A 56337-nucleotide genomic window follows, 5' to 3' on the forward strand; every position below is an offset into this window, starting at 1 on the left:
TGCGTGAACCGACAAACAGTGAAGCTGACACTCATATCATCGGACCGAAATCCTAATGAGCCGATATGCAACGATCCTAGTCGAATGACCAAACCGCCCACATATCTCTTCAGATAAATAACAATTTCAAAGAGCGCGGAGACAAAACTAACCGGCGACACCTCAATCTCTTGGGGCGCTACCTGCCAACCTTAACTCCAAATTTTCCTTCGCTTTTCAGTGCCTTGCGGCGCTTCCGGCGACCGTTGCAGTGTTGTTCGCTGCTTCGGTGAGGGGGTTTCTACGGATAGTGCCCAAGGTCCGCAAGCGTCTTTTTCGGAAAACTTGCACATTTCCGTCGAAAACCTGTCATGCAATTGATTTTACACAATAATTATAGGTCAATTTCTTTGATCAAGCGGATGAAAACGTCCCTTCCGCAATAATATTTCGCAAATCACCCGATTCCGCGAAACGTCTGACTCGTTGTGCCGCTGGGTCAACGGGATTTGGGCACCAATCGCAGCGCCAAAAGGGCCAAAACCGCTGTCAGCCATAGCCAGCCTTCGGTCGATATCACCTTCATCTGGAGCAGATAATGCACTACGCCCAGCATCACGGCGGGGTAAACTAGCCAATGGAGCCTACGCCAATTGCGCCCCAGCTTTCGGATTGAGGCGTTATTCGACGTCAGTGCGAGCGGAATCAGCAATATGAAAGCGCTGATTCCCAGCAGCAGGTAGCGGCGCTTTACCAGATCCGCCAAGGCCTGCGCCCACAGCATCCCCATATCGAGCACCGCCCAAGCAGAAAGGTGCAACGCTATATAGAAGAATGCGAGCAAGCCTACCGCGCGACGATAGCGGATCAGGTTCAGGCCCAGCCAACGCCGCGCGGGGGTGATCGCGAGACCACCCACTAGGAACCACAGTGCAATCTTGCCGAGGCGATGCTCGATTCCCTTTACCGGATCGACGCCGATACCGCCGGTGAAGGTGAGATAGACGACCCAAGCCAGCGGAATCAGTCCGGCCAGATACACGACCCAGCTCGGCACGCGCCGCAGCGCCCCGTTTATCGGGGTAGACAGGCCAACCATACTCATCAGTAGTTCTTTCGCAGGTCCATGCCGGAATAAAGACCTGCCACCTCGTCTTCATAGCCGTTGAACATCAAGGTCGGCTCGCGCCCCGCAAATAGCCCTGCGCCCACGCGCCGCTCGGTTGCCTGCGACCAGCGCGGGTGATCCACCTTGGGGTTCACGTTGGCATAAAACCCATATTCGCGCGGCTGAAGCTGATTCCACGTGGTGCGCGGCATCTTGTCGGTCAGCGTGATCTTCACGATGCTTTTGATCGACTTGAACCCGTATTTCCACGGCACGATCAAGCGAATAGGGGCGCCGTTCTGATTAGGCATATCTTCATCATAAAGACCTGTCGCGAGAATCGTCAGCGGGTTCATCGCCTCGTCGATCCGCAGCCCCTCGACATAGGGCCAGTCGATGCCGCCCTGCTTTTGCCCCGGCATTTGCGATGGGCGCAGCAAGGTTTGCATCGCGACATATTTCGCGCCGGGCTGCACGCCCACGCGGTTCAGCAAATCGGCCAGTTCAAACCCGATCCACGGCACGACCATCGACCACGCTTCGACACAGCGGAAACGATAGATGCGCTGTTCCAGCGTCACCGGCTTGAGAATGTCGTCCAGCGCGTAATTGCCGGGCTTATCCACTAGACCGTCGATCTCAATCGACCACGGGTCGGTCACAAGCTGTTTTGAATAGGCTGCGGGATCTGTCTTGTCCCAACCAAATTCATAGAAATTGTTGTAGTTCGTGACGTCCTTAAGCGAATTGGGTGCGGCATCGGTCGAGTATTTCGATGGCTTGGCGGCGATCTTGGCCAAGGCCGGCCCCGCAATCGTGCCCAGCGCCAATGCGCCAGCCCCAGCCATAATCTGGCGTCGGTTCAGGAAATCGGCCTTCGGGGTTACATCGGCCCACGTCGGGTCACCGGGTCTGATCTTGCGCATGGATACCTCCTATATGCACACAATATGGGTGCGTACCGTGCCTTACGCATCCCTTTTCGGAAATGGGGGTGACATTGTTACCCCTAGGCATAGAGAAAAATACGCGCCACACTTGGGTTTGGATCACCGGACGCCCGAATGCGTTGGCGGTGTGGAAGATAAGGGAGACACAGATGAAACGACTGATCGGCGTCGCATTGGCGGCAACAGTTTTGATGGGGGCACAGATCGCGTCTGCCCAAGAGGCGCATACTTGGACGGCTGAGGACAGCTTTGAGAACGTCACCTTCGCGGTGGAAAACGCTATCGTCGGGGCGGGACTTGTGGTCGATCACGTCAGCCATACCGGCAACATGCTGGAGCGCACCAAAGATGCGGTCGGCGCGACCAAAACGCTGTTCACCGGCGCGGATATCTTTTCGTTCTGCTCGGCCAAGGTATCGCGCGAGGTGATGACAAGCGACATCACCAACGTGCAATATTGCCCCTACACGATCTTCGTATACGAGACGCCCGAAAACCCCGGCGAGATCACGGTGGGCTTTCGCGACTATCCCAAAGGCTCGATGGACCCGGTCACCGATATGCTGACGGGCATCGTCAAAGAGGCGTTGATGATCGACTGAATGAAGGCGCAGCTCACAGGTGTAGGTTGGAATATGCCTTGAGCCTGCGCGCCTCGATCTGACTTTTGCGGGTCTGGCGCAGGGTCTCCACCATCATCGCGGTGAGAAACCCGATATTGAGCAGCCCGTTCGCCGCCGCCATCCCGCCTAAGATGCGCCAGTCATGGCTGAGGAGAATGTCGCCATAGCCCAGCGTCGTATAGACAACGAGCGCAAAGTAGACGGCCTCTTCCATCGTGTGGAAAATATCGAGCAGGCGAAAGCAAATCGCCCAGGCCCAGACGCTGGCCGTCACCATCCCCAGCGCCCATAACGCGGACGCCATCACCAGAAGTAACATCTTTGGCCCGTGGGGCTCGCGCATCAGCCAGCGGGCGGAACGCACAAACATCGCCTCCAGCGCCCAGGCTGTCGTCGCAGCAAAGGACACCGTGATCAGCATCATCAGCGATCCGATAGCGATCTGGTGCAGCATGATAACCCTTTCAACTTCAACGGGCACAGCTAGGCGCGCAGCCCCTCTCGCGTCAAGCGCAGCAGTGCCGCACTGGACACGGCGCAGCCCAAGCCCTATCTCGGGGCGACCATGAAAAAACATTCTGATCCCAACTCCAAGCTGATCGCCGAAAACCGGCAGGCCCGCTATCACTACGCCGTCGAGGATACGCTCGAGGCGGGGATCATGCTGTATGGCTCCGAGGTGAAAAGCCTGCGCACCGGCCAAACCAATATCGCTGAAAGCTATGCCTCGGTCGAAGATGGCGAGCTGTGGCTGATCAACAGCTATATCGCGGCCTACATGCAGGCGGGGCATTTCGGCCATGAAGAACGGCGCAAGCGCAAGCTGCTGGTTTCTAAACGCGAATTGGCCCGGCTGTGGAATGCCACCCAACGCGAGGGCATGACCATCGTGCCGCTCAAGATGTATTTCAATGACAAGGGCATCGCCAAGCTGCTGATCGGCATCGCCAAGGGTAAAAAGCAGGCAGACAAGCGCGAAACCGAGGCCAAGCGCGACTGGAACAGACAAAAGCAGCGACTGCTCAAGCAGAATCAGTGATCACGAGCGGGTTTTACCCACCCTGCCCTTGCGTCCCCGGTTGTGCTGAGTCTAATCAACTCTGACCGGTATAGAGAGGCGCAACGCGATGGATGACCCGAAAACGCTCGTATCGACGGACTGGCTTGCCACCCATCTGAATGATCCCGATCTGCGGATTTTGGATGGCTCGTGGTTCCTGCCCCAGATGGGTCTGGATGCAAAAGCCACCTATGACGCCAAACATATTCCCGGCGCGCGCTTCTTTGATATCGACGATATCGCCGACAACCGCTCGGAATTGCCGCATATGGCGCCACCGACCGAAAAGTTCATCTCGCGGATGCGTGCGATGGGGGTGGGTGATGGCCATCAGGTCGTTATCTATGACCAGCATTCGGTGTTTTCCGCGCCGCGTGTGTGGTGGTTGTTCCGGCTGATGGGCAAGACCGATGTGGCCGTGCTCGACGGTGGCTTGCCGAAATGGGAGGCCGAGGGCCGCCCGCTTGAAGATATGCCCCCGATGGTACGCGATCGTCACATGACGGTGCAGCGCCAGTCGGGTCTGGTAAAGGACGTGACGCAAGTGGCCCATGCCTCCAAGCTTGGCGATCACGAGATCATCGACGCGCGCGCACATGGTCGTTTCATTGGCCAAGACGAAGAGCCCCGCCCCAATCTGCGCAAGGGCCATATCCCCGGTTCGAAAAACGTCCCATGGGACGCATTGCTGAGCGATGGAAAGATGAAATCCCCCGACGCTCTGCGCACAATTTTCGAGGGTGCGGGCGTCGATTTGACCAAGCCTGCAATCACCACCTGCGGGTCGGGCGTGAACGCCGCTTTGCTGGCCTTCGCGCTGGAACTGACGGGCAAGTCTGACTGGGCTGTCTATGATGGCGCTTGGGCGGAATGGGGCATGTATAACGACCTCAAGGTCGCAACCGGAGAAGCATGATGCTGAATAATCTCAAAGCGCAAGCGCCCGACAAAATTCTGGCGCTGATGGGCGAATATCGCGCCGATCCGCGTGACAACAAGGTCGACTTGGGCGTCGGCGTCTATAAAGACGCCAGCGGCCACACCCCGATCATGACCGCCGTGCACAAAGCTGAAAAGCAGGTCTGGGACAACGAGACCACGAAATCCTACGCAGGTCTTGCAGGCCAGCCCGAGTTTCACGCCGCGATGGCCGAAATGGTGTTGGGCAAAGACTATCCGGCCGACCGTCTGTCTTGTCTGTCCACCGTGGGCGGCACCGGCGCGTGCCGGATGGGGTTTGAACTGGCGCGCATGGCCAGCGAAGGCGCGACGGTTTGGGTGTCGGACCCGACGTGGCCGAACCACCTGTCGATCCTGAACTTCATGGGGCAGGCGTTCAAACCCTATCGCTATTTCGATGCCGACAGCCGCAGCGTCGATTTCGACTCGATGATGGCGGACCTAAAAGGCGTCAAAAAAGGCGACATCGTGCTGCTGCACGGCTGCTGTCACAACCCTACCGGCGCGAACCTGACGCTTGATCAGTGGGGCAAAGTCGCTGATCTGCTCGAAGCGACCGGTGCCGTGCCGATGATCGACCTCGCCTATCAGGGTTTTGGCGACGGTCTGGAGGAAGACGCAGCAGGCACCCGTCTGATCGCGTCGCGCCTGCCCGAGGTGCTGATCGCGGCCTCTTGTTCCAAGAACTTCGGGATTTACCGTGAGCGCACCGGATGCCTGATGGTGCTGGGCGATCCGGCGACGCAAGCGGTCACGCAAGACGTGCTGTCCTACCTCAACCGCCAGACCTATTCCTTTCCGCCCTATCACGGGCAGGCGCTGGTCACGCGGGTGCTTACCGATCCGGCGCTGCGCGCGGAATGGGAGGCCGAACTGGAAGACGTTCGCACCGGTATGTTGAGCCTGCGCAAGCAGCTTGCCGATGAGCTGCGGCGCCTGTCGAACTCGGATCGCTTTGATTTCGTGGCCGAGCATCGCGGCATGTTCTCGCGCCTTGGTGCGACCCCCGAGCAAGTCGCCAAGATGAAAGCGGAAAACGCGATCTACATGGTGGGCGATTCGCGCATCAACATCGCAGGGCTGAACGAGAAATCTGTTCCGCTACTGGCGCGTGCGCTGATCGACGCGGGCGTCTAAGGAAACAGCGCCAATCGAGACCGTTTAAGACGGGAACCCATCGGGTTTCCGTCTTTTTATTTCGTTTTTTGCGATTTACCCTTGATTTAGTAAGCAAGCTTATAATGTAAGAGCTTACGATATTTCTCGTCGACCGGAGTCTACGATGTCCGAACAAAGTCTCGGTTTCTTAATGCATGACGCGACCCGGCTGATCCGGCGTCGCTTTGAAAAGCGCGCAAATGAGCTGGGGTTGACCACCGCGCAATGGCGTCTCTTGGTCTATCTCAAGCGCGAAGGGCCGCTGGCGCAGGCGCGTCTGGCCGAGCTGCTGGAAATCGAACCGATCTCGGTTTCGCGCTTGGTGGATCGCATGGAAGAGGCCGATTGGGTGCTGCGCAAGAACGATTGCAACGACCGGCGCGTCAAGCTGATCCATCCCACGGCAAAGTCCCGTGCCGCCTTTGAAGAGGCGCATGACATCGCCGAAGCCATTTACGCCAAAGCCCTCAACGGCCTGTCAGACCGCGCGGTCAAACAGGTCATGAGTTCCCTTCACAAGATTATCGAAAATCTCTCCGATGAGGAGAGCCCCTCCCAGAGTTCCGAGGCCCAACATGAGTAACGAAGCAGCAAAAAAAGACACCCAGACCGGTGGGCAAGGCACCAAGAAGAAAGAGAAAAAGGGGCCGAAAGCATGGCTGCTGATTCTTGTGCCCGCCCTCATCGTGCTGGGCGGCGCTTGGTACTGGCTTAGCTCGGGCGGCTCCGAGACCACTGCGAACGCCAATTACCAGATGGCGCGAATCCCAGTGGCAACGCAAATTTCGGGACGTGTGACGAAAGTGTTCGTTTCGGAAAACGAGCATGTCAAAAAGGGCGATCCGCTGTTCGTTCTAGACAAGAAGCCCTACGAACTGGCCCTCGCCAAGGCAGAGGCCGGGCTTTCGACGGCCAAGCTTCAGGTTGAACAGCTGCGCGCGGCTTACAAGGCGGCGGTAGCCGATGAAAAGCAAGCCGCCGACAATGCGGATTACGAGAAAAAGCAGCTTGTGCGTCAGGAAAGCCTGACGGCGAGCGGTACGACGAGCCGCACTTCGCTGGATGCGCAACGCACCAAAACGCAGGCCGCGATCGACACGCTCGCTTCGGCCCAGCAAAAGGTCGCCTCCGCCAAGGTTGCGCTTGATGGCGACCCCAATATCGCGGTCGAAGATCACCCCTCGGTGAAAGCCGCCATCGCGGCCGTCAACGACGCGAAATACAACCTCTTGCAAACCGAGATTTACGCACCAACCGATGGTGTCATCTACCAAGCCGCCTCGTTCAAATCCGGCGAGATGGTCAGTGCCGGCTCCAGCGTATTCACCTTGGTTGATACCTCTGATGTCTGGGTGATCGCGAATTTCAAAGAGACCGAGTTGACGCATATTAGTGCAGGGCAGTCCGCGAAAGTTTCCTTCGACGCCTTCCCCGGACGCAAATATGACGCGACAGTCGAGGCCGTGGGCGCGGGGACAGGGGCCGAGTTCTCGATCCTGCCTGCGCAAAATGCGACCGGCAACTGGGTGAAAGTAACCCAGCGCGTGCCCGTGCGATTGCGGCTGGCAAACGGCTCGGACCTCACGGGGTTGCGCGCGGGCCTGTCGGCAGAGGTGAGGGTGGATACCAATACCAAGTCAAACCTTGATCAACTGATGGGCAACAAGGCGCAGGCCGCGCTCGCAAATCAGGGGCAATAAGCCATGGCCGAGGTTGCCACCGATAGCCCCGAAGCTAAACAGCCCAAGGCCATCGACCCCCACAACGTGCCCCATCGCGGGCTGATCATGGCCTCGCTGATGCTGGCAGTGATCATGCAGGTGCTTGATACGACCATCGCCAACGTGGCGTTGCCTGACATGCGGGCCGATCTGGGCGCGTCGCGTGACACGATCAACTGGGTGCTGACGTCCTACATTGTAGCTGCTGCAATCGTCACGCCGATGTCAGGCTGGTTGGCAAACCAATTCGGTCGACGCGAGATCTTCATGGTTTCGGTCGTCGGATTCGTGATTTTTTCGATGCTGTGTGGCGTTGCTTGGTCGCTCAATACGATGGTGGCGTTTCGTCTGGTTCAGGGCGTTTTCGGCGCGGCAATCGTGCCTTTAGCGCAAAACTTCATGCTCGATATCAACCCGCGTGAACGCCACGGGCAAGCGATGGCGATGTTCGGCGCGGGCATCATGCTGGGGCCGATCATCGGACCGACGCTGGGCGGCTATTTGACGGAAACGCTCAACTGGCGTTGGGTGTTTTATATCAACGTACCGCTCGGCATGATCGCGATTGTGGGGGCGTCAATGTTCTTGCCCGAGATGCCTAAGCGCAAGATCAAGTTCGATTTCTTCGGCTTCGCCGCCCTCGCCTTGGGGATCGGAGCGTTGCAGTTAATGCTTGATCGGGGTTCGGATTTGGATTGGTTCTCATCGCTTGAGATCTGGATCGAACTCGCCCTGTCGATCTGCGGATTTTGGGTCTTTGTGATTTGGATCTTGGGCACTGAGAAGCCCTTCCTCGATCCGCGGATGTTCCTTGATCGCAACTTGTCGATGGGCCTGATCTTTATCTTCATCGTCGGGATCGTCTTGCTGGCCTCGCTAGCGCTGCTGCCGCCAATGCTGTCAGGGATCTTTGGCTATCCGACCCTCACGACCGGGTTGGTGATGTCCCCGCGAGGAGTGGGCGCGATGATCATGATGCTGGTGATTGGGCGGTTGGTGAAGTATGTCGATTTGCGTCTGCTCGTGGTGCTCGGGCTGTCGCTGACCGCCTATTCGCTCTATATGATGTCCACCTTCTCGCCTTTGATGGGGCCGAAATGGATCATCCTATCCGGGGTCGTTCAGGGCTTTGGACTGGGCTCGGTCTTTGTGCCAATTACGACGCTTGCCTTTGCCACGCTCGATCAGAAATATCGCGGCGATGGGACGGCGCTGTTCAGCCTTGTGCGCAATATAGGCTCGTCGATCGGGATTTCGATCGTGACGGCGCTGCTGACCCATATGATCGCGGTGAACCATTCCGAACTGGCATCGGGGATAAACCCGCAGAACCTGCAAGGGCTGTCCTCGGGCAGTTCTTCGCTGGCGAAATATGGCCAGACTGCGGTCTATCAAGTGCTTGATAACCTCACCACACAACAAGCGGCAATGATCGCTTATCTTGATGACTTCAGGTTCATGATGTGGATCACGATCGCTGCGATCCCGCTGGTGGTTTTCCTGCGCAAACCAGATTATTCCACCCCGGCCCAAGGCAAGCAAGAAGCTGCGCCCGTGATGGAATAACGCCACCGTCACTGAGAACGTAAAAAGGCCCGGAACAATCTCCGGGCCTTTTCGCATTTCTGTGATCGCTCAGATCAGTTGGTGAATTCCGGATAAGCTTCCATACCCAGTTCCGCCTTATCCAAGCCCATCAGCTCGTCTTCAGCCGGAGCGCGGATACCCATCGTCGACTTGAGAATGAACCAGATGACCGTCGAGACCACGAAGACAAACACGCCAACAATGATGATCGAAACAATCTGGCCGTAGAAGGTACCGTCTGGGTTGGTGATCGGAACCGCAAGGGTGCCCCAGATACCAGCGCCAAGGTGAACCGGAATCGCGCCGACAACATCGTCGATTTTCAGCTTGTCGAGCATCGGAACCAGCAAGACCACGATGATACCGCCGATGGCGCCGATGATAGTTGCTGCGCCAAGGCTCGGCGTCAGCGGTTCTGCGGTGATCGACACAAGACCCGCCAGCGCGCCGTTCAGCACCATCGTCAGATCTGGCTTTTTATACAGAAGTTGGGTCATGACCAAGGCTGCAATCGCACCACCAGCCGCTGCCGTGTTGGTATTGGCGAAGATGCGCGAGATGTCTGCAACGTTGCCCACCGAGTTCATATAAAGCTGCGAACCACCGTTAAAGCCGAACCAACCCAGCCACAGGATAAACGTACCAAGCGTCGCAAGTGTCAGGTTTGAACCCGGCATCGGGTGGACTTTGCCATCCTTATACTTGCCGATACGCGGCCCAAGGATTAGCGCGCCAGCCAATGCTGCCCAACCACCGACCGAGTGCACAACCGTCGAGCCTGCAAAGTCGAGGAACCCGAAATCAGCATCCAAGAAACCACCGCCCCACTTCCACGAAGCTTGGATAGGGTAGATGAATCCAGTCAGGATCACGGTGAAGATCAGGAACGGCCACAATTTGATACGCTCTGCCAAAGAGCCCGACACGATCGACGCCGTGGTGGCACAGAACATCAACTGAAAGAAGAAGTCCGAACCGACCGATGCATAGGTCAGGTCAACCGAGTCAGCGCCTACGCCGACAGGTTCCAGCGAGGTCGTCGAGAAGGCACCCAATACGCCATCAATCGACCAGCCGTCGCCCGGATACATCAGGTTATAGCCGATCAAATAGTACATGATCGCAGCAATCGCGAAGAGCGAGACGTTCTTGAGCGACTGCATCGCAACGTTCTTAGAGCGCACGAGGCCCGCTTCGAGCATCGAGAACCCGGCCCCCATCCACATCACGAGGAAACCCGTGACGAGGAACATGAAGGTGTTCAGGATAAAGCCGATCTCATTGGCCGGCGGATCCATTGCGGCGGGTGCGGCAGGTGCCGCGTCTTGGGCAAGCGCGGGCAGCGCCACAGCAGCGAGAACCGCCGCAAGACCCGTAATTTTCGAAAGGTTTTTCATAGTCCTACTTTCCCCTGTCGCGTCTCAGAGCGCGTCGTCATTGGTTTCGCCCGTGCGCACGCGCACCGCTTGCCCCACATCGAGAACGAAGATTTTGCCATCACCGATTTTGTCGGTCTTGGCGGCTTTCAGGATCGTATCGACGACCTCATCAGCCAGACCGTCGGCGACGACGATTTCGAGCTTGACCTTAGGCACGAAGTTCACGGCGTATTCCGCGCCGCGATAGATTTCCGTATGCCCCGACTGAGCGCCGAAGCCTTTAATCTCGGTAACCATCATGCCACGCACGCCGATGGTGGTGAGCGCTTCGCGCACCTCCTCGAGCTTGAATGGCTTGATTGCTGCAATGATGAGTTTCACCTGTCATCCCTTCCTGATTCCGCACATCTCAATGCCGCAAACGAACGACATCGTCTGGCGTCAGAAGGACCGCTTCGCTGCGACTGCACAAGGAAACACAGGTCGGTGAATTGGACGCGGAGCCACGAAACCGCCTAAAAATTATACATTTTAGGCGCATCGCATTAAATTTAGGCAGCATGTAAAACCGAAACGTGACTTTATTCGGGTCCACATCCTGTGAAGCGGCGTGTAAATTGCGGGCAACGAAAACAAGGCAGCGGAACAGGCAAATGACACAGAAGGGCGGACGGCGCGGGTCGTTGGTGGCGGATAAACGCTATGCCACGCCAAAAAAGACCCCGACCCCCTCAAAGACGCCAAAGCCGCGCAAATCGCGTGGGCGAAAGTCGCGCCCACCTCGGCGCGGCGGAATCGCTGGTGCAATCGCGGGGATGGTCCGGTTTGTCTTGCGCATAATCTGGGGCGCGTTTTGGCGCTTTTCGATGGTGATCGCGCTCGTGGTCGGGGCAGCGACGCTGTATTTCTACTCGACTCTGCCCGAATACACGAAACTTCTGGATGGACGCACCCGTGGCTCGGTTACGATGCTGGACGATCAGAATAAGGTCTTTGCCTGGCGCGGTGAGACCTTTGGTGGGCTGATTGATGCCAAGAATGTCTCGCCCTATCTGCGCGATGCAGTAATCGCGACCGAGGATCGTCGGTTTTACCATCATTTCGGTATCAGCCCACGCGGCATCGCCTCGGCGATTGCGATCAACCTCAAGGATGGGCGCGGGCCGTTTCAGGGCAATGGCGGTTCGACAATCACGCAGCAGGTGGCAAAGCTTCTGTGCCTTGGCGTGAAGTTCAATCCCAAGGAATGGAAGAACGAGGCAGCTTACGAGAACGACTGCCGCTCGGGTGGACTCAAGCGCAAGATCAAGGAAGTGCCCTATGCGTTCGCGCTGGAACTGAAATACACCAAGGATCAGGTGCTTTCGATCTATCTCAACCGCGCCTATCTAGGCGCTGGCGCGCGTGGATTTGAGGCCGCGTCCGAACGCTATTTCGGCATCTCGGCAGCCAATGACAACCCGCAGCAAGCCGCGATGCTGGCTGGCCTATTGAAAGCGCCAAGCTATTACGCGCCCACAAACAATCTGGAGCGTTCGCAAGCACGCGCAGAAACCGTGCTGACGCTGATGCATCAACAGGGCTATCTGACGGATCGGCAATTTCTGGATGCCAAGGCGAACCCAGCCACGCTTAGCGAGGCTGCGCAACGCCGTGCGGGGGGCTATTTCGCCGATTGGCTGATGGATACGATCCCCGATTTCCTGTCGCGTGGCACAACCGAAGATGTGGTGATTCACACGACGCTGGATCAGCGCATCCAATCCGCCGCCGAAGACGCGATGCAATCGGTCTTTACCAATAAAGTCTCAAAGGGAAGTTCTGCCGAGGCGGCGATCGTCGTGATGTCCGCCGATGGCGCCGTGCGTGGCATGGTGGGCGGGCGCGCAACCAAGGTCACTGGCGCTTTCAACCACGCGACGATGGCGCAACGTCAAACCGGCTCGACGTTCAAGCCCTTTGTCTATGCCACCGCGCTCGATCTGGGCTACACGCCCGATTCGATGGTGGATGATGCGCCCCTCACCGTGAAGATGCCCGGCTCGCCCGATTGGACGCCGCGCAATTACGAGCGCAACTTCAGCGGCCCGATCACGCTGACCACCGCGCTTGAGCATTCGGTGAACGTAGCGACCGTGCGTGTCTCTGAGGCGGTGGGGCGTGAAAATGTCATCAAGGTCGCTGAGGGGCTTGGGTTTGCGCAAGATCTGCCGAACCTGCCATCCGTGGCTTTGGGGGTGGGCGAATCGGACCTACTGGATATGACCGGTGCCTATGCGGGCATCTTGAATGGTGGTTCATCGGTAACGCCCTACGGGTTGACCACGCTGACCCTGAAGGGCGAAGGCGACCCCCTGTTCAGCAAGCCCGGCGGTATCGGTGAACGGGTGATTTCGGAAAAATCTGCGCGTGAGCTGACCTATATGATGCGTCAGGTCGTGCTGCATGGCACCGGCGGGCGCGCCAACATTCCAGGCTATGAGATCGCAGGAAAAACGGGCACGACCCAAAGCTCGCGCGATGCGTGGTTCATCGGGTTCACGGCTGATTATGTCGTCGGTGTGTGGATGGGCAATGACGACAACACGCCGCTTAAGGGCGTTACGGGCGGCGGCTTGCCGGCCGAAATTTTCCACGAAACGATGAAGCGCGTGGAAGACGGCCAGCCCGCAAAACCGCTGCCGATGGCGCAGCCTTCGGACTGGCAGGCACAGGTGCAGCAATATCCGGGCGATACACAAAGCGCGGGTCAGATGACCGAAACAGTCCCGCAGCAGCCGCAGCAACAACAGCCGCAGCCGCAGCCGCAACGCCGTAACCCGTCTGATTCGATCCTGAAAAGCCTGTTGGGCGTGTTTGGAGGCAATCGAAACTAAGTGCTGATGACCGCTAAATATAGAAACGCCCGGCAAAATCGGCGGGCGTTTCTATTTGCGTATAGCACGACGTGCTAGCCGGCCGTTTTCAAATCTTGAATCAGCGCGTCGATATTGCCGCGGCGGCGGTCCAGCATCGCCCCGATCTCAGTGCGTTCCGAGGCCAGCATATTCACGCCTTCCACGATCAGGTTGAAGAACTTATCCTGACCAGAACGGTCCGAGACTTGCCAAAGCACCTCGAACGGGGCCTGACCTTTCAGGATCGCGGTGGTTTTAACCTCGTAGAAACTCTTGATCGGACGTGCGCCCTGCACCTTGAATTGCGCACCGATAAACTCGCGGAACCGCTTACCATATTTGCGCGACAGATAGCCTTGATAGGCGCGCGTAAACGCCGCCATTTGCGCCGGACTCGCCTGGCGCGCCGCGACGCCCAGCGCCGAGCGCGCGATGACATTTACATCCGCATATTTCGAAAAAATCTTCTCGAACAGGGCATACAGGGCAGGGCCGGTCTTACCCGAGCTGATCGCTGCATTCACATCGTTCACCGCCCGCTGGATCAGAGCCTTGGCTTGTGAATCATTAAGCGCTAGCGCCTGACCCGGCAACAGCGCCAGCGCTACCCCCGCGACCCCGAGGCGCAGAGCCGCGCGCCTATTGCAGCGCGGGATCGTCATAGGGATCATAGGCTGCGGCATCGTTTCTCTCCTCGCCATTGAGTTCAAATCTCCGGTTTTGCAGATATAGAAGCCGACTTTGTGCATAGCTGTCGGCGCTATCATACAGCACTGATTCCACCGTCGCGCTGTATTGTTTGCGGGTCTCGACCCTAGCCCCCAATCGGAACGCCATGGCCGTCAGCCGGGGGTCGGGATCCAGCGCGTTGAGCGGGTCAATCAGCAGATCGACAACTGTGCCCAGCGCGTCCCGCTCGGTCGAGGGGCCGATGATCGGCAGTTCCAGATACGTCCCCTCGCCCACGCCCCACACATGCAGCGTTTCTCCGAAATCGGTATAGCTCTCGGGCAACGATAAACTGGCACCGGCAGGATCGAAAACTCCGCCCAGCCCCACCGTCGAATTGATCAAGAAACGGAACGTGTTCTTGATCGCAGGCTCGGGGCGACCTTGCAAAATAGAGTTGAGCACCTTGCTGGGCAGGCCAAGATTATTGCCCACATTGCCCACCGCATGACCGATTGGACCGACGGACTTGCTGCTGTCGTCTGATGCGCGAAACAGCGCACTGTCGACCTGTTTGTTGAATTCGTGGGTTTTCCGGTTGGACGCCTCGTAGGGGTCATTGATGCCACTGCCGCGCGGCGCAGGGCCACAGCCTGCCAGCCCCGTCGCGATCAGTGCAACGATAGCGACAGACCTCCAGCCCAACCGATGCGTGGTTTTGCGTGTCACCCTATCCCCCTTCAAACGCGTCCTGTCCAACGCTCCACTGTTTGACATAGTCTGCGCAGGGCTTGCTCGCAATGAAAAGGGCGGAGCAAGTCGGGAAGTCCGCTACCGCGCGGCCCAATTTCACAGGGAATTGAGCAGCGCTTTGGTCGGCCAAGCATCGGCAGGCAGGCCCAGTCTTTTTTGTTCAGCTTGCACTGCGGGTCGCGTTTTGGCCCCGAGAATCCCGTCAATTTTGCCCACATCATAGCCACGACGCGCCAGCTTTTGTTGTAGCGCCGACATTTGCGACGCACTCAACCCCGGATCGGGATGCCCAGGGTCAAGGCGCGGTGCTCCCTCAAGTCGGGTTGCGAAATAGGCCGCCGAGGTGACGTAAACAAAGCTTTTGTTCCACTCGAACAGCACGCGGAAATTGGAATAAACCATAAAGGCTGGCCCTTTACGTCCCATTGGCAGCAGCACCGATCCGGGCAAACCCTGCGCCAGTTTACCACTACGCGCACGCACACCCATCCGCGCCCAGCTGGCAGTCGAGACTTGCGTGTCCAGCCCGGTTTTTGACCAGTCAAGATTGGCCGGCAGCACAATCTCTTGCATCCATGGCTCGCCTTTGCGCCAACCGAGCCCCCGAAGCATTTTGGCCCCGGACATCAGCGCGTCCGGCGCCGAAGTTTTCAGCCGCACATGGCCGTCGCCATCGCCATCCACTCCGTTGCGCAAGATATCCTCGGGCAGCATTTGCACCTGACCGATCTCTCCGGCCCAGGCCCCCTTCTCTCGTTGTGGGTCGAAATCGCCCCGCTGATACAGCTTGGCCGCGGCAATCACCTGCGGGCGGAACAGCTCGGGGCGGCGGCAATCATGGGCCAGCGTCAGTAAAGCGTTGCGGGTGTTGAAGTCGCCCTGCACTTGGCCGAAATCGGTCTCAAGTGCCCAGAATGCCAGAAGCACCCCGCGCGAGACGCCATACTCGCGCTCAATCCGGTCAAAGGTGGATTTGTAGCGCTTTGCATTGCGCGCCCCGTTCGTCAGGCGGTTCTGACTGATCACAGCGCTGGAGAATTGCAGGAAGTCCTTGCGAAACACGCCTTGCGCGCGGTCAGCCCGCAGCACTTTCGAATCCTGGCGCGCTCCGGCAAGAAACGCATCCGCTTGCGTCGCGCTTAAACCGGCAGCGCGGATCTCGCTGCGAATACCACTGAGAAAACCAGACCAGCTACCGCCGCATTGCGCCGCCACGGGCGAGGCGAGAAGCGAGAGGCCAAGGAAAAGAATCGACACACGCATGAGAGAACTTTCTTTTTAAATCACCTCGAGGCTAACGCGCGTTCACTTAGCCGACAACAGCCAAGACGTTGCAAATACGGCACTCTTTGCAGGTGCGGCATGGCATCGGACAAATGGTTAACTTGAATTTTACATTGGCGTGATCAGCATAGAGGCTGGGGAAGTTGTGGGAGGCTGTCATGGAATTCTTACCGAAAGATGTGCTTGAGGGGTTACGCGCGGCTCAAAAACGCGCAGCAAGCAAAGCGACTCGGTTGCGCGTTTTGGCGGGCGACGCGGCTTGGCCGGTGCTACGCCGCTTCAAGGGCGGATTTGCGCTGGATGCCGATCAGGTCACGCATCTGCGCGGCTATGTCGATCTCTATGACGGTCAAACCCATATCGCGACCTGCCTGATCGTCGCCTCCGAGATCACGGGAGGCGAGTTGATCTGCAACGTCAAACGCGAAACCGCCGTGTGCGATCGCGCGCCGCTCGATTTCGTCGCGGACGAACCCGAGCTTGCAGGCTATCTCACGAAGGCCTGAGACGGGTCTCGATCCGGTATAAAACATTGAGAAAAGGCGCCCGTTCGAGGCGCCTTTTATTATTGTAGATCGCTAAAGGCCGCTTGCAAGCGATCAACAGCCTCTTGCACCCGCGCGCGCGGTGTCGCGAGATTGAAGCGCAAGAAACTCGCGCCATCCTGCCCGAATGTCTCGCCGTGATTGGCCGCAATTTTCGCGTCTTTCTCAACCCGAGCGGTGAAGTCGGCAATTGCCATTCCGGTACCGGAAAAATCCACCCACGCCAGATAGGTCGCCTCCAGCGGCATCGAGCGCAGGCCGGGAATCGCGTTTACGCCCGCATCAAAAATCTGGCGATTGCCATCAAGGTAGGTCTTGAGCGCGTCGATCCATGCCGCACCTTCCGGGCTGTAAGCCGCAGTCGCCATCGCCAAGCCGAAGTTGTTGGGCGAAATCCCCAGCGCCATCATGCGAGCCGCGAAACGTTCGCGCAGCGCGGGATCAGCGATAATCACATTACCCGAATGGGTACCTGCAATGTTAAAGCTTTTCGTCGTCGCGCTCATCATCACCACTGGCTGATCAGGGCAAGCCACGGGCATCGGAATATGGGTGTGACCCGGCATCACCAGATCGTGGTGGATTTCGTCTGAGATCAGCACCAGATCGTGACGGCAGCAGAACGCGGCGGTGGCTTCTAGGTCCGCTTGGCTCCAGACGCGCCCGCCGGGATTGTGGGGCGAGCACAGGATCAGCATCGTTTCATTACCCGTCATCTGGGCGTCCCACGCGTCGAAATCCATCTCGTAGCGGCCATTTTCCAGCGCCAGCGAGCATTCCCGCACCTCGCGCCCCGCCGCTTTGATGGTTCGCGCGAAGGCATGATAAACTGGCGTCATCAATACCACCGCGTCACCGGGCTTGGTAAACCCGTCGATGCACAGCCCCGTGCCATTCACCAAACCATGCGTGGTGAAAATCCACTCGGGCTCAACCTGCCAGCCGTGGCGATTGGACATCCACCACTGAATGGCGGCGTGATAGGCGCTGTTGTCACCCCAATAGCCGTAGACGCCATGTGCCGCCATCGCCTCAACCGCGCGCTGAACACAGGCAGGCGGGCGGAAATCCATGTCGGCGACCCACATCGCGATCCCTTCTTGCGGTGAAACCCCGTAAATCCCCTCCATCGCGTCCCACTTTGCCGAATGGGTTCCGATACGGTCGATCATCTCGTCGAAATTGGGCGTGGTCATGCTGGTGGCTCTCCTTTTTTGCGCGGGCATATGAGCAAATCGCGCCGTCAGGTTCAAACCCCGTTTTGTCCCCCTCACAATCGCGCGCCATTGCAAGGGCGGAGTAGTTCGCCTAAATCCCCTTCTATGACGCTAAGACAGATCCTGATCCATCCCGACCCACGCCTGAAAAAGGTGTGCGACCCCGTGGCCGAGGTCACCGACGAGATCCGCAAACTCGCCGATGACATGCTTGCAACCATGTATGAGGCCCCCGGTATCGGGCTGGCCGCGCCGCAGGTTGGCGTGATGAAGCGGTTGTTCGTGATGGATTGCGTTAAGGGAAAAGACGCTACGCCCGAGCCGATGGTGATGATCAATCCCGAAGTCAGTTGGACCTCGGAAGACACCAACGTCTATGAGGAAGGCTGCCTGTCGATCCCCGAGCAATATGCCGAGGTGACACGCCCTGCCGAGGTGCGAATGCGCTGGCTCGGGCTGGACGGACAAAGCCACGAGGAACAGTTCGATGCGCTTTGGGCGACCTGCGCGCAACACGAATTCGATCACCTCAACGGCAAGTTGTTCATCGACTATCTCGGTCCGATGAAGCGCAAGATGATCACCCGCAAGATGGAAAAACTCAAACGTGAACGCGCGCGTGAGGCAAGTTCCAAGGATCTTCTGTCCTGATGGCGGTGCGCGCCTTTCTGCCCTTTGATGATCGCCGCCTGCATCGACCCGCTGATCCAGTCGAGGCGATCACCGAAACCGTGCGCATGATCTGGGATGACATGGTCGAAACGATGGATGCGATGCCCGGTGTCGGGCTTGCTGCGCCGCAAATCGGAATCACCCTGCGTCTGGCCGTGGTCGATGCCTCGGACAAGCGCGGGCAAGCCGTGCGCATGGCGAATCCCGAGGTGCTGCATGCCTCGGTGCAGATGCGCAAACATGACGAAGCCTCACCCAACCTGCCCGGCGTCTTCGCCCCGATCGAACGCCCGCGCGCCGTAACGGTGCGGTTTCTAAATGAGAGCGGCGAAAGCGAGGATCGAGATTTCGTCGGGCTTTGGGCGACCTCGGTGCAACACCAGATCGACCATCTCAACGGCAAGCTTTACGTCGATCACCTGACGCCGTTGCGTCGCAAAATGCTAGTGCAGAAATCCAAAAAGCTGGGAAAAACCTGATGCGGGTGATCTTTATGGGCACGCCTGATTTCTCGGTTCCCGTCCTTGAGGCGTTGGCAAGTGCGCATGAGGTGGTGGCTGTTTACTCGCAGCCCCCCCGTCCCGCCGGTCGTGGAAAGAAAGACCGTCCTTCGCCGGTGCAGCTTTGCGCCGAACGCCTAGGCGTCGATATACGCACTCCGCGCAATTTCAAAGCGGCTGAAGATCGCGAGGCCTTCGCCGCGCTCAACGCCGATATTGCCGTGGTCGTCGCCTACGGGCTGATCCTGCCGCAAGCGGTGCTGGATGCGCCCACGAAAGGCTGCCTTAACATCCACGCCTCGCTTTTGCCGCGCTGGCGTGGGGCGGCACCGATCCACCGCGCCGTGATGGCAGGCGATGCGCAGACCGGGATCTGCATCATGCAGATGGAGGCGGGTCTCGATACCGGCCCCGTGTTGCTGCGCGAAGCCACCGACATCGGCCCGAGCGAAACCACCGGCGCGCTGCATGATCGGCTCTCAGAAATGGGCGCGCGGCTGATTCTGGACGCGCTGGCGCAGATCGACACGTTGCAACCCACGGCGCAACCCGATGCGGGCGTGACCTATGCCGCCAAGATCGACAAAGCCGAGGCGCGCATCGACTGGTCGCGCCCTGCCACTGAACTCGTGCGCCATATCAACGGCTTGTCGCCTTTCCCCGGCGCGTGGGTCGAGATCGGGGACGAGCGCGTCAAGCTGCTGCATGCCGCCTTGGCAGAAGGGGATGGTCCGGCTGGCGGCGTACTGCACGATTTCACCATCGCCTGCGGAACGGGGGCGTTGGAAGTGCTGCAAGCCCAGCGCCCCGGCAAGCGCCCAATGGCCGCGCAAGACATTCTGCGCGGCTTGGTGCTACCCGAGACGCTTGCTTAGGCAAACCCCTCAGATCCCCTGCACGACCCGTTTGCGATGGCTGCGGATCGCCTTGCTGCCTCCGGCAGAGCCGCGCGCATAGATGCCGTAGAACTCTTGCAGCAGGTAGGTCCATGCCGGACAGTCGCGCAGCCGGGTCTGGCCCGGTTGCGCGGCCTCTGGCTCGGTGGGCGGATTGCATTCGCTCATCGCAGGTGCGTCAGCCAAGCTTGGGGGCGACGGGCACGACGATCCGGCCACGCACCTGCCCTTCGAGGAATTTCGGGGCCGTGGCAATCACCTCTTCCAGCGCAACCTCAACCACCATTGATTCCAGCTTGTCCATGTCAAGATCGCGCGCCAAGCGTTGCCACGCCTCGATCCGCCGAGGGCGCGGGCACATCACGCTATCGACCCCGGCCAGCGTCACGCCGCGCAGGATGAAAGGCGCGACCGAACTGGGCAGGTCCATACCGCCTGCCAGACCGCAGGCCGCGACCGTGCCGTGATATTTGATCATCGAGATCAGGTTGGCGAGGACCGTGCTGCCGACAACGTCAATCGCGCCCGCCCAGCGCTCTTTATTCAAAGCGCGCGGCTTACCCGTCAGTTCCTCGCGCGCCACGATCGACGACGCGCCGAGCGATTTTAGATACTCTGCCTCGCTTTCGCGCCCGGTGACGGCTGCCACGGTATAGCCCTTGGCCGCCAGCAGCGCGATGGCCACGCTGCCCACGCCACCCGTGGCCCCGGTCACAACCACTTCGCCACTGTCGGGCGTGACGCCATTGGCCTCAAGCGCCATCACGCACAGCATCGCCGTGTAGCCAGCCGTGCCAATCGCCATCGCCTGACGCATTGAGATCCCCTCGGGCAGTGGCACCAGCCATTCGCCGCGCAGATGCGCGCGAGCGCCCAGCCCGCCCCAGTATTTCTCGCCCACGCTCCAGCCATTCAGTACCACGCGATCACCCGGCACATAATCAGGGTGCAGGCTTTCGCGCACGATACCGGCCAAATCTATCCCCGGCACCATCGGAAAGCTGCGCACAACCGGCGCGGCCCCGGTCAATGCCAGCGCATCTTTATAATTCAACGTGGAATAAGCGACATCCACGGCCACTTCGCCGTCAGCCAGCGGCGGCAGATCAACGTCGCGCAGCGAAACGCTTTGGGTCTCGTCGGTCTTTTCGATGACAATCGCTTGGGTCATAGGGAACTCCGTTATTTCGATACGAGGCGCAGAAATCCGGCAGAGAACTGCCGCAGCGGCGCGGGGTTGCGTTCAAGTTTGGCGCGCAAGACCGCGCCTTCCCAGCCGGTCCAGAACAGGGCGGCTAGGGTCTCTGGGTCTTGATCTGATGCGATCTCACCGGCGTCTTGGGCGGCGCGCAGACAGGTGGCGGTCATGTCCTGCCAGCCCTCAAGCACGGCGATCAGCATGGCGCGATACTCTTTGGGCAGCGAGGCCATTTCTTGGCCAAGATTGCCGACCAGGCAGCCCCGGCGGAAGTCAAACCGGGCCATCCCGGTCTCGGCCATCTTGGCGAAGTCCTGTAAACGCGCCAGCGGCGCAAGGTCGGCGCGCCCAAGGCTTCGCGCGATCCGGGCGCGAAAAAAAGCGTCATATTCCGCGATCAGAGCCGCGCCGTAATCAGCCTTTGAGCGGAAGTGGTGGTAAAACGCCCCCTTCGTCACACCCGCAGCCGCGACGATGTCGTCAAGACGCACGGCGACATAGCCGCGCTCGGTTAGTTGCGCGAGTCCGGCGCGCAGTAACGCTTTGCGCGACGCCTGCGCATCAGGTGCAAGGCGCGGGCGACCGCGCGGGCGGGGATTTTGGTTGGCGGGCTCAATCATGCTTAATTAATATACCAAGTGGTATGAATAATAAAGCAGATTGAATCGCAGGTCCCAGCTCAGGTGCTGCGGGCATTCGTGACACAGGCAAGCATCGCAGGATCGCAGTAGAAAAGGGCGACAGTGCCGCCCCCTTCACCTTAGCGAAACCCGATAGCGCCAGCCAAAAGCTGTGCCACTGTCGCCTGAGTCAGATAGCCCGTCGCGGGCATCCCGCCAGCCGTTTGATAGCGCCGGATCGCGCGTCGGGTCTCAGGCGTAAAGGTTCCGTCCACCTTGCCCGGCTTCAGGCCCATCTGCGACAACCGCTGCTCCACCAATTGCCGCGCCACATTGGGCAGACCCAAGGCGTCCTCGCCTGCCTTGGCTTGCGCATCTTGCGCGCTGTCTTGGTTCCTTTGCTGCAACTCGGCGATACGCGCTTCTGCTTCGGCTTGAAAGGCGGGCTTGTCTCGGCTCGACAGATAGTCGCGATAGCCGGCAACCGTATCGACTTGGCGCGCAGCATCCCAATCGGCACGATCGACAGATTGCGCATCGGCGCGACGTGCGGACTCAATCGCGTCAAGACGCTCCTGCGCCAGATCTGCAAACAGACCATCGGGATATTTCTTGAGATAAACGCGCAGGCCCGGTTCATCACCCGCCTTGCCTGTCTGCTCCCAATAGGCGCGATCCTGGCGGTCGATTTCGGCTTGCCGCGCCTTGGCCTCGGCCTCCAGTTCCGCGGCACGCTTTTCACCCTGTACGGAAAGTTTGGTTAACTGATCACGCGTCAAATAGCCGGTGTCATCAAACGCATTCGCGCGTTGCCAGCGTGAAATGGCGCTCCGAGAACCAGCGCCAAAAATCCCGTCAACACCTTTGGGATCGTACTCTAGAATAGTCAGGTTTTGCTGAATCTCGCGTCGCTGGTCACGTGAAAGGTTCAGCCCATCCTCGGTGGATTTGGCCTGCTGTTCCGGAGCAGCCTGCAGCGCGGCGATACGCGCCTTTGCATCGCTGACATTCGCTCCGTTGGGATAGCGCTGAAGATAGAGTTGATACGCGTCAATCGTGTCTTCGGATTTCGCCAGATCCCAGTAGGGTGAGGCCGGGTCGGCTTGAGGCGTCTTGACTGGCGCGGGTGGCGGCGCGGTGTTGCCTGTCGCGGTGACCAGCGCCAGATCGCGCGTGATAAAGCCCGATGTCGTCAGACCGGCCTCCTTCGCCGCCTGAGCCAGTGGCGCATCAGGCCGGGCGAGATCGCCTGTCATCAGCGCGGCCACTTGCTTGGGCTCGCCATGCAGGACGCTTACGCCTTGCGGGATACTCAAGGTGCCAATTCCGGGCGTGGTCAGGCCCGACAGCGCTCCTCCCGGTTCCTGCGCGCCAAGTAGCAACACAGCTTTGCCCGGATGAGCCGCGAGCACAGTCATCACGGCCGAAAGCGGCAAGGCCTCGCTGACGGCTTCGGGCAAAGTGCCATCGCGGGCATCAACGGGCAAAAACCACGTTTCGGAATTGCTGTGAACAAAGCGCCCCGACAGCGCGACGACAACCGTGTCAGCGCCTTGTGCCTCGGTCACGAAATCGCGGAACCGCGTGCGCAATTCACCCGCATCGGCGTCGCTCATATCTAGGATCTCGAATCCAGCCTGTTTAAGGCCCGATTGAGATTTGGGCGAGGCATCCACGCCTTTGACATCGCCCATTCGGTCATAGTTTGCATTGCCCAGTATCAGCGCCAAATCGGCCGCAGTCGCAGGCACGGCAAGCGCCGCGATCGCGGCCCCCGTCAATAGCAGTTTACGCATGTGATCCTCCGTCTCTCCAATCAAGATAACTCGGATCGCGGCGTATCAGTTCCTCAATCGTATTTCCGCTGATCGTCGATGACCTTGCCATCATTGGGCAGCGCGCCCGGTGCAACCAGTTCGACCACACCCTTCATCTTGAGCGCAGCGCGAATACCTGCATCAAACTCTGCGGGTTCACTCGCGTCGGTTTCGATCTGCACGGTCATCACGTCCATCTCGCCGTCACGGCTGGCAATGACGCGCGCTTTGATAACCTGAGGATGCGCTGCGACAAAATCTGCGACCTGCTCGGGGCGCACGAACATACCCTTGATCTTGGTGGTCTGATCGGCGCGTCCCATCCAGCCCTTGATGCGCACATTTGTGCGTCCACAAGGTGAAACGCCTTCCATCACCGCAGACAGATCGCCCGTGGCAAAACGGATCAGCGGATAATCGGGGTTGAGCGTTGTCACGACGACTTCGCCCACCTCACCGGGCGCAACCGGATCACCCGTGCCGGGGCGCACGATTTCAACGATCACGCCCTCGTCCACGATCATCCCCTCCATCGCGGGACTTTCATAAGCGATGTTGCCCAGATCGGCGGTGGCGTAGCATTGCAGACAGGCAATGCCGCGATCGGTGTAAGTCTGACGCAAGGACGGGAACAGCGCGCCGCCCGAAACGGTGGCCTTGGTGAGCGCAAGTTTCACCCCCATCTCATCGGCCTTTTCCAGAATGATGCGCAGATAGTCGGGCGTGCCGGCATAGGTGGTCGTGCCGATATCAGAGGCGGCGCGCACTTGCAGCTCGGTCTGGCCGGTGCCCGCAGGCAGCACAGCCGCACCCACGGCACGCGCGGCGCTTTCAAACATCATGCCAGCGGGGGTTAGGTGATAGCCAAAGCAGTTTTGCACGATATCGCCGGGGCCAACGCCTGCCGCGTGGGCAAAGCGCCCAAGACGCCACCAGTCATGCGAGACATCGCCAGGTTCATAAATCGGCCCCGGCGACTGAAAGATATGGGCGAACGCATGGGCGGGCTTCGTGGTCAGCCCGCCGAAAGGCGGCGCGGCTTTCTGCGCGATGCCAAGGTCGGATTTGCGCAAAACAGGGAGCTTTGCCAAGGCAGCACGGTCTGCGATCTGGGCGGGGTCAATGCCATTCAGGTGTGCAGCAACCCCCGAAGCCTTCATCGCATTGGCGATCAGACGGGGAAGCGCCGCTGCAATCGCGGCCTCACGCACGTCCTCAGAACGGGTTTCCAGCTCATCGTAAAATTCGCCCATCTCTCGGCCCTTTTTCTATTGCGGAAAAACCGCCCCCATACCGCGCCTAGCATGCTGCGCAGCAAGTGTTAAAATTCAATATGTTAGGATTAGGCGAGCCAGCGTTTGCGGCGACGGTAACTGCGCACATCGCGAAACGATTTTCGCCCGTCATCGCCCATGCCCAGATAGAACTCTTTCACATCCGGATTTTCGCGTAGATCAGCCGCGGGGCCGTCCATCACGATGCGCCCACTTTCCAGAATGTAGCCGTAATGCGCATAGCGCAGCGCGACATTGGTGTTCTGTTCGGCCAGCAAAAAGGTCACGCCCTCGGCCTCGTTCACGGCTTTCACGATTTCGAAAATCTGCTCGACCAATTGCGGCGCCAAGCCCATCGAAGGCTCGTCCAGCAAAATCGTTTCGGGGCGGCTCATCAGCGCGCGGCCCATCGCGACCATCTGTTGCTCTCCGCCCGAGGTATAGCCCGCCTGCGATTTTCGGCGCTCCTTCAAGCGGGGGAAATAATTATAGACCATCTCCAGATCGGCCTGCACGGCGGCGCGGCCATCTTTACGAGTATATGCCCCGGTCAGCAGATTTTCTTCAACGGTGAGGTGCTCGAAACAGTGCCGACCCTCCATGACCTGAATCACGCCCTTGCGCACCAGATCGGCCGGGGCGCCATCTTGGACCTGCTCGCCACGATAGATGATACTGCCCTTGGTGACCTCGCCGCGTTCGGACCTTAACAGGTTCGAAATCGCCTTGAGCGTCGTCGTCTTCCCCGCGCCATTGCCGCCCAGCAGCGCTGTGATCCCGCCTTTGGGCACACTTAGGCTGACACCTTTGAGAACAAGGATGACGTGGTTGTAGATCACTTCGATATTGTTGACCTCAAGCAGGGTCGCATCGGTTTTGACGTCATCGAGCATGGGAAAAACTCCGAAGGGTTAGAGGTGGCTCCCGACCCTTGGGCCGGGAGCCAGACTGTTATTTGCAACCTTCCTCGATGCCCGCTTCCTTGGCGTAAGCGGCCGAGTCTTCTGCAATCAGCGGATCAAGAACTTCCTTGTCAGAGGTGATCCATTCTGACGCTGCGTTCCAATTTTTGGTCGCCGCATCCCACTGGAAGACACGCGCAGCGCCCGGTCCGCCATGGTTTTCACAGCTTGCCTTGATCGGCTGCGAAAAGTCAGGCAGGCCAAGTTCTTGCAAGCGTGCTTCGGTCAGATCGAGGTTTTCGAAACCGTCGCGCACTTCAGCCGCGTTCACCGCAGATTTTCCGGCGATTTCCTGCGCCTTGCGGATCGCCTCAGAGATAATGATCGCCGCATACATGCCGCGCGAATACAGCATCGTGCCGACCTGATCGCCCGCACCGCTAGCCTTGCCCGTGTCCACGACATATTTCTTCATGTCAGCGTAAACCGGGTAATCCATGCCAGTGCCGTGGAACGAAAGCGCCTTGTAACCGGTCGCCTTATCCCCTGCGGATTCAACGTCATTTTCGGAACCGGACCACCAGATGCCAATGAAATTTTCCATTGGAAAGCGGATGTTCACGGCCTCTTGGATAGCGACCTGGTTCATCACGCCCCAGCCATACATGATGACATAGTCAGGCTTTTCACGACGGATCTGCAGCCATTGCGATTTCTGCTCTTGACCGGGATGATCGACGGGCAAAGTCGCCAGCGTGAAGCCGTGCTTCTTGGACAGTTCGTCAAGCGTGCGGATCGGTTCCTTGCCATAAGCGGAGTTATGGTAGACCAGCGCAATCTTCTTGCCCTCAAGCGATCCACCGTTCTGATCCATCAGGTATTTTACCGCGACCGAGGCCCCGTCCCAGTAGTTCGCCGGGTAGTTGAACACCCATTTGAACACCTTGCCATTGGCCGCCGAGGTGCGACCATAACCGGGGGTATACAGCGGGATGCCATCTGCGGCCATTTTCGGGATCAGCTGATAGGTAATGCCGGTCGAAAGCGGGTTATAGACCAGCGCGCCTTCGCCCTTGGTGGACTCGTAGCACTCCACACCTTTTTCAGTATTATAGGCGGTCTCACATTCGGGGCTTTTGACGATTTCGCCGCCGATCCCGCCATCGCGTTCATTGAGCAGCGTGAAATAGTCGTTGAAACCATCCGCGTAGGGAATACCGTTCGCGGCATAAGGCCCGGTGCGGTAGCTCAAATTCGGCACGACCAGTTCGGCCATGACCGGGGCGGCGCTCAGCGTCATCGCTGCGGCCACCAAGGCGGTAAGTGTCTTTCTCATTTGCATCTCCTCCCAGAGAGTCAGTCAGTTATCGCGCCGGGTTGATCCCGGTTCTTCGATGTTGGGCAGCGCCTTCCGTCAGTGTGGGAAGGGCCAAAGCCGGAGTTTCTCTTTTGCGACGCGCCAAAGCTGCGCGATGCCGTGGGGCTCGGCGATCAGGAAGGCCACGATCAGCCCGCCCACGATCATCAGCTCAACATGCGCGGCCAGATCGGTCGGCCATCCTAGCGTGCCCACCAGTAGGTTTTTCAAGAACACCGGCAACAGCACGAGGAACGCCGCCCCCGCGAAGGACCCGAAGATCGAGCCAAGCCCGCCGATGATCACCATGAACAGGATCAGGAACGATTTCTGGATCCCGAAAGCCTCACCCACCTCAGCCGCGCCAAGATAGACCGCAAAGAACAGGGCCCCTGCAATGCCAATGAAGAACGAGCTGACCGCGAATGCCGAAAGTTTGGTCGTGAGCGGATTCACACCGATGATCTCGGCGGCGATATCCATGTCGCGGATCGCCATCCATTTGCGCCCCACGGTGCCGCGCGTCAGGTTGCGCGCCACTAGTGCCACCAGAGTCAGCATCACGAGACAGAACATGTATTTCGCCATCGCCGAGGTCTGCGCGCCCGTCACAAACACGCCAAACACCGTGCGCTCGGGCGCGTTAATCTGGCCGGAGGCGGAGTAGTTGTAAAACCACGGCACCTTGTTGAAAAGCCAGACAAGAAAGAACTGCGCCGCCAGTGTCGCCACCGCGAGGTAGAACCCCTTGATGCGCAAGCTGGGCAAGCCAAACACCACGCCGACAGCCGCCGTGATAAGTCCAGCCAAGATCACATGGATGAAGATCGACACTTCAGGAAACGCGGTCATCAGCTTGTAAACGGCGTAAGCCCCCACCGCCATGAAACCTCCGGTGCCAAGGCTAACCTGGCCCGCGTAGCCCACCAAAATGTTCAGCCCGATCGCGGCAATCGCGTAGATCAGGAAGGGCACCGCCACCGCGTTGGCCCAATAGTCGTTGATGAAGAGCGGTATGATTCCGAAGGCCACGGCCAGCACCGCATAATAACGCAGCCGGTCGAATTTGATCGGGAATGTCTGACTGTCCTCACTGTAGGACGTCTTGAAATCACCAGATTCACGGTAAAACATCAGCTTCTCCCCTTATGCGGGAAGACGGCGATCTCTCCCGTTAGCAGCCGCGTCGAATCCTGAGCCAAGCCCAAAGACCAGCCCCGGCGCCCAATGCGGCCAGCACAATTGTGATCGAGCGCATTTGCGATGCCTCTTCTGGCGGGGCCGCCAATGCGATCCAGCCGAAGACAAGCGCTGCCCCCCATCCGATGGTGAATACGGTCGCACAGATTTTCATGGGCAATGGACCTCCCTTTGCTCGTTACGCGCTCGTAACGACGGGCCTCCTCTGCCTTGACGCTACGATATGCGACAGCTTGTCGCACGCCCGAGCCGTGATCAAGAAGATTTTCACAGATCCGTGACATCGCTCAAACCCTCTCGATGATTTTCTCGCCAAACAGCCCTTGCGGACGGAAGACGAGGAAGACGAGTGCAAGCACATAGGCGAACCAGTTTTCAGTCGCGCCGCCGATCATCGGACCGATTGAGAACTCAAACAATTTCTCACCTACGCCGATGATCAAGCCGCCCACAATCGCACCGGGGATCGAGGTGAATCCCCCCAGCATCAGCACCGGCAATGCCTTGAGCGCGATCAGGCTAAGCGAAAACTGTACCCCCGATTTCGTGCCCCAGATGATGCCGGCAACCAGCGCCACAAAACCCGCAATCGACCAGACCAAAATCCAGATGAAGCGCAGCGAGATCCCCACCGACAACGCGGCTTGGTGATCATCGGCCACAGCGCGCAAGGCGCGGCCCTGCTTGGAATATTGCGAAAACAGCGTCAGCGCGGTGACCAACAAAATCGCCACCAAGGTCGCGACAATATCGAGATTGTCGATAAAGAACCCATATCCGAACCAGCGGTCGGTGACGGTTTCGATGGTTTCGTTGATACCTTGGGGCAGGCCGACATCAAGCGTCTTGATATCCGCGCCCCACATCACATCGCCAAACCCCTCAAGGAAATAGGCCATGCCAATGGTCGCCATGAACAGAATGATCGGGGCCTGATTAACGAGATGCTTGAGCACCAGTTTCTCAATCACGATGGCCAGCAGCACCATCACCACAGCCGTTAGCAAAATTGCGATTATCGAAGGCACTTGCCAGCCGAAATCGGTCAGATGTCCGCCCGTCATCGCATTGATCATATGGGCAAAGGGCACTTGGCCCTTTTGGATACCCACCAGCGTGAGCGCCGCAAAGAGCGCCAGCACCCCTTGGGCGTAGTTAAAGACGCCAGATGCCTTAAAGATCAGCACAAAGCCCAGCGCCACGAGCGAATACAACACCCCCGCCATCAGCCCGTTCAGCGTCACTTCCATCGCGTAGACGAGTTGATCAGGCATGATGTGCCCCTCCGGTTAAACCGCGTTGCGTTTGCGAGAAATCAGTCATGGGCCACCCCCAGATAGGCGTCGATCACGGCTTGATTGTTGCGTACCTCATCGGGCGCGCCGTCACCGATTTTCTTGCCGTAATCCATCACGACCACGCGGTCAGAAATATCCATGACCACGCCCATATCGTGCTCAATCAATACGATTGTGGTGCCAAATTCGTCGTTGAGATCGAGGATAAAGCGACACATATCCTCTTTCTCCTCGACGTTCATCCCGGCCATCGGCTCGTCCAGCAGTAGGATCTTGGGCTCGGCCGCCAGCGCGCGCGCCAATTCGACCCGTTTCTTCAAACCATAGGGAAGGCGACCAACAGGAGTTTTCCGAATATTCTGAATTTCCAGAAAATCAATAATCCGCTCCACCTTATCGCGATTTTCGTACTCTTCGCGCGCGGCCCCCGTCCACCACCATCCGGCTTGCGCCAAAAGGCCCTTCTTCATCTTGGTCAGACGCCCCGTCATGATGTTGTCGAGCACCGACATCCCGTCAAACAACGCGATATTCTGGAAGGTGCGCGCAATGCCCAGACGCGCGATGTTATAAGGCTTCATCGGCCCGCGCTTGTATCCCTTGAACCAAACCTCGCCCTCGGTGGGGATATAGAACCCCGAGATCACGTTCAGCATCGAAGATTTACCCGCCCCGTTCGGCCCGATAATCGCACGAATTTCGCCGTCGCGAATGTCGAACGAGATGTCTTCAATTGCTGTCACACCGCCGAATTTCAAGGTGATGTTTTTTAGCTCCATCAACACGCCGCCGATCTGGCGGCCATCCGGGGTCATGTAGCCCTCGTTCATATCCTTCATTCTGCGGCCTCCGCGATCGGTTTGACTGGCACCACTTTCGCGTCCTCGATCCGCAGCGTGGCCTTGATCGCGCCCTTGCGGCCGTCCTCATAGGTCACTTCCGTTTCGGTGTAGATTTCCGAGCTACCGTCATAGAGCGCCCCAATCAGATCAGCGAATTTCTCGGCGATGATGTTGCGGCGCACTTTGCGGGTGCGTGTTAGCTCGCCATCATCGGCATCCAATTCCTTATGCAAGATCAGAAAGCGATGGATCTGGCAGCCCGACAGCATCGGGTCTTGCGCCACGCTTTCGTTCACCTCTTCGATATGCTCGCGGATCATCTCATAGACGCGCGGATGACCCGCAAGCTCTTGATAAGAAGCGTAAGAAATGTTGTTACGCTCGGCCCAGTTGCCCACCGCCGCAAGGTCAATGTTGATAAACGCCGTGCAGCGGTCACGACCCGCGCCGAACACCACGGTCTCAAGAATTGCTGGGTAGAATTTCAGTTTGTTCTCGACGTATTTTGGCGCGAACATCCGACCATCGGCCAGTTTTCCAACGTCCTTGGCGCGGTCGATGATGCGCAGATGGCCAGTGTCGGGTTCGAAAAAGCCCGCGTCACCTGTCGCCACCCAACCCTCGGAATCTTTGGTCGAGGCGGTGCTTTCGGCGTTTTTGTAATACTCCACAAAGGTTCCGGGGCTGCGGTAGTAAACCTCGCCATTTTCGCCGATGCGAACCTCAACGCCGGGGCTTGGCACGCCCACGGTATCTGCGCGGACCTCGCCATCGGGTTGTTGGGTGATGAACACCGACGCCTCGGTTTGCCCGTAAAGCTGCTTCAGGTTGATCCCGAGCGAGCGGTAAAAGCTGAAAATCTCGGGGCCAATCGCCTCGCCTGCGGTATAGCCCACGCGAATGCGCGAATAGCCCAGCGTGTTCTTGAGCGGCCCATAGACGAACAGATTGCCCAGCGCATAGGAGAGGCGCTTGCCAAAGCTGACCGGCTTGCCATCCAGAATATCGGGCCCAACCTTGCGCGCGACTTCCATGTAGTGATCAAACAGCCATTTCTTGACCCGACCTGCATCTTCCATGCGGATCATCACGGTGGTGAGCTGGTTTTCAAACACCCGCGGCGGGGCAAAGAAATAGGTCGGACCGATTTCGCGCAGATCGGTCATCATAGTTTCGGGGCTTTCAGGGCAGTTCACCGTGAAGCCTGTCCAATACGCCTGCCCGATAGAAAAAATGAAATCGCCCACCCACGCCAGAGGCAGATAGGCCAGAACCTCATCGTTGTGATCCAGATGATCGAACTCGGAACTCGCCTTGGCGGTCTCGATGATATTGCGGTTCGAAAGCACGACACCCTTGGGCTTACCGGTGGTGCCAGACGTATAGAGCATCACGCAAGTGCTGTCGTAATCCAGCTCGGCAATGCGGCGATCAAGTTCCGGCTTATAACGCTGATGGCTCGCACGTCCTTCGGCCTTCAAATCTGCTAACGCATTCATACGCGAATGGTCGTATTTCCGCATACCGCGCTTGTCGGTATACAGGACATGGGTAATGTCTTGGATGCGATCACCGATTTCAAGGATCTTGTCGACCTGCTCTTGATCGCCCGCCACAACGAAACGCGCGCCGCAATGGTCCATCACATAGGCCATCTCGTCAGCCGCCGCGTCCTGATACAACGACACCGGAATCGCACCGCACATCTGCGCCGCGACAATCGCCCAGTAATGCGCCGGGCGGTTGCGCCCGATAATCGCGATATGATCGCCGCGCTCGACACCAAGACTGAGAAAGCCCAACGCCATAGCGCGAATCTCGTCAGACGTTTCGGCCCAGGTCCAGCTTTGCCAAATCCCGAATTCCTTTTCGCGATAGGCGGGATAGCCGCCAAAACGGTCTACGTTGCGCGCCAACAACGCAGGAATCGATTGGGCAGACTCGTGCCCCTTCGTGACTGCCTCAGCCAAATTATCCTCCCTCGCGCCGGTCGCCCGGCGTCCCTCTCCGCACTCGGCGAATCCTCCGCGCCCAGTTCGGCATGGCGCTAGGCTCGCTGTCAAAGTTTTCGTGATGTTTTCGTGATTGTAACGAATTCTTACAAGTTGGTCCGGTGCGACCCCGCGCACCAAGCCCAATTTGCGCGGGGCGGCGCGGGGTGCTAGCGATGATCACGCAAAGGGGGACGCAGTGACCGAAAGCGCAAATGAAAGGCTGACACAGGCGGGGCTGAACCTGATTGCTCAGGCGTTGTCGATCTTTGACAGCGAACTGCGGCTAGCTGTGTCAAACGCCCCGTATAGGGAAATGTTCAAGCTCCCCGATCCGCTGACGCAGCCCGGTGCCACATTTGAAGATACGGTTCGCTATCTTGTGCGGCAGGGCGAATATGGCCCGGTGGATGACATCGAGGCCGCCGTGCGTGACCGCGTTGAAACCGCGCGCGCCTTTGCCCCGCATTACATGGAGCGCACCCGCGCCAATGGCCGCACGATCTCGGTCGAGGGCGCGCCACTGCCACAAGGCGGCTGGATCACCGTCTATACCGATATCACCGAGATCAAACGCCAAGAGACGTTGTTGCGTGCCCGATCCGAGGAACTCTCCGAACAGGTGCTCGATCATGCCGAGGCATTGGGCGCTGCCAACCGCGCTTTGGGTGCGACCAATGCCGCGTTGCAAGAGACCCAGCGCCAGCTCACGATCACCGAGGCCCGCACCCGGCAAGTGACCGAGATGATGCCCGCTCATATCGCCCATGTCGATCGCGACTTCATCTACACCTTCTCAAACCACAAGCTGCCTACGGTGATGCCGGGCTCGCAAGAAGATGTGGTTGGTCGCCAAGTGACCGAGGCGCTGGGGCCTGCGACCTTTGACAAAATCCGACCTGCATTGGACCGTGCGCTCAACGGTGAGGCAAACGTGATTGAAATCACCCATGACCCTTCTGATCGGCGCATCCGGATCGCGCTGACGCCGGATCGCGGCAAGGACGGACCTGCCAATGGCGTGTTCGTCCTGTCCACCGATGTCACCGCCGAAACGCAGGCTCGCGCGGCGTTGGCCCATACCACAAAACGCGAATTGGCCGCCAAGCTGTCCTCGGGACTGGCGCATGATTTTGCCAATTTGCTGACGATCATTCTGGGGCTGCAAGGGCGGCTCGAGCGGATGGAGGGCTTGTCCGAGGATGCGCAGGACGCCATCCGCGCGACCTTGGGCGCGGCGCGGCGCGGGGGCACGTTGTTGGATCGCCTCGCCATGATTTCCGGCCCGCGCGAGCTGCGCCCGCAAGCCGTTGTCCTCGCCGATCTGTTTGACGATCTGGCGGCGATGGCGGGGCCGACCCTGCGCGAAACGGTCAGCCTTGAGATTGCAATAGAGGGGCTGGAGGACCCGGTTCTGCTTGATCCCGGCCCGTTGCAAGACAGCATTCTCAACTTGATCCTAAACGCCAATGACGCAATGCGCGACACGGGCGGGGCTATCCGCATCGCCGCCCATCGGGTGCGCGACACTTGGGTCGAGATTTCCGTAAGCGACGAGGGGGGCGGATTCTCACCAGTCGCCCTTAATCAAGGGCTCGATCCGTTTTTCACCACGAAGGGCAGCGAGGGATCAGGGCTGGGTCTGTCGATGGTGTATGATCAAACCAAGCTGGCGGGCGGAACGGTTCGGTTGGCCAACACGCCCGAGGGCGCGCGCGTCACGCTGCGCTTACCGCTGCGTCCTGCTGCCATGTCGGCCACGCCGATGCTGGTGCTGCTTGTCGAGGATGATGAGGATATTCGCTCCACGACGCGCGAGATGTTGCGAGCGATGGATCACACGGTCATCGAAGCGCGCAATGTGACCGAGGCACTGGCGCTTATGGCGGTTCCCGATATCGGCCTTGTGCTGTCCGATATTCAGCTTGCCGGATCGCGCACGGGGGTGGACCTTGCCCATGCGATCGGCGATCAGGTGCGGGTGATCTTGATGACGTCACTGCCGCCGGGCGATGCGCTGCGGCTAAGCGCACCCTGCCCCGTCATCCAGAAACCCTTTGACGCAGCGCAACTTGCCGCGCATCTATCTGGACCCAAACCATGACCGCCAATCAGCCCGCCGATCAACCTCATGTCGCGATCCTTGACGATGAACCGGAAATTCGCCGGATGCTGTCGGATGCACTACAAGAGGCGGGGTTTCGCACCACCTGCTACGGGCGCGCAACTGAGTTTGAGGCCGCGCTGCGCCGCACCGCTCCCGATGTCTGCCTTGTCGATCTGGGTCTTCCAGATCGCGACGGGCTGGCCTTGGTGCATCGCTTGGCGCTCGAATCTGGGGCGGCGATCATCATCATTTCGGGGCGCGCACAAGTGCAAGACCGGGTGACGGGCCTTGAGTTGGGGGCCGATGACTACATCATCAAACCCTTCGATCCCGCCGAGGTGGTCGCGCGCATCCGTGCCCGGCTGCGCAAGGGGCGTTCCGGGGCGGCGAACACGGCCAACAGCGCCAGTTTCGCGGGCTGGAAGGCGCATTTCGACCGCTACATGCTGGTTGATGAGACCGGGCGCGAGACATCCTTCAGCCATGCCGAGGGCGAGGTGCTGCGGCTGTTTCTCGAAAGCCCGAACCGGCTGATCAGCCGTGCGCAAATGCAGGAATCTTTGGGCGGTGCGGCGGGTGACAGCTTTGATCGCGCAATGGATGTGCGGATCTCACGCTTACGCACCAAGCTGGGAGAAGACCCGAAAAACCCACGACTGATCAAAACGATCTACGGCGCGGGCTACATTTTTCTGGGTGAGGTTCGCTGGAGCTAGTCTCACGCTAAGGTGACCCGCGCGTGCTTGCAGTTTTTGCATATGCATTGCCTTTTTGAGGCACTGCGTAATCCGCGCCGAAATAGATCCACCGGGGAGAGTATAAATGAAGATAAAAGCCCTGCTTGCGGCCAGCGCCGCCGGTTTGTGCCTAAGCACCGCAGTCAGTGTCGCGCAGGATGCCCAGGCCGTACCGCAAAACGACCTGCTGAACGCGACGCTGTGGATGCAAAACTCGGTCGAGCATAAGGCCGTGACACGCGGGCTGTTTGATCTGGCTAAACTGCGCCTCGATCAGGCTTTGGCCGACAAAGCATGGACGGCAGCGCCCGGCAAAGAGGGTGCGAAGTATCAAGACGAACCCGTCGCGATTATCGCCGATCTGGATGAGACGCTGCTGGATAACGCAAATTACCAATCCTCGCTCATTCAACGCGGCACGAATTTCAGATCTAAGGAATGGACCGACTACGTCAATTCCCAGACCTCCACGGCGATGCCCGGCGCAATTGATTTCCTGAAATATGCAGATTCCAAGGGCGTGAAAATTTTCTATGTCTCCAACCGCACCAAGGATGAAGAACCCGGAACGCGCGCCAATATGGAAAAACTCGGCTTTCCGATGGGCGGCAATGTCGACACCGTATTGACCAAGAAAGAGCAACCAGATTGGGGCTCGGCTAAAGAAAACCGGATTGCCTATGTGGCCAAGGATTACCGCGTCGCGCTTTTGATGGGCGACAATCTGGGCGACTTCACCGATGCCGCGAAGGGCTCAGGCGCAGAACGTCAGGCGTTCTACGAAAAGACCAAGGACAACTGGGGCAAAACTTGGATCATGTTCCCCAATCCCGAATATGGCAGCTGGGAATCGGCAGCCTTTGGCGGCGATTGGTCGAAATCGGGCGACGAGCGGCGCAAAGAGAAAATTAAGGCGCTCACGCCTTGGACACCGATGAACTGATACCCAAAGGGCCGCCCCGCGCGGCCCTTTTCGTTAACCCTTTTTCGCTGGCCAAATGCGCGCATCTCTGATTCACTTCACGTAATCGGGATGTAGGAGCACTGCCATGCTCAACCTCATATTGCATACGCCGAATACGCGGCGGTTTTACCGCGTTGAGATCTCGGACAATCTGTTCGGAGAATACACAGTGGTGCGCGAATGGGGCCAGCATGGGCGCGCGGGCAGTCAATGTTTGCGGTGGTTTTCCAACCTGCGCGAGGCGGTGACAGCGGCTGAAACATCGCGACGGCTCGCCCAACGGCGCGGCTATCAGTTAAGCGAAGCGGGCGTCGCCAAGGGAAGATGATAGCGCGCTATGGTGCCTAGTCGCGAGGCTTCTTCTCGCCACCTTTATCGTCGCGTTTGATCTTGGCGCGGATCTTTTCCAACCGCTCTTTCAGACGCGTACGGCGACGGTTTTGATACGCCGTAATGATGGGCAGCGAGATATAATAGCAGATCGTCGCGGCGATAATTCCCGGCGCAAGCCCGCCCACAAGATAGGGCAGCCAGACATCGGTAAAGAACCGCTCCAATCCGCTCCATTCGGCGTGATCGGGCGTAAATATAGCCCAGAAATTATGCAGAAGATCGTGGCTTGCGGCCTGAAAAGTGCGTAGCAAACCCTCAGTGTGGCCACTATCTAGGCGATCCCCGAGTATGAAATGACCAAGCTTGACCGAGAACACTGCGATGATCGGAAAGCTAATGGGGTTGCCAAAAAACGTCGCCAGAAGGGCCGCAAGAATATTGCCGCGGATGATCCAAGCGACCGCCGCGGCGGTCAGAAAGTGAAAGCCGAAGAACGGGGTGAATGAGACCAGCACACCCGCCCACACACCGCGCGCGATGCGATGGGGCCGGTCGGGCAAGCGATTAACGCGATGTTTGACATACTGAAAAGCGCGCCCCCAGCCCGAGCGCGGCCAGACCGCCTCGCGCAGGTTTTGCAGAACACTTCGCTTTTCGCGCCGCCTAAACACCACGCGTCTCCCCCCTTGCGCCGTCGAAACGACTACGGCTTGCGTGACAGTTCGCGAATTCGCGAGACTTGAGCAACATCGCTTTCCGCTTCAAGCGCGTTGAGCAACCGGTGCATATGCTCGGCATCGCACAGTTCGACCTCGACAAGAAGCGAATAAAAATCGGGCTTCCGATCAATGAATTTCAAATCAGAAATATTTGCCTTTTGCTGCCCGATCAGGGTGCAGATATGGCCCAACACGCCCGCATCATTGGAAATCGTGATCTTGAGCGTCGCGGTATAAGCTGGCGGGTGTCGCCCCGATTTCCATTGCAGATCAACCCAGCGTTCGGGCTGATCCTCGAATTCCGCAAGCGCGGGGCAATCGATGGCGTGTATCACCACGCCCTGCCCGCGATAGGTGATGCCGACGATCCGTTCCCCGGGCAAAGGCTGGCAACAATTGGCGCGGCTAAAGCTTTGATCAGCACCGAGGCCCAGAACGGCTCGGGTGGGCTCAATCTCGCTCTCGTTCTGGCGCGCGGCCAGTTCGGGGTAAAGTGCCGCCAACACCTCGGACGCCGCCAACTCGGCCGAGCCGATCCGCGCAAGCAGTTCGTCCTCATCAGGCAGACCCAGCGTTTTGGCTGCCGTACGCAGGGCCTTATCCGTAACCTTGCGCCCGACATGTTCAAACGCCACGCGCGCCAGCTCAGACCCGAGTTTGATAAAGCGATCGCGATCTTCTTCGCGCAGGGATTTGCGGATCGCCCCCTTGGCGCGTCCGGTGACCACAATATCAAGCCACGTCATCTGCGGGCGTTGGCCAGCCGCGATGATCACTTCGACCGACTGGCCATTTTTGAGCCGCGTCCAAAGCGGCACGCGGATGCCGTCAATCTTGGCGCCAACGCAGCTATTGCCGATCCGCGTGTGGATCGCATAGGCGAAATCAATCGGCGTCGCACCCTTGGGCAGCTTCACCACATCGCCCTTGGGGGTGAAGCAGAACACCTGGTCGGAATACATCTCGAGTTTGACGTTTTCGAGAAACTCGTCGTGATCGCCCTCGCCTTCGGAAAAGCGTTCATTCAGCGAGGCCAGCCATTTCGCCGGGTCCACTGCAAAGGGGTTTTTCGCCCGCTCGCCATCGCGATACGACCAATGCGCAGCGACCCCGGCCTCAGCGACCTCGTGCATTTGGCGGGTGCGGATTTGCACCTCGACCCGCTTGCCATCGCGCCCCGAGACCGTCGTGTGGATCGAGCGATAACCGTTCGTCTTGGGCTGACTGATGTAGTCTTTGAACCGGGTCGGCACGGCGCGCCAACGGTGATGGATCAGCCCCAAGACGCGGTAGCAATCCATTTCCGAATTGGTGATGACGCGAAAGCCGTAAATGTCGGAGAGACGCGAGAAGGCAAGTTGCTTTTCCTCCATCTTGCGCCAGATCGAATAGGGGCGCTTGGCGCGGCCAAACACCACCGCGTCGATCCCCTCATCTTCCAGCAACCCGCGAATATCGGCGGTGATTTTCGGGATCACATCGCCGGTCTCTTTTTGCAGGCTGACAAAGCGGCGGATGATCGAGGTGCGCGCCTCGGGATTGATGACCTTAAAGGCAAGATCCTCAAGCTCTTCACGCATCCATTGCATCCCCATGCGACCGGCCAGCGGCGCAAAGATTTCCATCGTCTCGCGCGCTTTTTGAGCCTGCTTTTCAACCCGCATTGAGCGGATGGTGCGCATATTGTGCAAACGATCCGCCAGCTTGACCAGAATCACCCGCAAATCCTTGGACATCGCCATGAACAGCTTACGGAAATTCTCGGCCTGCTTTGAGGCGGCATTGGACAATTGCAAATTGGTCAGCTTGGTGACGCCATCCACCAGTTCGGCGATCTCTTCGCCAAACAGCTCTGTCACCTCGATATAGGTCGAGCCGGTGTCTTCGATCGTGTCATGCAGCAAGGCTGTGACGATGGTCGCATCATCTAGCCGCTGTTCGGTCAGAATAGCGGCGACGGCAACGGGATGGGTAAAATAGGGCTCGCCGGAATGGCGCAACTGACCTTCGTGCATCTTCAGCCCGTAGGCATAGGCACGCCGGATCAGATCTGCATTGGTCTGCGGATTGTAGTTGCGAACGAGCGCGATCAGGTCTTCGACGTCGATCATGCGCGCCCGTTTCCGCCCCTATTGCTTATTCGCGGCCCTGCGCGTCCATCAGTGCGCGCAGCATGCGCTCTTCGGACATGTCATCTTCGACTGCGCGATCGGGGCTTTCACCACCCATCAACAGCGCCATCGAATCGTCTTCGGGCTCATCGACTTCGATCTGGGTCTGGTTGCTTTCGATCAGACGCTCGCGCAGATCATCTGCCGATTGCGTTTCGTCGGCGATTTCGCGCAGGGCGACGACCGGGTTCTTGTCGTTGTCACGCTCGACCGTGATCGGAGAACCGGCGGCGATTTCGCGTGCACGATGGGACGCGAGCATCACCAGCTCGAATCGATTCGGGACTTTGTCGACGCAATCTTCAACCGTCACGCGGGCCATGGGCAACTCCAGTAGGACTTTCGAACGAGGGCTCTACTTAGGCGCTTGGCCCCGCGATGACAAGCGCGCAATCGTGTCAAAACCCTGTCAAACCGGGTGAATGGCCGCTTTTTGCGCCTCTGGCAGCGCGGCCAGCATCTGCCTAACCGTTTGGCCCGAAACGGGATGGCGCCAAAGCGGTGCGATCTCGGCCAAGGGAATCAGCACAAACGCGCGGTCCTGAAGGCGCGGATGAGGCAAAATAAGCTCTGTCGGCGCGATGCTTTGCTGCCGACTCAAGGGGAGATCCCGCCACTGCGCAAACCCTTGCAGATCAGGCAACACGATATTGCCATATGCAATCAAATCCAGATCAAGCGTTCTGGCACCCCAACGTGCCTCACGCACGCGGCCGCACTGCGCTTCGATGTCATGAAACGCGTCCAGTGTTGCCCTTGGGTCAGACGGAGATTGCAATTTGCAACATGCGTTGGCGTAGTCGGGGCCAGACCCTACGGGATAGGCGGGAGTCCGCCAAAAACGGCTGACTGAAACCAGCGAAAAATCCTTATTTACCAATTCGCAAAGGGCCGCAGACAATGTATCCACCGGGTCGCCTTGGTCGCCCGACAGATTCGCCCCAAGCGCACAAATGACTGACATGTCCATTTAGACAGGCTCCATAATTCTTGCGTATTGCATATGTCAGTGGACATATCTCGTTGGCCCTGTTCTTTTACGCAAGCGTTATACCCAAATTCGTTTCGCGATCCGACTAGACATGGCGGACCAAGCAGCAAGAGGATTGCATGTTTTACAAGGACGAACGTCTCGCACTCTTTATCGATGGCTCGAATCTCTATGCCGCAGCCAAGGCATTGGGCTTCGATATCGACTATAAATTGTTACGGCAAGAATTTGAACGGCGCGGCAAGTTGCTGCGCGCTTTCTATTACACAGCGCTGCTGGAAAACGAGGAATACTCGCCCATCCGCCCACTAGTCGATTGGCTGAACTATAACGGCTACGCAATGGTGACCAAGCCTGCCAAGGAATACACTGATTCGATGGGGCGGCGGAAAGTCAAAGGCAATATGGACATTGAGTTGGCCGTGGATGCGATGGAGCTCGCGCCGCGCCTCGATCATATCGTGCTGTTCTCAGGCGATGGCGATTTCCGCCCGCTGGTGGAAAGCCTACAACGTCAAGGCTGCCGTGTTTCGGTCGTCTCGACCATCCGCAGCCAACCGCCGATGATCGCCGACGAGCTGCGTCGTCAGGCTGATAACTTCATCGAACTGGACGCGTTGCGCGATGTCATCGGACGCCCGCCGCGTGAGCCGCGTGAAGATGAGATCAATCCCGAGAATTGATCGCGCACCAGCGAGCCTTACACTAAGAAGGGCGTGCGGATCATCTCGCGCGCCCTTTTCCTAAGTCGATGAGCCAAGCCAAATCCAATGGTTGAAAATGCCTCTCTAATCGGCCTGTTTGTCTCGGCAATGCTGGCCGCGACGCCGATACCGATGCAGTCGGAAATCCTGTTCGTCGCACTGCAAACGGCGGGCGGCGTTTCGATATGGCAGATGGTTCTGGTGGCAAGCATTGGCAACACGCTGGGCGCGCTCGTGACCTATGCTCTGGGGCGTGGCGTCAACCATTGGAAAGATCGCAAATGGTTTCCGGCCTCGCAGAAACAACTCGCGATGGGGCATCGCTGGCTGGATCGCTGGGGCGCACCGCTTTTGCTGCTAAGCTGGGCGCCGGGTGGCGATCTGGTCTGCCTGATCGCGGGTGTTTTGCGGATGAACCTGTGGTTATTTGTTCCGCTGGTTTTCATCGCGAAAACAGGGCGTTATACAGCATTGGCCTGGATCACCGCGCAAGCACTTGCACTGACTAACTAAAAAGGGCCCACGCGGGGCCCTTTGTGCAGACGCATAGCGCGCGCCTGTTAAATCAGCAGCACTTGGGTGCCAATTTTTGCCATTCCGAACAGCTCTTGAATGTGCTCGTTATACAGCCCGATGCAGCCGTTTGAACTTTTGCGACCAATCTTGCGCGTGTCATGCGTGCCGTGAATACGGTAGTATTTCCACGACAGATACAGCGCATGCGTTCCCAGCGGGTTGTCGGGACCGGGGGGCACATACGACGGCCATTCCGGGTTGCGCCGTTTCATCGAAGGCGTCGGCGCCCAGCTTGGCCCTTCGACCTTGCGGATCACTTCGGTCCGGCCAAGTCGGGTCAACTCCTCGGAGACCGGCACTGAGGTCGGGTAAAGGCGATAGACTGACGCATCAGCCGACCAGAAATGCAGATCGCGCGAGGTGGTATCGACAAGAATTGCCCCATTGCGCAGCGAGCTGAAATAGGGCTGCCACTGGCGCGCCTGAAAGCTCGAGATGTTGCGCCGCTGGTTGGTATAATCATTGGTCTCATATTGGACTGCGCCCGCATCAGGCGTTTGCGCCCAAGCTGGCAATGCCAAGCCCGCACTGCCAAGCGCGGCCGCGCCTAGAAAAGCGCGGCGATCAAATTTGGTACGCGCGTTAGACATCATGCTCTCCGAATATGGCGGAACCGTTGACCTGAAATAGCTTCGTTAACATATCTTGGGCAAGCCGCTGGTGCAAATCATACCGTGATTGATGTGCCTTTCGCGTTACAGGAGGGTTTGCGCGCCCATCGGTGAACGTGTAAAGGAAACACAGGTTTAATAGGGGGCCTCAAGACAATGCTGCGCGCTACAATCCTTGCGATATCTGCCACACTGGCCCTCGCGGCCTGCGATCCTGTGGATCAGCAACCCAAGCTTGGCCCGGATGGGCTGCCGCTGCCCAAAGTTTATTCCATTACCGGGCGCGATGCGCAGGTGATTCCCCAGCGTGTGCTCGAATCGGTTAACTCGTTGCGCTCGGCGCGCGGGGCGACACCGTTGGTTCTTAACGCGTCGCTGACCACCGCCGCCTTGGCCCATTCCAAAGATATGGCCGCGCAGAATCGGCCGTGGCATTGGGGTTCGGACGGGTCTTCGCCGCTCAGTCGTGCGCAACGTGCGGGCTATACCGGCACCGTGTTGGGCGAAAACATCTCGGAAACCTATGAGACCGAGATGGAGACGCTGTCGGCTTGGATGAATGTGCCCGACACGCGCGATGTGATCCTGAACCCGGCGGCCACGCAAATGGGCTTTTCCTGGTATCAGGAACCGTCAGGGAAAATCTGGTGGACGATGGTCACCGGCAACTAAGTCAAAAAGGGCCCCATCACGGGGCCCTTTGCATATCACGGGAAGATAAAGATTGGCGTGCCGTCCTGCACCATTGCGTAGATCTCGCGGACTTCTTTGTCTTTCACCGCGATGCAACCCGCCGTCCAGTCGCGCCCCCGGCCCTTGTTCTTGCCATCGCGGCCGTGGATGAAAATATCGCCACCCGCCTTTTTGCCCTGCTCGGCAGCAAAGGTAACCTGCTCCGGGTTCGGATAGCTAATGCCGATCGACAGATAATAGGCCGAATTGGGGTTGCGGCGATTTATGTAATACAGCCCCTCAGGGGTTTTCCCGTCCCCCTCAAAGCGTTTGGGGCCGATCGGATCGCCGCCCAGACTTATCTTATAATGCTCAAGCACCTTATCGCCATGCATCAGATACATTTTCCGTTGCGATTTGAAGACCTGGACCTGCGTCACCTGCGGGCCGCCATAGGCGATGAATTTGCTTGAATCGCCACATGCGGTCAAAGCGGCTAGGGCGCTGGCGCCCAACATAAGGGTTCTGCGGTTCATAAGGTGCCTGTTTTGATCTGCTTGTTTTGTGCAGTCATAGCCGATTTTTCGCACCACATCTAGCGGCTGAAATAGGCCGCGACCTCGACATGAGCAGAAAACCGGAACTGATCGACCACTAGGGTTTTTTCCAGCGTGAAGCCTGCCGCAGTCAGCGCCGCTGTCTCGCGTGCGAACGTCACCGGGTTGCACGACACATGCACGACCCGCTTGACCCGCGAGGCACAAATCTGCTCCACCTGCGCCTCGGCCCCTGCGCGGGGCGGGTCGATTACGACGCCGTCGTAGCGGTCAATTTCATCGGATAATAGCGGGCGGCGAAACAGGTCGCGCACTTCCGAAGTCACCCGGTGCAGCCCCTTCGCCTGCCGCCAGCCCTGATCAAGCGCCTCTATCATTGCGCTCGCGTTTTCCACGGCATGCACGTCTGCCTGCTCAGCCAAGGGCAGCGAGAACGTGCCACAGCCCGCGAAAAGATCGGCGACTTTCGACGCGCCAACCAGCGCCTCACGGACAAAGCCCACGAGCGCCGCCTCGCCATGTTCCGTCGCTTGCAAGAACGCGCCGGGCGGCGGCGCAACCTGCGCCACCCCAAAACGCTGGGTGGCGGGATGACGCGCGGCGACCACCTCATCATTCCACGTCAATCGCGCCACGTCATATTGGCGCGCCAGATCGGCCAAAGCCTCGAATTGGGCGGGATCAGAGTCTTTTCCGCCAATCGCAGCCAAATCGATACCGCCCTGCGAGAGCGTCACCGAAAAGGCCACTTCGCCCTTGCGCGAGGCGCCAATCGTAGTTGCCTCGTGCAAAATCGGGATCGCTGCCATTAATTCCGGGCGCAAAATCAAACAGCCGGGCACCTCAACCAGCGTATCGGACGCACGCGCGTGAAAGCCGACCAATGTGCCTTTCTTGGTCCGCCGCCCCGCCAGCGTTGCGCGTCTGCGCGAATGTAAAGGCGAGGTCGACACGGAGATTTCAGGGGCCTCGATATTGCGGGACGCCAGCGCGTTGCGCACGACCTCGGCCTTCCAGCGGGCGGTGAACGGCTCGGACGCGTGCTGCATGACGCAGCCTCCGCAAGCGCGATAATGTGGACACGGGGCCGATACCCGATCCGCACTAGGCGTGACGATCTTGGGCGCGGCGATACGGCCATTCTCGATCACGCCGGTCACCTCTTCACCGGGCAGCGCCATGGCCACATGCACGGTCCCCTCGGGGCCGTGAGCCACACCATCGGCATGGAGCGAAAGTCTTTCGATCATCAATGTCATGGCCTTGCCTTAGCGGGCACAAGCGGCGCTGGAAAGACCCTGATTTGCTCTATTGCGCCGCTTCGCTATCTTCATCGCAATTGAGAAACCCACCCGACTGCCGCGCCCAATAGCGGGCATATAGCCCTTGCGCCGCCAGCAAATTGGCATGGCTGCCCTGTTCGACGATGCGACCCTGTTCCAGCACAATAATTCGGTCCATTTCGGCAATCGTGGACAGCCGGTGCGCAATTGCCAGCACAGTCTTGCCCGCCATCACCCGATGCAACGCCGACTGGATCGAAGCCTCGACCTCGGAATCAAGCGCCGAAGTCGCCTCATCCAAAACAAGAATCGGCGCATCTTTCAAAAATGCCCGTGCAAGGGCAATACGCTGGCGTTGACCGCCCGACAGTTTGACACCGCGCTCGCCCAGCTTGGCGTTATAGCCGCGATTGCTCTCGTGATCTTGCATCGCAAGGATGAACTCATGCGACTCGGCCTGTTTTGCGGCCGCGATCACCTCGTCTTCGCTGGCATCCGGGCGGCCATAGAGAATGTTCTCCCGCGCCGAGCGGTTGAACATAGCGGTCTCTTGTGTGACCATCGCAATCTGTCGGCGCAGGCTTTCTTGCGTCACATCGCGGATATCGGTCCCATCAATTAAAATAGACCCTGTTTCTGCGTCATAGAGCCTCAGTAGCAACGCCACGAGCGTGGATTTCCCCGCCCCAGAGGCGCCAACAATCCCGATGCGCTCGCCGTCAGCGATACTCAGATCAAGCCCTTCGACGCCCCCTTTTTCGCGCCCATAGGCGAAACTCACATGATCAAAGCGGATCGCCCCGGCGACATTGCCCAGATCACGCGCGTCCGGTGCGTCAGACAGTCCGTGATGGCGCGCAAGCGTGTGCATCCCGTCCTCGGCCTCACCGATATTGGTCCAAAGCCCCATCAAAGCGTTCGACACCCAACCCGACATCTGCGCCAGCCGGATCGCAATCGCGCCAGAGGTCGCGATATCGCCCGCGCTGGCTTGACCTTGCGACCATAACCAGATCGCACCGCCGACCAAAATGACCGGCAGCAGCCCGGAATAGGCCATTTGGACCGTACGATATAGGCTCTGAACCTGCCCAAAACGGGTCGTCCGCGTGCGAAATATCGCCATCGCGCCAAGGGCCGAGCGGTCTTCATATTCGGCATGCGCGAACAGCTTCACCGTCTTGATATTGGTGATCGTATCGACAACCTGCCCCGTCACCATCGCCCGCGCCGATGCGCGCGCCCGCGATTTTTCACGAATATGGGGCAGGAAGGCCCGGATCAGGACGCCAAGGCCAATCGTCCAGACCACAAGCGCCACCGCACCCCATCGATCAATCCCGATCAGCAGCAGAACCGAACCCAAAATCGACGCTAGCGCAAATAGTGCGGTGTTGATGACCTCAGAGACCGTATCGGTCACCGCCCGCGCGGTCTGCATCTGCTTTTGTGCAATCCGACCTGCGAAATCGTTATCAAAGAACGTCACAGATTGCCCCATCGTCCAGCGATGCAAACGCGACAGAACCAGCGGCAGGATATTTGGAGAAATCAGTAGGTTGGTCGTGGCCGAACTCAGCGCAAAGGCCAGCGGTCGGATTATCAAGTAGAAGCTGACGAACAGCACTAAAAGCCCAACGTTTTGCACCAAAATCGCGTCTGGAGCGCTACTGAGGGCAGCGTCGATCACCCTTCCCAAAAGCCAAGCCGAAACAACCTCCATAGCGCCCGCCAGTACCGAGGCCGCACCTGATATCACGATCAACGTGCTTGCGCCTTTCAGGCACCAGCGGAAAAAGGCGCCAAGGCTTTGCGGTGGCGGTCCGTCGGCTTTTTGGAATGGGTCAAACATGGGGACTCGCTTTCACGTCTGGAATATAGCCCCCGCGCCAGCATAGGAAAGCGCGCACCAGCCTAGCCAAGTAAGTCATCGCGCGTCAGCGTGAAATCCGAGGCAATCCAGCGCGCCTCAAGATCGCGGAGGCGTGCGCCCAATTCCGGTCCCTGAAACGCCGGCATGAGATCAGCCGCCTTGACCGGAAAAACCTGATTTGCGCCGGAATAGAGCCTTTTTATCCAATCCTTCGGCATCTCTTGCCCGATCAAAGCGTGATGCAACAACAGTGCATCGGCCGCTTCGTCTTCACCCAAGTTATACCCTAGAACCTCTGGGCCTTGGGGCGTCGCCATCGCATCGCGCAACCGCGCCAATCGGCGCGCTTCGGGATTTGACAGGCGTAGTCGTTCGCTCACACCCTCGCCGCCCAGCACCGCCAAACGTCGAATGGGGTCGGCGGGGCGGTCCTCTAGGTGGATCAGCGGAGCCAATGCGCGCGCATCAGAGCCGGGCAGAACAGTCGTCAAAATGCCAGACTGCGCCATCGCTGCGACAGCTGGTGCTGGGTCAGGGGCGGCCAGCAACTTTTTCATCTCGGCACCGATGCGCTCACGGGAAAGCTTCTCGATTCCCGCGGAATTACGTGCGCAAGCGGCCAATCCTTCAGCATCAAGATCGCGCCCATACCACGCCGTAAATCTAAAAAACCGCAGGATGCGCAGATAATCCTCGCGGATACGGGCCTGCGCATCGCCGACGAAACGCACATGCCGAGCGTTCAGATCGGCGATACCGCTGCCCAGCGGATCAAGCACCCCTCCATCCGCGCGCGCATAAAGCGCGTTCATCGTGAAATCGCGCCGCGCGGCGTCCTCGACCAAGTCATCGGAAAACGCGACCGTCGCATGACGCCCATGGGTTTCGACATCACGGCGAAAGGTGGTGACCTCATGTGCGTGACCATCGACGACGACCGTGATCGTGCCATGTTCTAGACCGGTCGCCACCGGCTTCAATCCGGCGTCTTTTGCAAGTGCGATGACCCGATCAGGGCGCGCATCTGTGGCGATATCAATGTCGCTAACGGCGGTGTTAATCAGGCCATTGCGCACGCAGCCGCCCACCAAAAACGCTTGATGCCCCGCGTTCTCCAGCATCGCCAGCACCGCTTGCACATCACGCGCGCGCAGCCAATCGCCTGTCAGTTTCATCCCGCCATCCCATCTGCCAAGGCCCGCAGCATACGCGCGGTTGCCCCCCAGATGTAGTAGGGGCCGTAAGGCGCGACATAATAATAACGCCGCGCACCGCGCCAACGCCTCGATTCAACGCGGTAATTCGCGAGATCCAAAATATGCGATAGCGGCACAGTGAAAACCTCGGCCACTTCGCCCGCCTCCGGTCGCGGCGTGAAGGGCGCTTTGATGCGTGCCAGCACAGGCGTCACCAGAAACGAGGTCACGGTTTCATGCGGCTCGCGCGTTCCCAGCACCTCAACATTGGCAGGATCAAGCCCTATTTCCTCGTATGACTCGCGTAGTGCCGCCCCGATCGGGCCATCGTCTCCGGGGTCAACCTTGCCACCAGGAAACGAAATCTGGCCGGGATGGTGACGCAGATGTGAGCTGCGCTTGGTCAGATACAAAAGCGGCTCGGGGCCAGAGGTATCAAACGCCACCAACACCCCCGCTGCGCGCAGTTTGCTCCCCTCGGGCAACACCGTTTCGGGGTTCAGGTCATAATCGGACGAGGGCCGCCCCGTCCGGCCCAAGGCGGCCAAGACCGGGGCAAGCGGGTCAGTCATTTTCATCCTCGCACGCGTTGCCATCCGGCGGTTTTGCGGCCTCAAACCCAAGTGTATCTGGGTCAAACTGATAGTGAGCGCCGCAGAACTGGCAATCAGCGGTGACCCTTCCGTCATCCGTGGTCATAGTCGCGATATCGCGCGCGGAATAGATCGACAGCGAGTTGCGCACGCGCTCGGCCGAGCAGGTGCAGCCAAATTCCACGCGCTGCGGATCAAAGACGCGCGGGCGTTCCTCGTGAAACAGCCGCACCAGCAAGTCGGTCGGCTGCACGGTCGGGCCGATCAGTTCCATATCCTCAACGGTATCGAGCAGCACATTCGCGCGCACCCAATTCTCGCCCTCTTCGCCGTCCAGCAAATCTTCGGGGTTCAGTAACCCCTCATCGCCCGACCCTTCCGGCGCGATATGCAGCGGTGAGGCCGGCGGCATATGTTGCAACATCACCCCCCCGGCACGCCAGCTTTCACCCTGCCCCGGCAGGATCGCGCGCCCGAAAGACAGCTCAAACCGAGTGGCAAGCTGTTCGGATTGCGCGAAATAGGCCTCGGCACATGCGCTAAGGGAACCACCGGCCAAAGGCGTAATCCCTTGATAAGGCGTGGTATCTTGCCCCTGATCAATCAGAATGGCGAAATACCCCTGACCGATCTGGCTAAACGGGTCAGCGGCATGATCCAGCGCCTCAGCATCAAAACTTGCCCAACCGCGAATACGCGCAGGCGCACCATCGGCGGTGGGGGCGTAATAATCAGTGGCGATGATACGGATCGGGCCGTTACCGCGCACTTGGATCGACAGCTTCCAGCGCAGCTTGATCGTCTGCCCGATCATCGCCGTCAAAAGCGCGGCTTCAGCGACCAGCATCTCAACAATACGCGGATAGTCGTGCTGCGAGAGCACCTCGTCTAGCACCCCATCAAGGCGCGCGACCCGGCCACGAATATCGGAGCGGTCAAGTTGGAACGGCAGAACGGTATCGTCCCAGGCGATTTGGGAAAGCTTCGACATGGTGCTCCTGGCGGGCTCAATGGGGTTTTCGGAAGACGCGCGGCCTGCCATACAGCCCCTATATAGGCGGGGCAACCGCAGACCCAAGGGGGCTCCGATGATCCGACGATTCGGCGAGAGCGTGAAATCCGGGCAGAGCTACACGTTGCGCCCCGGCGCATATGGCATCCTAATGCGTGATAGGCAGATCTTGCTAACCCATCAAAGCGCGCCAGTGCCGGAATTCCAGCTTCCCGGTGGCGGAATCGATCCCGGCGAAGGGGCGATCACAGCGTTGCATCGCGAGGTATTTGAGGAAACCGGTTGGGCCATTGCAAGGCCGATCCGGATCGGGGCGTTTCGCCGCTTCACCTATATGCCAGAATATGACCTCTGGGCCGAGAAGCTTTGCACGGTTTACGCCGCACGACCGGTGATCCAGCGCGGCCTGCCCAGCGAACCCGGGCATCAGGCGGTCTGGATGACCCCAGAGAACGCCGTCGCGCGTCTCGGAAATGACGGCGATCGCTACTTTTTGCAAAGATTTTTGCAATCCGGTAATCGCTAAAGTTGTCAACTCAAACTTTTTTGACCCACCATACAACTTGTGGTTGCCATCTCAAAAACCACTAGCTTTAGTGTTTAAAATCAAGTATCTACGTCTCAGCGGTATAAAACATCACAAAATAGTGAGTTAAATCGGCAGGCCAAAACATGCCGATACATGAGGCGGAGTAGGTACTATGGTAAAGTCAGTGGACTTTGCTGTTCGCGATAGTGCGGGCGGTGTTGTGTATGGTTCAGTCGCAGGCGAAGGTGGCGGAGCCTTTGTGCAAATGGGCGCGGGCGAGGATATTTCGCTCAATCTGCGTCGCGCGAGCATCCTGAAATATACCCGAGATGGCGGCGATCTGTTAATCGATCTGGCCGATGGCCGCGTGATCACGCTATCGGGCTTTTTCGCACCCGGCGAAGGTCAGGAAAACCACCTCATGATTTCCGCCGATGGCGAGCTTGCGCAAGTTTCGCTTGAGGACATGGGCGACGGCGTGATGTTTGCCAGCTACGGCGAGCCCGAAGTCAGCGGCGACAAATGGAGCCCGAACGACCGTCTGGCATTTCTGGATGGCGACGAACTTTTGGCCCCCGTTGTCGAGGATGAAACAACCGGCATGGCGGCTTTTGCCCCCGCGCTTTTGGGCGGATTTGGCGGCGTCGGTGCTGCTGGTGCTGCCGCAGCAGGGCTGGCAGGTGCGGCTGTTATCGGAGGCGGTGGCGGCGGAAGCAACGGAAGCGGCTCTGGCCCGATTATACCCACGGTGAACGACCCCAACTCTGACTCCACGCTTACCACGAACACCGAAAACCCCGAAGCGGTGGTTTCGGGCACCGGCGAGCCGGGCTCGACGGTCGACGTCACGATTGGCGATCAGACAGAGCAGACCGAAATCGACGACGACGGCAATTGGGAAGTCATTTTCAAAGACGACACCTTGCCAGCCGATGGCGATTACAGCTCGGAAGTGGTCGTGACCGCGCCTGACGGCACCGAATACCCGCTCGACGGGCCTGATTTCCTGATCGACATGACGCCCCCTGCGGTGGAAATCACCGAAGGCGCGGAATCGACCGGAGACGTCGAAAACCTAGAAGAATATGCCGATGGGATCTCGATCACCGGTCAGGGTGAGGCAGGCGCTTCGATCTCGGTAGAGGTTCAAGGCCAGACCCAGCAAACCACCGTGGGCGAGGATAGCAGCTGGTCGGTGACCTTCCCGCAGGATCAGCTTCCCGGTGGCACCTACACCACGGAGATGACCGTCGTTGCGACCGATATTCATGGCAACACCACGACGATCACCGACAACCTGATGGTTGATACCGAGGTGACGCTGACCCAAACCATGACGCCGGGTGGCGCCGATGGCGTGGTGAACGCAACCGAACTGACCGCGGGCGTGTCCATCGGCGGGGCCGTCGATGCGGGCTCAACTGTGGTGGTGACCTTGGCGGACGGCACAACCGTGCCCGGCACCGTCACCAATGGCAGCTGGAGCGCGACAATCCCGTCCAGCTATCTGACCGGCGAAGGCACCGCGAGCTATACCGTCAGCGCAACAGACCCCAATGGCAACTTCACCAGCCTGCCGGGCACCGTCACCTATGACATCGAACTCAACAATCTGACGTTTTCCACCAACACCCCCAACAGCCAGATCGCGGATAACGTGGTCAATGGCGCTGAGGGGACAAGCGGTGTGGCCGTCACCGGCACCGTTGAGCCGGGCGCGCAATCGGTCACCCTGACCCTTGCCAATGGCACCAACGTGCCCACGACCATTGCGGCTAACGGCAGCTGGAGCGCGAATATTCCGGCCAGCTTTGTGACCGGTGAAGGTACGCTGAACTACACGGTCAACGCAATTGATGGCGCAGGCAACACGCTTAGCACCCCGATGAGCGGCTCGGTGAAATATGACACGCTGGTCAACCAGTTCACCCTGAACGGGGCGACGGGCGGCGCCGATGGTGTGGTCAACGCCAGCGAGGCCAATAGCGTCACCGTGGGCGGCACCGTCGAGGCGGGTTCAACCGTTGTGCTGACTCTGGCTGATGGTTCCACCGTGAACGCACAGGTCACCGGCACCAGCTGGACAGCTAGTTTGCCAAGCGCACAGATGAGCGGCGAAGGCGTGCTGAACTATTCCGCCATGGCCACCGATGCTTATGGCAACAGCTCGAACGCGCTTGCGGGCACTGTCACCTATGATACCGAACTCAACAATCTAAGCGTCACCACCGCGACGCCCAATAGCCAGATCGCAGATGGCGTCGTGAACGCCAGTGAGGGCGCGAGCGGCATCTTGATGACCGGCACGGTCGAGGCGGGCGCACAGTCTGTCACGCTGACACTGGCAAATGGGACGACGGTTCAGGGTGCGATCAGCGGCTCAAGCTGGAGCGCGACAATCCCCGCATCGATGATCGCCTCTTCTGAAGGCACGCTAAACTACACGCTCAACGCGGTCGACGCCCATGGCAACACGTTGAGCACGCCGATTTCGGGCGCGATCAACTACGACACGGTCGTCACCAATTTCAGCGAAACCGGGCAAGTTGCGGGCGATGATGTCGTCAACGCGACCGAGGCTGCCGCAGGCTACACGATCAGCGGCACGGTTGAGGCTGGCTCGGACGTTGTGGTCCATATGAACGGTCACGATTACACCGCCTCCGTTCAGGGTAACAATTGGTCGGTCACGCTTGGTGCCGATGATCTGGGCGCAACAAGTGGCACGATGACCTACACCGTTTCCGCGACCGATACGCATGGCAACACCGCGATCCTCAATGATGGTGACGGCAACGATCTGTCCTTCACCTTCGACCTCGAGGCCCCCGATGCCCCCAACATTATCAACTTTACCAGCGATGGGGACGATCTTCTGGGTCTGCAAACCAACCATGCAGAGAGCGCACTGAGTTTCTCTGCGGTAGATGCGCAAGGGTTGGTTTCGGAAGTGGGCCTGCAAGGTGGACCTATTGAAATCGGCGACCAAACCGCGTATTTTTTCAGCCCTCCTGTCCCCAACGGGTCTTACCTTGTCGTGTCCGATACCGACGTGGCCGGAAACGAGGCTTCGACCCTACTCGTCGTTGACAATCAAACGGCAGTGAATATTGATCTGTCGCGCGGCGGTCTGTCGGGTTTCGACTTTTCCTCGATTGATCTTACCTTTGCCCCGGATGCGACCCTGACAATCACCGACAGCCAAATCCAGTCGCTTACCGGACCCGATCACACGATCACGATCCAAGGCGACGCCAATGATCACGTCACCGCCATCGGGGCGCAAGACACGGGCACGGATGTAACCGTCGACGGGCATACGCACAGCGTTTATTCGCTAGGCGACAGCACGCTGATCGTGGATGACGAAATCAGCAACCTGACGATCTGATCGGGGCGCGGGGAATGATCCACTCGCCAAACATCAACGCGCGGCGCCATAACTGGCGCGCGCGACTGGCTGCGGGCAGCTTTGCCGTGCTGCTTTCGGGTTGCATGTCAGACGGGCTGCCCTTTCCAACGCGCAACGCGATTGATCCAACAAGCATCACCGCCCCCAACCCAGGGGCGGCCCGTCTGCCCGGCACGACCGCACAAAGTTCCAGCGTCATCGCCGATCTTGAGGCGCGCCGCTCGGTTCTTCCCGACACGGGCGCTTATGCGCAGATCGCAAGCGCGGTGCTTGATCATTCCGCAGGGCCGGCGCAGGCCGATCTGCGCGTGGCCCGCCTGACCGCCAAGGCGAAATCGAAAAACTGGATGCCCCAGATCGGGCCTCGCATCAGCCTGTCGAGCCTTGACCAACTGGTCACGCAACTGGTCGTCGATCAGGTGCTTTTTGACAATGGCGCAAAAAAGGCTGAACGCGAGTTCGCCGCCGCCGATGTCGAGGTCGCCGCTGTTGGCCTGTCGCAAGAGATGAACGACAAGGTTTATGACGGTCTGAAATTCTACGTCGCCAGCCTCAAGGCGCAGGCGCAGGCCCAAGTCGGCGTGCAAAGCGCCGCTGAAATGGCCGAGTTTGAACGCATCTTGCGCGAACGCGCCAAGGGTGGGCTGTCAGACCTGTCCGAAGTGCGCATCGTGGCGCAAAAACGCGCCGAGGCGCAGGCCGAAGCCGACGCTGACCGCGATGCCTCGGACGCCGCGATTGCGCAGTTGCGCGCGATGACGGGAGCACCACTGAGCGGGCTTTCGGGCCTGTCGCAAATCGCATTGCCCGTCGCCACGCCCGAGGCTCTTGACGTCAAACTCGCCCAAAGCGAACAAGCCCGCGCCAATGCCGAGGCCAAGCTGGCACGCGCCGGTCACCTGCCCGGCCTTGGCGTCAGCGCCGCTGCGGGTAGTGGCAAGCCCGAGTTGGGTCTGAACATGGGCATGACGCAAATGCTGGGCTTTGGGCGCGGCGATACGCTTGCAGCGCTTGATGCACAGATCGACGCCGCCGATACCCGCGTCGCAGATTCCCGCCAGAAAGCCGAACGCCGTCAAGCTGCGCTGCATGCCAAACTCAGCGCCCTCGAAGGCCAAGCTGCGCGCGACGCAGAATTGGTCAAACAGGCCGAAAGCGGATTGGAGCTGTTTAAGCGCCAATACCAGATGGGCCGCCGTCGTCTAATGGAATTGGTTGTCAATTACGAGAGTTATGCCGCCCTCAAACGCGCGCAAGTTGCGCTCCAGTATGACATCGCGTTGATAAAGCTGGATTTAGCGCGGGAACACGGAATATTGGTGGACGGAAGAAAAGTATAACAAGGTTTAGGGGCAGGTGACTGATCGCGTCATAGCGTTTGACATCAATGCGGCCCGCGTCAGCGGTGCTGCCGATGGCGTCATGCCCAAAGCCTCACCGCCCCCACAACCTGCTCCCCAAGACCAGCGCCTGGCCCGCGCCAAGGCCCGTGCCGAACTAGCTGCCGCCTATGCCGGGCTGCTTGGCGCGCAATTGCCCGCCGCCGACATACTGGAACAGATGTTGCTGGCGATTGGCGAGGCCACATCAAGCCTTGAAGGGGCGCAAATCGGGGCTGTCGCGCCCGATCATCTGGCCGCCGTGTTGCGCGTGGCCGGGATGACCGCCTCGGTCGAAACCATCGAGAGACTCAGCCCCGGTCAATGGCCCGCGCTGGCGCAGATGAACAACGGCCAAATGGTGCTGGTCATCGCGCAAGACGGCGAGTCGCTGTTCATTTATGACACCACCTGCCCCGATCAGCGCGCCGAGGTGCCGCTGGCGGAATTCGCGCCGCATTTTTCGGGGCGGATCGTGCGGGCGCGCACCTCGTTGCGCCAGCTTGAGGAACGCCACACCGATACCGGGGCCGAAGCGCATTGGTTCTGGGGCGCGTTTCGTGCCCAGCGCCGCGCCTTTGTCGAGGTCGCTTTCGGCTCGCTTTTTGCCAATATTCTGGCCGTCGCGGTCGCGCTGTTTTCACTGCAAGTCTATGACCGCGTGATCCCGCATCAATCGCAATCCACGCTTTGGGTGCTCGCGCTTGGCGCGGGTCTGGCGCTGGTGCTGGAGATGGGGCTGAAACTGGCACGCTCAGGGTTGATGGACCTTGCGGGACGGCGGATCGAACTTAGCGTGCAAACCTTGCTGATGGAGCGTCTGCTGGGGATGAAGGCAAACCCCGGCAAGCGCGCCCCCAGTCAGTTGTTTTCCGCGATGCGTGAATTTTCTTCGGTACGCGAGTTCTTTACCGCCTCGACCATCGGCACGCTGGCCGACATTCCGTTCATTTTCGTGTTCCTGTTTCTCGTGGCGTCAATCGGCGGATCTCTGGTCTGGGTGCTGCTGGTAGGTGCTGTGCTGATGGTCGTGCCCGGGTTCCTGTTTCAGAAAAAGATGATCGCGCTCACGCAAGCCACGCAGGGGGCCTCAATGCGTGCCTCGCGCCTGCTGCATGAGGCTATTTACGAACATGAAACGGTGAACACGTCGCGCGGGGCGGATCGGTTCAAGCGGATCTGGGAGGAACTCACAACCCTCTCGGCGTCCAAAAGCTCCGAGCAACGTAAACTCGCCTCTGCGCTGACCTATTGGGCGCAGATGGTGCAGCAAGCGACCTATGTGGCCGCCGTGGTGATTGGCACCTACAAGGTTTTCGCGGGCGACTTTACTGTCGGGTCGATCATCGCGATCGGCATTCTCACCTCGCGCACGCTGGCCCCGCTGACGCAATTGGCAGGAACGCTGGCGCGCTGGTCCAACGTCAAAGCGGCGCTGACGGGACTGGATGCGATTGCGCA

General features: G+C 59.1%; 55 protein-coding genes (1 of these 55 only partly in view). 23 read left to right on the top strand and 32 right to left on the bottom strand.

The window, feature by feature from the left end; all coding sequences use genetic code 11:
- Window positions 1-478: 478 nt before the first annotated feature.
- The gene (gene msrQ, locus ACN0SD_RS00005) at window positions 479-1084 is read right to left on the bottom strand and encodes a protein-methionine-sulfoxide reductase heme-binding subunit MsrQ (RefSeq protein WP_417806166.1); all 606 of its coding nucleotides are present in this window, start codon (window positions 1082-1084) and stop codon (window positions 479-481) included.
- Window positions 1084-2013: a protein-methionine-sulfoxide reductase catalytic subunit MsrP gene (gene msrP, locus ACN0SD_RS00010; RefSeq protein WP_417806167.1), complete on the bottom strand. Its 930-nt coding sequence runs from the start codon at window positions 2011-2013 to the stop codon at window positions 1084-1086. The genes msrQ and msrP overlap by 1 nt, the downstream gene beginning before the upstream one ends.
- A 173-nt stretch (window positions 2014-2186) precedes the next feature.
- Between msrP and ACN0SD_RS00015 the strand changes: the two genes are divergently transcribed.
- On the top strand, window positions 2187-2639 hold the full coding sequence (locus tag ACN0SD_RS00015; RefSeq protein ID WP_417806168.1) for a DUF302 domain-containing protein: 453 nt from the start codon (window positions 2187-2189) through the stop codon (window positions 2637-2639).
- A 13-nt stretch (window positions 2640-2652) separates the two neighbouring features.
- Here the strand turns inward: ACN0SD_RS00015 and ACN0SD_RS00020 are convergent, their stop codons facing one another.
- Complete coding sequence (locus ACN0SD_RS00020; RefSeq protein WP_417806169.1) at window positions 2653-3114, bottom strand: ion channel; 462 nt, start codon at window positions 3112-3114, stop codon at window positions 2653-2655.
- A 111-nt stretch (window positions 3115-3225) separates the two neighbouring features.
- On the opposite strand from ACN0SD_RS00020, the gene smpB reads away from it, so the two are divergent.
- From smpB to ACN0SD_RS00050, 6 genes are all read left to right on the top strand, one after another.
- Window positions 3226-3699 carry an SsrA-binding protein SmpB gene (gene smpB, locus ACN0SD_RS00025; RefSeq protein WP_417806170.1) on the top strand — a complete coding sequence of 158 codons (474 nt, stop codon included), beginning with the start codon at window positions 3226-3228 and terminating at the stop codon, window positions 3697-3699.
- A gap of 88 nt (window positions 3700-3787) precedes the next feature.
- Window positions 3788-4636, top strand: coding sequence for a 3-mercaptopyruvate sulfurtransferase (gene sseA / locus ACN0SD_RS00030; protein ID WP_417806171.1), 849 nt, complete (start codon window positions 3788-3790; stop codon window positions 4634-4636).
- The gene (locus ACN0SD_RS00035) at window positions 4636-5817 is read left to right on the top strand and encodes an aromatic amino acid transaminase (protein ID WP_417806172.1); all 1182 of its coding nucleotides are present in this window, start codon (window positions 4636-4638) and stop codon (window positions 5815-5817) included. Before sseA ends, ACN0SD_RS00035 begins: the two co-directional genes overlap by 1 nt.
- Window positions 5818-5962: 145 nt before the next feature.
- On the top strand, window positions 5963-6421 hold the full coding sequence (locus tag ACN0SD_RS00040; protein WP_417806173.1) for a MarR family winged helix-turn-helix transcriptional regulator: 459 nt from the start codon (window positions 5963-5965) through the stop codon (window positions 6419-6421).
- The gene (locus ACN0SD_RS00045; RefSeq protein WP_417806174.1) at window positions 6414-7538 is read left to right on the top strand and encodes an HlyD family secretion protein; all 1125 of its coding nucleotides are present in this window, start codon (window positions 6414-6416) and stop codon (window positions 7536-7538) included. Before ACN0SD_RS00040 ends, ACN0SD_RS00045 begins: the two co-directional genes overlap by 8 nt.
- An 87-nt stretch (window positions 7539-7625) precedes the next feature.
- Window positions 7626-9125: a DHA2 family efflux MFS transporter permease subunit gene (locus tag ACN0SD_RS00050; protein WP_417806746.1), complete on the top strand. Its 1500-nt coding sequence runs from the start codon at window positions 7626-7628 to the stop codon at window positions 9123-9125.
- Window positions 9126-9199: 74 nt separating this feature from the next.
- On the opposite strand, the gene amt is transcribed toward ACN0SD_RS00050, so the two are convergent.
- Together amt and ACN0SD_RS00060 are read right to left on the bottom strand one after the other, a co-directional pair.
- On the bottom strand, window positions 9200-10543 hold the full coding sequence (amt, locus tag ACN0SD_RS00055; protein WP_417806175.1) for an ammonium transporter: 1344 nt from the start codon (window positions 10541-10543) through the stop codon (window positions 9200-9202).
- Between the two features lie 24 nt (window positions 10544-10567).
- Entirely contained in the window at window positions 10568-10906 is a 339-nt protein-coding gene (locus ACN0SD_RS00060) for a P-II family nitrogen regulator (protein WP_295534155.1), read from the bottom strand.
- Between the two features lie 272 nt (window positions 10907-11178).
- On the opposite strand from ACN0SD_RS00060, the gene ACN0SD_RS00065 reads away from it, so the two are divergent.
- Window positions 11179-13401 (top strand): transglycosylase domain-containing protein, encoded by a 2223-nt coding sequence (locus ACN0SD_RS00065; protein WP_417806176.1) that lies wholly within the window; start codon window positions 11179-11181, stop codon window positions 13399-13401.
- Between the two features lie 74 nt (window positions 13402-13475).
- Here the strand turns inward: ACN0SD_RS00065 and ACN0SD_RS00070 are convergent, their stop codons facing one another.
- From ACN0SD_RS00070 to ACN0SD_RS00080, 3 genes are all read right to left on the bottom strand, one after another.
- Window positions 13476-14105 carry an MlaC/ttg2D family ABC transporter substrate-binding protein gene (locus ACN0SD_RS00070; RefSeq protein ID WP_417806177.1) on the bottom strand — a complete coding sequence of 210 codons (630 nt, stop codon included), beginning with the start codon at window positions 14103-14105 and terminating at the stop codon, window positions 13476-13478.
- Complete coding sequence (locus ACN0SD_RS00075) at window positions 14062-14820, bottom strand: VacJ family lipoprotein (RefSeq protein ID WP_417806178.1); 759 nt, start codon at window positions 14818-14820, stop codon at window positions 14062-14064. The genes ACN0SD_RS00070 and ACN0SD_RS00075 overlap by 44 nt, the downstream gene beginning before the upstream one ends.
- 120 nt (window positions 14821-14940) lie before the next feature.
- Window positions 14941-16107, bottom strand: coding sequence for a lytic murein transglycosylase (locus tag ACN0SD_RS00080; protein ID WP_417806179.1), 1167 nt, complete (start codon window positions 16105-16107; stop codon window positions 14941-14943).
- 179 nt (window positions 16108-16286) lie between these two features.
- Here ACN0SD_RS00080 and ACN0SD_RS00085 point away from each other — a divergent pair, with 179 nt between their 5' ends.
- Window positions 16287-16634 (top strand): hypothetical protein, encoded by a 348-nt coding sequence (locus ACN0SD_RS00085; RefSeq protein ID WP_417806180.1) that lies wholly within the window; start codon window positions 16287-16289, stop codon window positions 16632-16634.
- 59 nt (window positions 16635-16693) lie between these two features.
- On the opposite strand, the gene ACN0SD_RS00090 is transcribed toward ACN0SD_RS00085, so the two are convergent.
- Entirely contained in the window at window positions 16694-17869 is a 1176-nt protein-coding gene (locus ACN0SD_RS00090; protein ID WP_417806181.1) for a MalY/PatB family protein, read from the bottom strand.
- 126 nt (window positions 17870-17995) lie between these two features.
- On the opposite strand from ACN0SD_RS00090, the gene def (ACN0SD_RS00095) reads away from it, so the two are divergent.
- From def (ACN0SD_RS00095) to fmt, 3 genes are read left to right on the top strand one after another with little or no spacing between them, the layout of a single operon-like run.
- Window positions 17996-18541, top strand: coding sequence for a peptide deformylase (gene def, locus ACN0SD_RS00095; RefSeq protein WP_417806182.1), 546 nt, complete (start codon window positions 17996-17998; stop codon window positions 18539-18541).
- On the top strand, window positions 18541-19041 hold the full coding sequence (gene def / locus ACN0SD_RS00100) for a peptide deformylase (protein ID WP_417806183.1): 501 nt from the start codon (window positions 18541-18543) through the stop codon (window positions 19039-19041). Before def (ACN0SD_RS00095) ends, def (ACN0SD_RS00100) begins: the two co-directional genes overlap by 1 nt.
- On the top strand, window positions 19041-19937 hold the full coding sequence (fmt, locus tag ACN0SD_RS00105) for a methionyl-tRNA formyltransferase (RefSeq protein WP_417806184.1): 897 nt from the start codon (window positions 19041-19043) through the stop codon (window positions 19935-19937). Before def (ACN0SD_RS00100) ends, fmt begins: the two co-directional genes overlap by 1 nt.
- 9 nt (window positions 19938-19946) lie before the next feature.
- Here fmt and ACN0SD_RS00110 read toward each other — a convergent pair whose 3' ends face one another.
- The 12 genes from ACN0SD_RS00110 to ACN0SD_RS00165 form a co-directional block, all read right to left on the bottom strand.
- Window positions 19947-20126: a hypothetical protein gene (locus ACN0SD_RS00110; protein ID WP_417806185.1), complete on the bottom strand. Its 180-nt coding sequence runs from the start codon at window positions 20124-20126 to the stop codon at window positions 19947-19949.
- A gap of 10 nt (window positions 20127-20136) precedes the next feature.
- On the bottom strand, window positions 20137-21129 hold the full coding sequence (locus ACN0SD_RS00115; RefSeq protein WP_417806186.1) for an MDR family oxidoreductase: 993 nt from the start codon (window positions 21127-21129) through the stop codon (window positions 20137-20139).
- A gap of 11 nt (window positions 21130-21140) precedes the next feature.
- Window positions 21141-21776 (bottom strand): TetR/AcrR family transcriptional regulator, encoded by a 636-nt coding sequence (locus tag ACN0SD_RS00120; protein WP_417806187.1) that lies wholly within the window; start codon window positions 21774-21776, stop codon window positions 21141-21143.
- Window positions 21777-21916: 140 nt separating this feature from the next.
- The gene (locus ACN0SD_RS00125; RefSeq protein ID WP_417806188.1) at window positions 21917-23572 is read right to left on the bottom strand and encodes a peptidoglycan-binding protein; all 1656 of its coding nucleotides are present in this window, start codon (window positions 23570-23572) and stop codon (window positions 21917-21919) included.
- Window positions 23573-23625: 53 nt separating this feature from the next.
- The gene (locus ACN0SD_RS00130; protein ID WP_417806189.1) at window positions 23626-24846 is read right to left on the bottom strand and encodes a phenylacetate--CoA ligase family protein; all 1221 of its coding nucleotides are present in this window, start codon (window positions 24844-24846) and stop codon (window positions 23626-23628) included.
- A gap of 89 nt (window positions 24847-24935) precedes the next feature.
- Window positions 24936-25760, bottom strand: coding sequence for an ABC transporter ATP-binding protein (locus tag ACN0SD_RS00135; protein ID WP_417806190.1), 825 nt, complete (start codon window positions 25758-25760; stop codon window positions 24936-24938).
- Window positions 25761-25818: 58 nt separating this feature from the next.
- Window positions 25819-27105: an ABC transporter substrate-binding protein gene (locus ACN0SD_RS00140; RefSeq protein WP_417806191.1), complete on the bottom strand. Its 1287-nt coding sequence runs from the start codon at window positions 27103-27105 to the stop codon at window positions 25819-25821.
- Between the two features lie 78 nt (window positions 27106-27183).
- Entirely contained in the window at window positions 27184-28260 is a 1077-nt protein-coding gene (locus tag ACN0SD_RS00145) for a branched-chain amino acid ABC transporter permease (RefSeq protein WP_417806192.1), read from the bottom strand.
- Between the two features lie 40 nt (window positions 28261-28300).
- On the bottom strand, window positions 28301-28480 hold the full coding sequence (locus ACN0SD_RS00150) for a hypothetical protein (RefSeq protein ID WP_417806193.1): 180 nt from the start codon (window positions 28478-28480) through the stop codon (window positions 28301-28303).
- Between the two features lie 133 nt (window positions 28481-28613).
- A complete protein-coding gene (locus tag ACN0SD_RS00155) occupies window positions 28614-29600 on the bottom strand; it encodes a branched-chain amino acid ABC transporter permease (RefSeq protein ID WP_417806194.1) in 987 nt (328 codons plus the stop codon).
- A 41-nt stretch (window positions 29601-29641) separates the two neighbouring features.
- The gene (locus ACN0SD_RS00160) at window positions 29642-30463 is read right to left on the bottom strand and encodes an ABC transporter ATP-binding protein (RefSeq protein ID WP_417806195.1); all 822 of its coding nucleotides are present in this window, start codon (window positions 30461-30463) and stop codon (window positions 29642-29644) included.
- Window positions 30460-32436, bottom strand: coding sequence for an AMP-binding protein (locus ACN0SD_RS00165; RefSeq protein WP_417806196.1), 1977 nt, complete (start codon window positions 32434-32436; stop codon window positions 30460-30462). Before ACN0SD_RS00165 ends, ACN0SD_RS00160 begins: the two co-directional genes overlap by 4 nt.
- Before the next feature lie 220 nt (window positions 32437-32656).
- On the opposite strand from ACN0SD_RS00165, the gene ACN0SD_RS00170 reads away from it, so the two are divergent.
- From ACN0SD_RS00170 to ACN0SD_RS00185, 4 genes are all read left to right on the top strand, one after another.
- The gene (locus ACN0SD_RS00170) at window positions 32657-34561 is read left to right on the top strand and encodes a PAS-domain containing protein (protein WP_417806197.1); all 1905 of its coding nucleotides are present in this window, start codon (window positions 32657-32659) and stop codon (window positions 34559-34561) included.
- The gene (locus tag ACN0SD_RS00175; RefSeq protein WP_417806198.1) at window positions 34558-35280 is read left to right on the top strand and encodes a response regulator transcription factor; all 723 of its coding nucleotides are present in this window, start codon (window positions 34558-34560) and stop codon (window positions 35278-35280) included. Before ACN0SD_RS00170 ends, ACN0SD_RS00175 begins: the two co-directional genes overlap by 4 nt.
- Window positions 35281-35386: 106 nt before the next feature.
- Complete coding sequence (locus tag ACN0SD_RS00180; protein WP_417806199.1) at window positions 35387-36244, top strand: 5'-nucleotidase, lipoprotein e(P4) family; 858 nt, start codon at window positions 35387-35389, stop codon at window positions 36242-36244.
- 106 nt (window positions 36245-36350) lie between these two features.
- Window positions 36351-36593 (top strand): WGR domain-containing protein, encoded by a 243-nt coding sequence (locus ACN0SD_RS00185; protein ID WP_417806200.1) that lies wholly within the window; start codon window positions 36351-36353, stop codon window positions 36591-36593.
- 16 nt (window positions 36594-36609) lie between these two features.
- Here the strand turns inward: ACN0SD_RS00185 and ACN0SD_RS00190 are convergent, their stop codons facing one another.
- The 4 genes from ACN0SD_RS00190 to folK all read right to left on the bottom strand — a co-directional run bounded on the left by ACN0SD_RS00190 (window position 36610) and on the right by folK (window position 40458).
- Complete coding sequence (locus ACN0SD_RS00190) at window positions 36610-37269, bottom strand: DUF2062 domain-containing protein (RefSeq protein WP_417806201.1); 660 nt, start codon at window positions 37267-37269, stop codon at window positions 36610-36612.
- A 32-nt stretch (window positions 37270-37301) separates the two neighbouring features.
- Window positions 37302-39428, bottom strand: a complete 2127-nt coding sequence (locus tag ACN0SD_RS00195; RefSeq protein ID WP_417806202.1) for a RelA/SpoT family protein — start codon at window positions 39426-39428, stop codon at window positions 37302-37304.
- 25 nt (window positions 39429-39453) lie between these two features.
- The gene (gene rpoZ / locus ACN0SD_RS00200) at window positions 39454-39810 is read right to left on the bottom strand and encodes a DNA-directed RNA polymerase subunit omega (protein WP_417806203.1); all 357 of its coding nucleotides are present in this window, start codon (window positions 39808-39810) and stop codon (window positions 39454-39456) included.
- An 87-nt stretch (window positions 39811-39897) separates the two neighbouring features.
- Complete coding sequence (gene folK / locus ACN0SD_RS00205; protein ID WP_417806204.1) at window positions 39898-40458, bottom strand: 2-amino-4-hydroxy-6-hydroxymethyldihydropteridine diphosphokinase; 561 nt, start codon at window positions 40456-40458, stop codon at window positions 39898-39900.
- A 140-nt stretch (window positions 40459-40598) separates the two neighbouring features.
- Here folK and ACN0SD_RS00210 point away from each other — a divergent pair, with 140 nt between their 5' ends.
- On the top strand, window positions 40599-41162 hold the full coding sequence (locus ACN0SD_RS00210) for an NYN domain-containing protein (RefSeq protein WP_038133271.1): 564 nt from the start codon (window positions 40599-40601) through the stop codon (window positions 41160-41162).
- A gap of 87 nt (window positions 41163-41249) precedes the next feature.
- Entirely contained in the window at window positions 41250-41696 is a 447-nt protein-coding gene (locus ACN0SD_RS00215; protein WP_417806205.1) for a YqaA family protein, read from the top strand.
- A 47-nt stretch (window positions 41697-41743) separates the two neighbouring features.
- Here ACN0SD_RS00215 and ACN0SD_RS00220 read toward each other — a convergent pair whose 3' ends face one another.
- Window positions 41744-42349: a L,D-transpeptidase gene (locus ACN0SD_RS00220; protein ID WP_417806206.1), complete on the bottom strand. Its 606-nt coding sequence runs from the start codon at window positions 42347-42349 to the stop codon at window positions 41744-41746.
- A 177-nt stretch (window positions 42350-42526) separates the two neighbouring features.
- Between ACN0SD_RS00220 and ACN0SD_RS00225 the strand changes: the two genes are divergently transcribed.
- A complete protein-coding gene (locus ACN0SD_RS00225; RefSeq protein ID WP_417806207.1) occupies window positions 42527-43042 on the top strand; it encodes a CAP domain-containing protein in 516 nt (171 codons plus the stop codon).
- Window positions 43043-43077: 35 nt separating this feature from the next.
- Here the strand turns inward: ACN0SD_RS00225 and ACN0SD_RS00230 are convergent, their stop codons facing one another.
- The 6 genes from ACN0SD_RS00230 to ACN0SD_RS00255 all read right to left on the bottom strand — a co-directional run bounded on the left by ACN0SD_RS00230 (window position 43078) and on the right by ACN0SD_RS00255 (window position 49535).
- Complete coding sequence (locus tag ACN0SD_RS00230) at window positions 43078-43578, bottom strand: L,D-transpeptidase family protein (RefSeq protein WP_417806208.1); 501 nt, start codon at window positions 43576-43578, stop codon at window positions 43078-43080.
- A 59-nt stretch (window positions 43579-43637) separates the two neighbouring features.
- Entirely contained in the window at window positions 43638-44858 is a 1221-nt protein-coding gene (locus ACN0SD_RS00235) for a class I SAM-dependent RNA methyltransferase (protein WP_417806209.1), read from the bottom strand.
- A 49-nt stretch (window positions 44859-44907) separates the two neighbouring features.
- Window positions 44908-46734: an ABC transporter ATP-binding protein gene (locus tag ACN0SD_RS00240; RefSeq protein WP_417806210.1), complete on the bottom strand. Its 1827-nt coding sequence runs from the start codon at window positions 46732-46734 to the stop codon at window positions 44908-44910.
- A gap of 62 nt (window positions 46735-46796) precedes the next feature.
- The gene (locus tag ACN0SD_RS00245) at window positions 46797-47930 is read right to left on the bottom strand and encodes a CCA tRNA nucleotidyltransferase (protein ID WP_417806211.1); all 1134 of its coding nucleotides are present in this window, start codon (window positions 47928-47930) and stop codon (window positions 46797-46799) included.
- Window positions 47927-48529 (bottom strand): CoA pyrophosphatase, encoded by a 603-nt coding sequence (locus ACN0SD_RS00250; RefSeq protein WP_417806212.1) that lies wholly within the window; start codon window positions 48527-48529, stop codon window positions 47927-47929. The genes ACN0SD_RS00245 and ACN0SD_RS00250 overlap by 4 nt, the downstream gene beginning before the upstream one ends.
- Window positions 48516-49535 carry an Hsp33 family molecular chaperone HslO gene (locus ACN0SD_RS00255; RefSeq protein ID WP_417806213.1) on the bottom strand — a complete coding sequence of 340 codons (1020 nt, stop codon included), beginning with the start codon at window positions 49533-49535 and terminating at the stop codon, window positions 48516-48518. Before ACN0SD_RS00255 ends, ACN0SD_RS00250 begins: the two co-directional genes overlap by 14 nt.
- Window positions 49536-49632: 97 nt before the next feature.
- On the opposite strand from ACN0SD_RS00255, the gene ACN0SD_RS00260 reads away from it, so the two are divergent.
- From ACN0SD_RS00260 to ACN0SD_RS00275, 4 genes are all read left to right on the top strand, one after another.
- Window positions 49633-50082 carry an NUDIX hydrolase gene (locus tag ACN0SD_RS00260; protein ID WP_417806214.1) on the top strand — a complete coding sequence of 150 codons (450 nt, stop codon included), beginning with the start codon at window positions 49633-49635 and terminating at the stop codon, window positions 50080-50082.
- Window positions 50083-50257: 175 nt separating this feature from the next.
- On the top strand, window positions 50258-53476 hold the full coding sequence (locus tag ACN0SD_RS00265) for a BapA/Bap/LapF family prefix-like domain-containing protein (RefSeq protein ID WP_417806215.1): 3219 nt from the start codon (window positions 50258-50260) through the stop codon (window positions 53474-53476).
- Window positions 53477-53490: 14 nt separating this feature from the next.
- Entirely contained in the window at window positions 53491-54837 is a 1347-nt protein-coding gene (locus ACN0SD_RS00270) for a TolC family protein (RefSeq protein WP_417806216.1), read from the top strand.
- 16 nt (window positions 54838-54853) lie between these two features.
- Window positions 54854-56337 carry the 5' portion of an ATP-binding cassette domain-containing protein gene (locus ACN0SD_RS00275; RefSeq protein ID WP_417806217.1) on the top strand. 769 nt of this gene lie beyond the right edge of the window, so only the first 1484 of its 2253 coding nucleotides appear in the window; its start codon is at window positions 54854-54856; its stop codon lies beyond the right edge, outside the window.

This window comes from Thioclava sp. (genome assembly GCF_048263065.1).
Taxonomy (GTDB): Bacteria; Pseudomonadota; Alphaproteobacteria; order Rhodobacterales; family Rhodobacteraceae; genus Thioclava.

Bases quoted from the DNA above. Each gene is read 5' to 3' on its own strand.
- msrQ (WP_417806166.1), bottom strand. From the start codon at position 1,084: ATGAGTATGGTTGGCCTGTCTACCCCGATAAACGGGGCGCTGCGGCGC.
- msrP (WP_417806167.1), bottom strand. From the start codon at position 2,013: ATGCGCAAGATCAGACCCGGTGACCCGACGTGGGCCGATGTAACCCCG.
- ACN0SD_RS00015 (WP_417806168.1), top strand. From the start codon at position 2,187: ATGAAACGACTGATCGGCGTCGCATTGGCGGCAACAGTTTTGATGGGG.
- ACN0SD_RS00020 (WP_417806169.1), bottom strand. From the start codon at position 3,114: ATGCTGCACCAGATCGCTATCGGATCGCTGATGATGCTGATCACGGTG.
- smpB (WP_417806170.1), top strand. From the start codon at position 3,226: ATGAAAAAACATTCTGATCCCAACTCCAAGCTGATCGCCGAAAACCGG.
- sseA (WP_417806171.1), top strand. From the start codon at position 3,788: ATGGATGACCCGAAAACGCTCGTATCGACGGACTGGCTTGCCACCCAT.
- ACN0SD_RS00035 (WP_417806172.1), top strand. From the start codon at position 4,636: ATGCTGAATAATCTCAAAGCGCAAGCGCCCGACAAAATTCTGGCGCTG.
- ACN0SD_RS00040 (WP_417806173.1), top strand. From the start codon at position 5,963: ATGTCCGAACAAAGTCTCGGTTTCTTAATGCATGACGCGACCCGGCTG.
- ACN0SD_RS00045 (WP_417806174.1), top strand. From the start codon at position 6,414: ATGAGTAACGAAGCAGCAAAAAAAGACACCCAGACCGGTGGGCAAGGC.
- ACN0SD_RS00050 (WP_417806746.1), top strand. From the start codon at position 7,626: ATGGCCTCGCTGATGCTGGCAGTGATCATGCAGGTGCTTGATACGACC.
- amt (WP_417806175.1), bottom strand. From the start codon at position 10,543: ATGAAAAACCTTTCGAAAATTACGGGTCTTGCGGCGGTTCTCGCTGCT.
- ACN0SD_RS00065 (WP_417806176.1), top strand. From the start codon at position 11,179: ATGACACAGAAGGGCGGACGGCGCGGGTCGTTGGTGGCGGATAAACGC.
- ACN0SD_RS00070 (WP_417806177.1), bottom strand. From the start codon at position 14,105: ATGCCGCAGCCTATGATCCCTATGACGATCCCGCGCTGCAATAGGCGC.
- ACN0SD_RS00080 (WP_417806179.1), bottom strand. From the start codon at position 16,107: ATGCGTGTGTCGATTCTTTTCCTTGGCCTCTCGCTTCTCGCCTCGCCC.
- ACN0SD_RS00085 (WP_417806180.1), top strand. From the start codon at position 16,287: ATGGAATTCTTACCGAAAGATGTGCTTGAGGGGTTACGCGCGGCTCAA.
- ACN0SD_RS00090 (WP_417806181.1), bottom strand. From the start codon at position 17,869: ATGACCACGCCCAATTTCGACGAGATGATCGACCGTATCGGAACCCAT.
- def (WP_417806182.1), top strand. From the start codon at position 17,996: ATGACGCTAAGACAGATCCTGATCCATCCCGACCCACGCCTGAAAAAG.
- def (WP_417806183.1), top strand. From the start codon at position 18,541: ATGGCGGTGCGCGCCTTTCTGCCCTTTGATGATCGCCGCCTGCATCGA.
- fmt (WP_417806184.1), top strand. From the start codon at position 19,041: ATGCGGGTGATCTTTATGGGCACGCCTGATTTCTCGGTTCCCGTCCTT.
- ACN0SD_RS00110 (WP_417806185.1), bottom strand. From the start codon at position 20,126: ATGAGCGAATGCAATCCGCCCACCGAGCCAGAGGCCGCGCAACCGGGC.
- ACN0SD_RS00115 (WP_417806186.1), bottom strand. From the start codon at position 21,129: ATGACCCAAGCGATTGTCATCGAAAAGACCGACGAGACCCAAAGCGTT.
- ACN0SD_RS00120 (WP_417806187.1), bottom strand. From the start codon at position 21,776: ATGATTGAGCCCGCCAACCAAAATCCCCGCCCGCGCGGTCGCCCGCGC.
- ACN0SD_RS00125 (WP_417806188.1), bottom strand. From the start codon at position 23,572: ATGCGTAAACTGCTATTGACGGGGGCCGCGATCGCGGCGCTTGCCGTG.
- ACN0SD_RS00130 (WP_417806189.1), bottom strand. From the start codon at position 24,846: ATGGGCGAATTTTACGATGAGCTGGAAACCCGTTCTGAGGACGTGCGT.
- ACN0SD_RS00135 (WP_417806190.1), bottom strand. From the start codon at position 25,760: ATGCTCGATGACGTCAAAACCGATGCGACCCTGCTTGAGGTCAACAAT.
- ACN0SD_RS00140 (WP_417806191.1), bottom strand. From the start codon at position 27,105: ATGAGAAAGACACTTACCGCCTTGGTGGCCGCAGCGATGACGCTGAGC.
- ACN0SD_RS00145 (WP_417806192.1), bottom strand. From the start codon at position 28,260: ATGTTTTACCGTGAATCTGGTGATTTCAAGACGTCCTACAGTGAGGAC.
- ACN0SD_RS00150 (WP_417806193.1), bottom strand. From the start codon at position 28,480: ATGAAAATCTGTGCGACCGTATTCACCATCGGATGGGGGGCAGCGCTT.
- ACN0SD_RS00155 (WP_417806194.1), bottom strand. From the start codon at position 29,600: ATGCCTGATCAACTCGTCTACGCGATGGAAGTGACGCTGAACGGGCTG.
- ACN0SD_RS00160 (WP_417806195.1), bottom strand. From the start codon at position 30,463: ATGAAGGATATGAACGAGGGCTACATGACCCCGGATGGCCGCCAGATC.
- ACN0SD_RS00175 (WP_417806198.1), top strand. From the start codon at position 34,558: ATGACCGCCAATCAGCCCGCCGATCAACCTCATGTCGCGATCCTTGAC.
- ACN0SD_RS00180 (WP_417806199.1), top strand. From the start codon at position 35,387: ATGAAGATAAAAGCCCTGCTTGCGGCCAGCGCCGCCGGTTTGTGCCTA.
- ACN0SD_RS00185 (WP_417806200.1), top strand. From the start codon at position 36,351: ATGCTCAACCTCATATTGCATACGCCGAATACGCGGCGGTTTTACCGC.
- ACN0SD_RS00195 (WP_417806202.1), bottom strand. From the start codon at position 39,428: ATGATCGACGTCGAAGACCTGATCGCGCTCGTTCGCAACTACAATCCG.
- rpoZ (WP_417806203.1), bottom strand. From the start codon at position 39,810: ATGGCCCGCGTGACGGTTGAAGATTGCGTCGACAAAGTCCCGAATCGA.
- folK (WP_417806204.1), bottom strand. From the start codon at position 40,458: ATGGACATGTCAGTCATTTGTGCGCTTGGGGCGAATCTGTCGGGCGAC.
- ACN0SD_RS00210 (WP_038133271.1), top strand. From the start codon at position 40,599: ATGTTTTACAAGGACGAACGTCTCGCACTCTTTATCGATGGCTCGAAT.
- ACN0SD_RS00215 (WP_417806205.1), top strand. From the start codon at position 41,250: ATGGTTGAAAATGCCTCTCTAATCGGCCTGTTTGTCTCGGCAATGCTG.
- ACN0SD_RS00220 (WP_417806206.1), bottom strand. From the start codon at position 42,349: ATGTCTAACGCGCGTACCAAATTTGATCGCCGCGCTTTTCTAGGCGCG.
- ACN0SD_RS00225 (WP_417806207.1), top strand. From the start codon at position 42,527: ATGCTGCGCGCTACAATCCTTGCGATATCTGCCACACTGGCCCTCGCG.
- ACN0SD_RS00230 (WP_417806208.1), bottom strand. From the start codon at position 43,578: ATGAACCGCAGAACCCTTATGTTGGGCGCCAGCGCCCTAGCCGCTTTG.
- ACN0SD_RS00235 (WP_417806209.1), bottom strand. From the start codon at position 44,858: ATGACATTGATGATCGAAAGACTTTCGCTCCATGCCGATGGTGTGGCT.
- ACN0SD_RS00240 (WP_417806210.1), bottom strand. From the start codon at position 46,734: ATGTTTGACCCATTCCAAAAAGCCGACGGACCGCCACCGCAAAGCCTT.
- ACN0SD_RS00245 (WP_417806211.1), bottom strand. From the start codon at position 47,930: ATGAAACTGACAGGCGATTGGCTGCGCGCGCGTGATGTGCAAGCGGTG.
- ACN0SD_RS00250 (WP_417806212.1), bottom strand. From the start codon at position 48,529: ATGAAAATGACTGACCCGCTTGCCCCGGTCTTGGCCGCCTTGGGCCGG.
- ACN0SD_RS00255 (WP_417806213.1), bottom strand. From the start codon at position 49,535: ATGTCGAAGCTTTCCCAAATCGCCTGGGACGATACCGTTCTGCCGTTC.
- ACN0SD_RS00260 (WP_417806214.1), top strand. From the start codon at position 49,633: ATGATCCGACGATTCGGCGAGAGCGTGAAATCCGGGCAGAGCTACACG.
- ACN0SD_RS00265 (WP_417806215.1), top strand. From the start codon at position 50,258: ATGGTAAAGTCAGTGGACTTTGCTGTTCGCGATAGTGCGGGCGGTGTT.
- ACN0SD_RS00270 (WP_417806216.1), top strand. From the start codon at position 53,491: ATGATCCACTCGCCAAACATCAACGCGCGGCGCCATAACTGGCGCGCG.